The sequence below is a fragment of the Bradyrhizobium jicamae genome, from assembly GCF_001440395.1.
Classification (GTDB): Bacteria; Pseudomonadota; Alphaproteobacteria; order Rhizobiales; family Xanthobacteraceae; genus Bradyrhizobium; species Bradyrhizobium jicamae.
In genome coordinates, this window is record NZ_LLXZ01000205.1 from 528 (window position 1) to 49587 (window position 49060).

At 63.0% G+C, this 49060-nt stretch carries 52 protein-coding genes and 2 pseudogenes; 30 read left to right on the forward strand and 24 right to left on the reverse strand.

The genetic code is table 11. The features are described from left to right. Positions 1-375 (reverse strand): annotated as a pseudogene (locus tag CQ12_RS45380) (DUF2155 domain-containing protein); the annotation flags it as partial. 301 nt (positions 376-676) lie between these two features. Here CQ12_RS45380 and CQ12_RS35235 point away from each other — a divergent pair. From CQ12_RS35235 to CQ12_RS35260, 6 genes are all read left to right on the forward strand, one after another. Next, positions 677-1456 (forward strand): SDR family NAD(P)-dependent oxidoreductase, encoded by a 780-nt coding sequence (locus CQ12_RS35235; RefSeq protein WP_057839872.1) that lies wholly within the window; start codon positions 677-679, stop codon positions 1454-1456. Between the two features lie 117 nt (positions 1457-1573). Then, positions 1574-2521 (forward strand): alpha/beta hydrolase, encoded by a 948-nt coding sequence (locus CQ12_RS35240; RefSeq protein WP_057840039.1) that lies wholly within the window; start codon positions 1574-1576, stop codon positions 2519-2521. Positions 2522-2566: 45 nt separating this feature from the next. Further along, the gene (locus CQ12_RS35245; RefSeq protein WP_057839873.1) at positions 2567-3787 is read left to right on the forward strand and encodes a hypothetical protein; all 1221 of its coding nucleotides are present in this window, start codon (positions 2567-2569) and stop codon (positions 3785-3787) included. Positions 3788-3924: 137 nt separating this feature from the next. Continuing rightward, positions 3925-4848, forward strand: a complete 924-nt coding sequence (locus CQ12_RS35250) for a hypothetical protein (protein WP_245310300.1) — start codon at positions 3925-3927, stop codon at positions 4846-4848. Between the two features lie 84 nt (positions 4849-4932). After that, positions 4933-5775, forward strand: coding sequence for an endonuclease/exonuclease/phosphatase family protein (locus CQ12_RS35255; RefSeq protein WP_057839874.1), 843 nt, complete (start codon positions 4933-4935; stop codon positions 5773-5775). A gap of 115 nt (positions 5776-5890) precedes the next feature. Continuing rightward, positions 5891-6376, forward strand: coding sequence for a hypothetical protein (locus CQ12_RS35260; RefSeq protein WP_057839875.1), 486 nt, complete (start codon positions 5891-5893; stop codon positions 6374-6376). Positions 6377-6387: 11 nt separating this feature from the next. Here CQ12_RS35260 and CQ12_RS35265 read toward each other — a convergent pair whose 3' ends face one another. After that, entirely contained in the window at positions 6388-7326 is a 939-nt protein-coding gene (locus tag CQ12_RS35265) for a GlxA family transcriptional regulator (RefSeq protein ID WP_057839876.1), read from the reverse strand. 112 nt (positions 7327-7438) lie between these two features. Between CQ12_RS35265 and CQ12_RS35270 the strand changes: the two genes are divergently transcribed. Then, positions 7439-8143 (forward strand): DJ-1/PfpI family protein, encoded by a 705-nt coding sequence (locus CQ12_RS35270; protein ID WP_057840041.1) that lies wholly within the window; start codon positions 7439-7441, stop codon positions 8141-8143. Between the two features lie 352 nt (positions 8144-8495). Here the strand turns inward: CQ12_RS35270 and CQ12_RS35275 are convergent, their stop codons facing one another. Continuing rightward, positions 8496-8906: an NADH:ubiquinone oxidoreductase subunit NDUFA12 gene (locus tag CQ12_RS35275; protein ID WP_057840042.1), complete on the reverse strand. Its 411-nt coding sequence runs from the start codon at positions 8904-8906 to the stop codon at positions 8496-8498. A gap of 361 nt (positions 8907-9267) precedes the next feature. Here CQ12_RS35275 and CQ12_RS47500 point away from each other — a divergent pair, with 361 nt between their 5' ends. Both CQ12_RS47500 and CQ12_RS47505 read left to right on the forward strand, forming a co-directional pair. Further along, on the forward strand, positions 9268-9444 hold the full coding sequence (locus tag CQ12_RS47500; RefSeq protein WP_347337454.1) for a hypothetical protein: 177 nt from the start codon (positions 9268-9270) through the stop codon (positions 9442-9444). Positions 9445-9479: 35 nt separating this feature from the next. Next, entirely contained in the window at positions 9480-9833 is a 354-nt protein-coding gene (locus CQ12_RS47505) for a BA14K family protein (RefSeq protein WP_347337455.1), read from the forward strand. Between the two features lie 60 nt (positions 9834-9893). Here the strand turns inward: CQ12_RS47505 and CQ12_RS35285 are convergent, their stop codons facing one another. Next, positions 9894-10784 carry a DMT family transporter gene (locus tag CQ12_RS35285; RefSeq protein WP_057839877.1) on the reverse strand — a complete coding sequence of 297 codons (891 nt, stop codon included), beginning with the start codon at positions 10782-10784 and terminating at the stop codon, positions 9894-9896. Between the two features lie 176 nt (positions 10785-10960). On the opposite strand from CQ12_RS35285, the gene CQ12_RS35290 reads away from it, so the two are divergent. The 3 genes from CQ12_RS35290 (at position 10961) to CQ12_RS35300 (ending at position 14056) form a co-directional block, all read left to right on the forward strand. After that, entirely contained in the window at positions 10961-11365 is a 405-nt protein-coding gene (locus CQ12_RS35290; RefSeq protein WP_057840044.1) for a response regulator, read from the forward strand. Between the two features lie 18 nt (positions 11366-11383). After that, positions 11384-13618 (forward strand): CHASE3 domain-containing protein, encoded by a 2235-nt coding sequence (locus CQ12_RS35295; RefSeq protein ID WP_057839878.1) that lies wholly within the window; start codon positions 11384-11386, stop codon positions 13616-13618. A gap of 105 nt (positions 13619-13723) precedes the next feature. Continuing rightward, positions 13724-14056: an HNH endonuclease gene (locus tag CQ12_RS35300; RefSeq protein ID WP_057839879.1), complete on the forward strand. Its 333-nt coding sequence runs from the start codon at positions 13724-13726 to the stop codon at positions 14054-14056. A 234-nt stretch (positions 14057-14290) separates the two neighbouring features. Here CQ12_RS35300 and CQ12_RS35305 read toward each other — a convergent pair whose 3' ends face one another. Further along, positions 14291-15355 carry a ketopantoate reductase family protein gene (locus CQ12_RS35305; protein WP_057839880.1) on the reverse strand — a complete coding sequence of 355 codons (1065 nt, stop codon included), beginning with the start codon at positions 15353-15355 and terminating at the stop codon, positions 14291-14293. A gap of 246 nt (positions 15356-15601) precedes the next feature. On the opposite strand from CQ12_RS35305, the gene CQ12_RS35310 reads away from it, so the two are divergent. After that, positions 15602-16588, forward strand: a complete 987-nt coding sequence (locus CQ12_RS35310; protein WP_157088673.1) for a Bug family tripartite tricarboxylate transporter substrate binding protein — start codon at positions 15602-15604, stop codon at positions 16586-16588. A 16-nt stretch (positions 16589-16604) separates the two neighbouring features. On the opposite strand, the gene CQ12_RS35315 is transcribed toward CQ12_RS35310, so the two are convergent. Continuing rightward, positions 16605-17501, reverse strand: a complete 897-nt coding sequence (locus CQ12_RS35315; RefSeq protein ID WP_057839882.1) for a DMT family transporter — start codon at positions 17499-17501, stop codon at positions 16605-16607. A gap of 786 nt (positions 17502-18287) precedes the next feature. Between CQ12_RS35315 and CQ12_RS35320 the strand changes: the two genes are divergently transcribed. Together CQ12_RS35320 and CQ12_RS35325 are read left to right on the forward strand one after the other, a co-directional pair. After that, positions 18288-22031: a vitamin B12-dependent ribonucleotide reductase gene (locus CQ12_RS35320; protein ID WP_057839883.1), complete on the forward strand. Its 3744-nt coding sequence runs from the start codon at positions 18288-18290 to the stop codon at positions 22029-22031. Positions 22032-22116: 85 nt separating this feature from the next. Next, positions 22117-22977, forward strand: coding sequence for a trypsin-like peptidase domain-containing protein (locus tag CQ12_RS35325; RefSeq protein ID WP_057839884.1), 861 nt, complete (start codon positions 22117-22119; stop codon positions 22975-22977). A 140-nt stretch (positions 22978-23117) separates the two neighbouring features. Here the strand turns inward: CQ12_RS35325 and CQ12_RS35330 are convergent, their stop codons facing one another. Continuing rightward, the gene (locus CQ12_RS35330) at positions 23118-24038 is read right to left on the reverse strand and encodes a DMT family transporter (protein ID WP_057839885.1); all 921 of its coding nucleotides are present in this window, start codon (positions 24036-24038) and stop codon (positions 23118-23120) included. Between the two features lie 96 nt (positions 24039-24134). Then, positions 24135-24524 (reverse strand): cupin domain-containing protein, encoded by a 390-nt coding sequence (locus CQ12_RS35335; RefSeq protein ID WP_057839886.1) that lies wholly within the window; start codon positions 24522-24524, stop codon positions 24135-24137. Between the two features lie 215 nt (positions 24525-24739). Between CQ12_RS35335 and CQ12_RS35340 the strand changes: the two genes are divergently transcribed. After that, positions 24740-25258, forward strand: coding sequence for a DUF4844 domain-containing protein (locus tag CQ12_RS35340; protein ID WP_198164338.1), 519 nt, complete (start codon positions 24740-24742; stop codon positions 25256-25258). Positions 25259-25353: 95 nt separating this feature from the next. Here the strand turns inward: CQ12_RS35340 and CQ12_RS35345 are convergent, their stop codons facing one another. Then, on the reverse strand, positions 25354-25911 hold the full coding sequence (locus CQ12_RS35345; RefSeq protein ID WP_063799869.1) for a cytochrome b: 558 nt from the start codon (positions 25909-25911) through the stop codon (positions 25354-25356). Then, positions 25908-26771: an isocitrate lyase/PEP mutase family protein gene (locus CQ12_RS35350; RefSeq protein WP_057840046.1), complete on the reverse strand. Its 864-nt coding sequence runs from the start codon at positions 26769-26771 to the stop codon at positions 25908-25910. The genes CQ12_RS35345 and CQ12_RS35350 overlap by 4 nt, the downstream gene beginning before the upstream one ends. A gap of 311 nt (positions 26772-27082) precedes the next feature. Here CQ12_RS35350 and CQ12_RS35355 point away from each other — a divergent pair, with 311 nt between their 5' ends. Together CQ12_RS35355 and CQ12_RS35360 are read left to right on the forward strand one after the other, a co-directional pair. After that, positions 27083-27361, forward strand: a complete 279-nt coding sequence (locus tag CQ12_RS35355; protein ID WP_157088675.1) for a DUF3551 domain-containing protein — start codon at positions 27083-27085, stop codon at positions 27359-27361. Positions 27362-27709: 348 nt separating this feature from the next. Beyond that, the gene (locus tag CQ12_RS35360) at positions 27710-28405 is read left to right on the forward strand and encodes a hypothetical protein (protein ID WP_057839889.1); all 696 of its coding nucleotides are present in this window, start codon (positions 27710-27712) and stop codon (positions 28403-28405) included. A gap of 204 nt (positions 28406-28609) precedes the next feature. Here CQ12_RS35360 and CQ12_RS35365 read toward each other — a convergent pair whose 3' ends face one another. Beyond that, positions 28610-29152 (reverse strand): DUF2846 domain-containing protein, encoded by a 543-nt coding sequence (locus tag CQ12_RS35365; RefSeq protein ID WP_347337456.1) that lies wholly within the window; start codon positions 29150-29152, stop codon positions 28610-28612. Between the two features lie 429 nt (positions 29153-29581). On the opposite strand from CQ12_RS35365, the gene CQ12_RS35370 reads away from it, so the two are divergent. Beyond that, positions 29582-30412, forward strand: coding sequence for a hypothetical protein (locus CQ12_RS35370; RefSeq protein ID WP_157088676.1), 831 nt, complete (start codon positions 29582-29584; stop codon positions 30410-30412). A gap of 280 nt (positions 30413-30692) precedes the next feature. After that, complete coding sequence (locus CQ12_RS35375; protein WP_198164339.1) at positions 30693-31508, forward strand: BA14K family protein; 816 nt, start codon at positions 30693-30695, stop codon at positions 31506-31508. Between the two features lie 163 nt (positions 31509-31671). Here CQ12_RS35375 and CQ12_RS35380 read toward each other — a convergent pair whose 3' ends face one another. Beyond that, positions 31672-32682, reverse strand: a complete 1011-nt coding sequence (locus CQ12_RS35380) for a tripartite tricarboxylate transporter substrate binding protein (protein ID WP_057839892.1) — start codon at positions 32680-32682, stop codon at positions 31672-31674. Positions 32683-32924: 242 nt separating this feature from the next. On the opposite strand from CQ12_RS35380, the gene CQ12_RS44515 reads away from it, so the two are divergent. Then, the gene (locus CQ12_RS44515) at positions 32925-33101 is read left to right on the forward strand and encodes a hypothetical protein (RefSeq protein ID WP_157088677.1); all 177 of its coding nucleotides are present in this window, start codon (positions 32925-32927) and stop codon (positions 33099-33101) included. Positions 33102-33212: 111 nt separating this feature from the next. Here CQ12_RS44515 and CQ12_RS35390 read toward each other — a convergent pair whose 3' ends face one another. Both CQ12_RS35390 and CQ12_RS35395 read right to left on the reverse strand, forming a co-directional pair. Beyond that, the gene (locus CQ12_RS35390) at positions 33213-33926 is read right to left on the reverse strand and encodes an ROK family protein (RefSeq protein ID WP_057839894.1); all 714 of its coding nucleotides are present in this window, start codon (positions 33924-33926) and stop codon (positions 33213-33215) included. Positions 33927-34111: 185 nt separating this feature from the next. Further along, complete coding sequence (locus CQ12_RS35395; protein ID WP_057839895.1) at positions 34112-34405, reverse strand: hypothetical protein; 294 nt, start codon at positions 34403-34405, stop codon at positions 34112-34114. A gap of 418 nt (positions 34406-34823) precedes the next feature. Here CQ12_RS35395 and CQ12_RS35400 point away from each other — a divergent pair, with 418 nt between their 5' ends. Then, the gene (locus CQ12_RS35400; protein ID WP_057839896.1) at positions 34824-36893 is read left to right on the forward strand and encodes an ATP-dependent helicase; all 2070 of its coding nucleotides are present in this window, start codon (positions 34824-34826) and stop codon (positions 36891-36893) included. A gap of 4 nt (positions 36894-36897) precedes the next feature. Here CQ12_RS35400 and CQ12_RS35405 read toward each other — a convergent pair whose 3' ends face one another. The 4 genes from CQ12_RS35405 to CQ12_RS35420 form a co-directional block, all read right to left on the reverse strand. Beyond that, positions 36898-37284 (reverse strand): cupin domain-containing protein, encoded by a 387-nt coding sequence (locus CQ12_RS35405; RefSeq protein ID WP_057839897.1) that lies wholly within the window; start codon positions 37282-37284, stop codon positions 36898-36900. 78 nt (positions 37285-37362) lie between these two features. Beyond that, entirely contained in the window at positions 37363-38364 is a 1002-nt protein-coding gene (locus tag CQ12_RS35410) for a Bug family tripartite tricarboxylate transporter substrate binding protein (protein ID WP_057839898.1), read from the reverse strand. Between the two features lie 293 nt (positions 38365-38657). Further along, positions 38658-38924, reverse strand: coding sequence for a hypothetical protein (locus CQ12_RS35415; RefSeq protein ID WP_057839899.1), 267 nt, complete (start codon positions 38922-38924; stop codon positions 38658-38660). 297 nt (positions 38925-39221) lie between these two features. After that, positions 39222-39890: an FMN-binding negative transcriptional regulator gene (locus CQ12_RS35420; protein WP_057839900.1), complete on the reverse strand. Its 669-nt coding sequence runs from the start codon at positions 39888-39890 to the stop codon at positions 39222-39224. A gap of 175 nt (positions 39891-40065) precedes the next feature. Between CQ12_RS35420 and CQ12_RS35425 the strand changes: the two genes are divergently transcribed. After that, on the forward strand, positions 40066-40410 hold the full coding sequence (locus CQ12_RS35425; RefSeq protein ID WP_057839901.1) for a tRNA-binding protein: 345 nt from the start codon (positions 40066-40068) through the stop codon (positions 40408-40410). A 462-nt stretch (positions 40411-40872) separates the two neighbouring features. Here CQ12_RS35425 and CQ12_RS35430 read toward each other — a convergent pair whose 3' ends face one another. Next, positions 40873-41142: a DUF2312 domain-containing protein gene (locus tag CQ12_RS35430; protein WP_057839902.1), complete on the reverse strand. Its 270-nt coding sequence runs from the start codon at positions 41140-41142 to the stop codon at positions 40873-40875. A gap of 109 nt (positions 41143-41251) precedes the next feature. Here CQ12_RS35430 and pdxY point away from each other — a divergent pair, with 109 nt between their 5' ends. Continuing rightward, entirely contained in the window at positions 41252-42100 is an 849-nt protein-coding gene (gene pdxY, locus CQ12_RS35435) for a pyridoxal kinase PdxY (protein WP_057839903.1), read from the forward strand. Between the two features lie 24 nt (positions 42101-42124). Further along, positions 42125-43189 carry a histidinol-phosphate transaminase gene (gene hisC / locus CQ12_RS35440; RefSeq protein WP_057839904.1) on the forward strand — a complete coding sequence of 355 codons (1065 nt, stop codon included), beginning with the start codon at positions 42125-42127 and terminating at the stop codon, positions 43187-43189. A gap of 26 nt (positions 43190-43215) precedes the next feature. Here the strand turns inward: hisC and CQ12_RS35445 are convergent, their stop codons facing one another. Next, positions 43216-43809, reverse strand: a complete 594-nt coding sequence (locus CQ12_RS35445; protein WP_083519617.1) for a septal ring lytic transglycosylase RlpA family protein — start codon at positions 43807-43809, stop codon at positions 43216-43218. A 248-nt stretch (positions 43810-44057) separates the two neighbouring features. On the opposite strand from CQ12_RS35445, the gene CQ12_RS35450 reads away from it, so the two are divergent. Beyond that, entirely contained in the window at positions 44058-44978 is a 921-nt protein-coding gene (locus CQ12_RS35450; RefSeq protein WP_057840048.1) for a ketopantoate reductase family protein, read from the forward strand. Positions 44979-45051: 73 nt separating this feature from the next. Here CQ12_RS35450 and CQ12_RS35455 read toward each other — a convergent pair whose 3' ends face one another. The 3 genes from CQ12_RS35455 to CQ12_RS35465 form a co-directional block, all read right to left on the reverse strand. Then, positions 45052-45231, reverse strand: a complete 180-nt coding sequence (locus CQ12_RS35455) for a hypothetical protein (protein WP_057839906.1) — start codon at positions 45229-45231, stop codon at positions 45052-45054. 246 nt (positions 45232-45477) lie between these two features. Continuing rightward, positions 45478-45828, reverse strand: coding sequence for a hypothetical protein (locus tag CQ12_RS35460; protein WP_057839907.1), 351 nt, complete (start codon positions 45826-45828; stop codon positions 45478-45480). Between the two features lie 170 nt (positions 45829-45998). Next, on the reverse strand, positions 45999-46589 hold the full coding sequence (locus tag CQ12_RS35465; protein ID WP_057839908.1) for an NADPH-dependent FMN reductase: 591 nt from the start codon (positions 46587-46589) through the stop codon (positions 45999-46001). Positions 46590-46770: 181 nt separating this feature from the next. On the opposite strand from CQ12_RS35465, the gene CQ12_RS35470 reads away from it, so the two are divergent. Continuing rightward, complete coding sequence (locus tag CQ12_RS35470; RefSeq protein WP_157088678.1) at positions 46771-47103, forward strand: hypothetical protein; 333 nt, start codon at positions 46771-46773, stop codon at positions 47101-47103. 62 nt (positions 47104-47165) lie between these two features. Here CQ12_RS35470 and CQ12_RS35475 read toward each other — a convergent pair whose 3' ends face one another. Beyond that, complete coding sequence (locus tag CQ12_RS35475) at positions 47166-47534, reverse strand: hypothetical protein (RefSeq protein ID WP_157088679.1); 369 nt, start codon at positions 47532-47534, stop codon at positions 47166-47168. Positions 47535-47849: 315 nt separating this feature from the next. Here CQ12_RS35475 and CQ12_RS35480 point away from each other — a divergent pair, with 315 nt between their 5' ends. The 3 genes and pseudogenes from CQ12_RS35480 to CQ12_RS45390 form a co-directional block, all read left to right on the forward strand. Beyond that, the gene (locus CQ12_RS35480) at positions 47850-48083 is read left to right on the forward strand and encodes a DUF6894 family protein (RefSeq protein WP_057839911.1); all 234 of its coding nucleotides are present in this window, start codon (positions 47850-47852) and stop codon (positions 48081-48083) included. 7 nt (positions 48084-48090) lie between these two features. Further along, positions 48091-48234: a hypothetical protein gene (locus CQ12_RS45385; RefSeq protein ID WP_198164340.1), complete on the forward strand. Its 144-nt coding sequence runs from the start codon at positions 48091-48093 to the stop codon at positions 48232-48234. 277 nt (positions 48235-48511) lie between these two features. Further along, positions 48512-49060, forward strand: a pseudogene (locus CQ12_RS45390) (hypothetical protein); the annotation flags it as partial.

The following is a 49060-nucleotide window of genomic DNA, read 5'->3' on the forward strand; positions in this document are numbered from 1 at the left end:
CTGACGCTGTCCCGGCGGCGCATTGGCGACGCCCGGCTGACCCGGCTGCGGCGGCTGAACGGCGACACCCGGCTGGGTGCCCTGCGGAGCGACGGTGGTTCCGGGCGGCGGTGCCAGCGGCTGCGACTGGAAACTGCCAGGCGGCGGTGCGCCCTGCCCCGGCGGCGGCCGGTTCGGCGTCGGCAACAACCGCCCACGCGGCAGTTCCGGCACTTCCTCGTCGTCGTCAGGGATTTGTTGCTGCTGCTGACTGCCGCGCGGAATGGCGCCCGGCGGCCGCAGCGGCGGATCGGAAAAGATATTGCCGATCTGCGCCTGCGCCGGGGGCGCGAGCGAGGCCGTGGTGGCGGCGATCAGGGCCGCAAGACCGGTCAAGGCAATGGTTCGAAGCATCTCGCGCGGCTTTAACAGGCGAATCGGGCTCGCGACATAGTACAGACTTATCCGCCGCTCGCGTCCCTCCCGGTTAACACGCTGAATACGGCGGGGAAAGGGCGGTTTGCCCCCTTCCCGCCGCACTGAATCTGGCCTGGACGGACGCAAAACCGCCTTCCAGGCAGTCGTCCCATGACCTAGCCACGCCCCGTTTCAGATGAAATAGTTGCCCCTTCGCGTGGCCCCGCGCGAAAAACATCAAAATCCGGGAAAACCGGACGAGCAGAGGAAACCCCAAGCTATGCCCGATCGAATTCGCCTCGATGGCCGGGTTGCCGTCGTGACCGGCGCGGCCGGCGTCATCGGAACCGCAACCATTCGCCTGTTGGCCGAGCGCGGCGCCCGCATCGTCGCCGTCGACCGCAGGGAGGACGACCTCAAGGCTGCCATCAGCGGCCTGCCCGCCTCCGCCGAAGCGCTCGCGGTCACGGCTGACGTTACCCAGGAAGGCGACGTCGCCGAGTATGTCCGCGCCACCGTCGACCGGTTCGGCACCATCGATGCGTTCTACAACAACGCCGGCATCGAGGGCGACATCAAGCCGATTCCGGAATATTCGCTGGAGAGTTTTCGTCGCGTGCTCGACGTCAACGTCGTCGGCGTCTTTCTCGGCATGAAGCACGTGCTGCCGGTGATGCTGAAACAGAACAAGGGCAGCATCATCAACACGGCCTCGATCGCCGGCCTGATGGGATCGCCGATGATCGCCGTCTACAGCGCCAGCAAGCATGCCGTGATCGGGTTGACCAAGAGCGCCGCCTGGGAATGCACCGGCACCGGCGTGCGGATCAATTGCGTCTGCCCCGGCCTGATCGACAGCCGGATGCTCAGCACGATCCTGCAGGGCCGCAATCCCGGCAACGAGCCGCCGCCGACCGAGAAGATCGTCGATCGAATTCCGGCGCGGCGGCTCGGACAGGCTTCCGAAGTCGCCTCCATCGTGGCGTTCCTTGCGTCAGACGAAGCAAGCTACGTCTCCGGCTCCGCCTACACCGTCGATGGTGGCCGCACGGCGGCGTGACTAGCCGCGTCATTCCGGGGCGCATCGAAGATGCGAGCCCGGAATCTCGAGATTCCGGGTTCGGTCTTTTCGGACCGCCCCGGAATGACGAAACTCAAAACCAAGGTATCAACCGATATGCCCGTTACGCTCGATCCCGATGCCGCCGCCGTCTACAAGGCTTTTCAGGACGCAGGCCGCCCCGCCTATGAGACGCTGACCGCACCGGAAGCGCGTGAATACTACCGGGCCGCCCGGGTTGTCAGTAATCCCGAGCCGCCCGCGCTGGAATCGAACAAGCCGCTCAATATCCCCGCGCCACACGGCGCGATACCGGCGCGCATCTACACGCCGAAGACGCTGCGAAAGAGCAATGGCCTTGCACCGTGCCTCGTCTTCTTTCACGGCGGCGGCTGGGTGATCGGCGATCTCGATACCCATGAGGTGGTTTGCCAGAAGCTTGCCCATGAGGGCGACCTGATCGTCATCTCCGTCGATTACCGGCTGGCACCGGAGCACAAATTCCCCGCCGCCATCGACGACGCCATCACCGCGACCAGATGGATCGCCGCCAATGCCAATCAGCTCGGCATCGACGCGGGGCACCTGTTGGTCGGCGGCGATAGCGCCGGCGGCAATCTCGCCGCTGTCGTGGCGCTCGCCGCGCGCGACGGCGACGGCCCGAAACTTGCCGGTCAGGTGCTGGTCTATCCCGCCACTGATTTTGCGATGAAGCATCCCTCGCACAGCGAGCCCGAGACCAGCATCCTCTTGACGCATTCCGTGATCAAATGGTTCTGCAACCACTATCTCAACGGCACGACCGATATCGATCACTGGAAGGCCTCACCCGCACGCGCCAAAACGTTCGCGGGATTGCCGCCCGCCTATGTTCTGACCGCGGGCGCCGATCCGCTCCGCGACGAAGGCGCTGAATATGCCGCGCGGCTGAAGGAAGCCGGCGTGCCCGTGACCTATCGTCACTTCGCCGGCCAGTTCCACGGCTTCTTCACCATGGGCAAGCTGCTGCAGCAAGCCAATGTCGCCGTCAGCGAAATCGCCGCATGGCTGAAGGCGCTGAAATAACGCTACAGTACGCTCACATCCTTTTCGCGCACGTTCGAGGCCGTAGTGATCGACCCAATCGTTGTGTTTGGAATCCCCGTCGACTTCATCCTGTTTGCCCTGACGCTGCTCGGGGTCGCTTTATTCCATCACAAGACGCTTCAGGTCGCGCTCACCGGCCTCGCTGCGATCATCGCCTACAAACTGATCTTCACCGGCTTCAAGCACGGCACCGGGGTGGCCGGCCTCGGCCACCATATGGCGCATGAATGGGTGACGCTCGCCAATCTGTTCCTGCTCCTGATGGGGTTTGCGCTGCTCTCGCGGCATTTCGAGGAAAGCCGGATTCCGGATGAGATGCCAGCGCTGTTGCCGGACGACTGGAAGGGTGGCGTCGTTCTGCTCTGCCTGGTGTTCGTGTTATCGAGCTTCCTCGACAATATCGCGGCAGCGCTGATCGGCGGCACCGTGGCGCGGCACGTCTTCCGCGGCAAGGTTCACATCGGCTATCTCGCCGCCATCGTCGCAGCCTCGAACGCCGGTGGTGCCGGCAGCGTCGTCGGCGACACCACGACGACGATGATGTGGATCGCCGGCGTCAGTCCGCTCGCCGTGGTGGAAGCCTATATCGCGGCGATCGTCGCGATGCTGGTCTTCGCCGTGCCTGCCTCGATTCAGCAGCAGCGCTACTCGCCGATCCAGAAGGATCCGTCGAAAAGCGTGATGATCGATCCGGCGCGGGTCTTCATCGTCGCCGCCATCCTGATCGCCGCGCTCGCCGCCAACATCATCGCCAACGTGAAGTTCCCCGCTTTGCTCGATATCATCCCGGTGCTCGGCATCGCCGTCTGGGCGGTCATACTGCTGACGGCGGCATGGCGCGCGCCGGATTGGAAGGTGATGCCGGAAACCTTCAAAGGTACGATCTTCCTGCTTGCACTGGTCACCGCGGCCTCGCTGATGCCGGTCGAGAAGCTGCCGGCTGCGTCATGGCCGACCACGCTCGGCCTCGGATTCGTTTCCGCGGTGTTCGACAACATCCCCCTCACCGCGCTTGCGCTGAAACAAGGCGGCTATGATTGGGGATATCTCGCCTATGCCGTCGGCTTCGGCGGATCGATGATCTGGTTCGGATCGTCAGCCGGCGTCGCGCTGTCGAACATGTATCCGGAAGCTAAGTCGGTCGGCCGCTGGGTCGCCCATGGCTGGCCGGTGGCTGTGGCCTATGTCATCGGATTTTTCGTGATGCTGGCGGTGCTCGGCTGGCACCCCGACCGGCCGCATTAGCTTTGGCAAATGCGCACCAGAGGTAATGGCCTGCCCCTTCCCGGCCACCATCTTGTTGACCGGCGTCATCAAGCCGCAATCTCTCCCATTTTCGGGCTAGTCTTCGCGAATAACGAATCTGCCTGCTGATTCGGCAGATGATCGTGACGCGCGGGGGTATTGCCATGGCATTTTTTAAGCGCGAATTTTTTAAGCGGGAGCTCGACCCGATCGAGCGCTTCGAGAACGCGCTGAAGGAGAAATTGGCGGCCCGGCAGAAGCTGGCCGACCGCTTGAGTCTTGCAGAAACGGAACTTGCAGAGAAACGCACCGCGGCCGAACGGCTGGCGGTCGCAGGAGCCGCCGCTGCCCGGCTTGATCGGGCAGAAGCTGACATGCGTGCCGTCGAAGAGCGCACCAAGACATGGCGCGCCGCATTGGTGGAACATGACGAGCAGGTCGCATCAGCCGAGCGCGCACTGGCCGATGCCAAGGCACAGCGCGACCGCGACACGATGGCGGACCAGATCGAAGCGATGGCTACCGCGATCGAGCGCGCTGCGCCGGGATTTGACGCAAGCGCCACGACGCTGGTCGAGGCCGTCACCAAGGCTGCGCTGTCGATAGCGGACGCAACCAGGTTTTCGAACAACGTGGATGCCGTGCGTCGCGAAGTTCTCTCGGCAGCGGACTTGATATGTTGGGAGCTGCGATCCGCGGCGGTGCGCACACGTGCGGGCAACGCCAACCTGGCCGACCCCTCGCTGTCAGTGTCGGAACAACTGCTATCGCCCGAGGTTGATCGGCAGTTGATCTACACCCTCCATCCTCTGCTTTGGCGCGAGGACGGCGAGATACGCCGAGTTCCGGCCTTCGCGCTGGTCGGGTTGCCCAAGGCGCTGTTGCCCGTCGCGCTGCAGCATCAGCATGTGGACCATCTCAACGCCCGCCGTGTGCAGACGCTGATGCATCTTCACGGCAGCGAAGGGCTCGGCGAACCCGAGGCTGACGATCCACAACTCGTGGATCTCGACGCTTTGCTCTCAGAAGATAAGCCGAGCGCGCAAGCCGATGTTGCCTGAGCCGGCGCAGACGGCAACCGACGAGCGCTGAACCAACGCTTCCGGCGAACGTTATCCGGGTTCCATGAACCCGGATTTCGAGGGATGCGGCTGCGCGTTGTCACGCTCAACGTCTGGAATCGGCAAGGCGACCCGAAGCGAACCGGTCTGATCAACCGGGAACTGCGCCGGCTGGCCCCCGATCTCGTGTCGTTGCAGGAAGTCGCGAAATCGCCGGAAAGTTCGCAGCTCGACGAACTGATCCGCGACACCGGGCTGCATGGAACACATCAGGCCGACGTTCTGCGCACCATGCCGCCGCATGCCGATCGCTTCGGCGGCAACGCCGTTGCGACGCGATGGCCGCATCGCGTCGACGAAGTGCTCGACCTGCGCATGTCCGATGCGAACGACGTCCCCTGGTGCTCGCTGGCGGTAACGGTGCCGCTGCCCGGCGAAGGCGATCTTCTGTTCATCGCAGCCGCGACGTCGTGGCGGCTGGCCGCGGAAGCGGCGCGCGAGCGCCAGGTCGTGGCGCTGACGGACCTTGATGCGCGTCACCGCCGCGCGCTTCCCACCATCATCGCCGGCGATTTCAATGCAACGCCCGATGCAGCCAGCATTCGCTACCTCAGCGGGCTGCAGTCGCTCGGCGGGCGAAGCGTCAAGTATCACGACGCGTGGCAAATCGCCGGCGAAGGTGAGGGCCATACCTGGAACACCGACAACCCAAGTGCAAAGTCGGAGATCGGCAAAATCGTCCGCCAGCCGCATCATCGCCGCAGGATCGATTACGTGTTCGTGGGCTCCTGGGACGCCCATCCGAAAGCGACCTGCGAAGTTCGAGCCGCCTCGCTCGCGTTCGACCAACCGGTCGACGGCATCTGGCTCAGCGATCATTTTGGCGTGGTGGCCGATCTGGAAATCAGCGCAACGGCTTCCCAATAGTTGCGGCGCAAGTTCCCCCGGAAATCGGGTGGGCACCACGCCTCCATCCTGCGATCCCAAACGTTGACGAAGCAAGCCGTCGCGCTTGCAGCAAAGCAGCAGTTGGAGAAAGCCAATGAAGTCCGAAAACAATCCGGCAAGCCGTAATCCGTTCGGCGTCATGGACGTTCCAAATCCCAATGATGATGGCGTGATGCAGTTCGCGGGCATCACGATGCCGGAAGAATCCGCCACCGACGAAAATGCAAAGCCATGGAGCAACGGAGAAACCAACGACCGGCGCGACACGATCGAGGGCCAATGGTCGAGCCGCTGGAACGGAGCTGCGGACCCCACCATTCCCGGCGATACTCCCGATCAATGGAAACAGGGCCGCGGCGAGGCAAAGATCGTGGGAGACCGCGTCTACCTGCTGTTCGACTGGGATTCCGGCGCGCGCCGAGGGCTGATCGACGCACAGCGCGAAGGCCCGCGGCGGCTGGTCGGCAAGTATATCAACCTGAACAACCCGGAGATCACGGTGCCCTGGGTCGGCCTCGTCGTGAGCGATCAGCGAATAGACGGTTACTTCTCGCAAGGCCGGGTGGATTTCCGCAGGTAACGGCTTTCCGCCTACCCTGCCCTTGCCGCGCGGCGCAGCGATTGCGGCGGCTGGCCGAAGGCACGGATGAAGGCGCGGCGCATCCGTTCGGGATCGCGAAAGCCGGTGGTTTGCGCGACGCGCTCGATCGCCTCGCTCGAAGACTGCACGCGCTGCCGCGCCACCTCGATGCGCAACCGCTCCACCGCTTTCGATGGCGTCGTGCCGGTCTCCGCCATGAAGGCGCGGGTGAAATGCCGCGAACTCATGCCGGCCTGCTCGGCGAGATCCTCGACGGTCAGCGGCGCATCGAGGTTCTCCCGCGCCCACGCCAGCAGCGGCCCGAAGCGGCCATTCGGCGCCTTCAATTCCAGGAGCGAGGAGAATTGCGACTGGCCGCCGCTGCGACGGTGATAGAGCACGAGCTGCTTGGCGGTCTTCTGCGCGATGTCGTCGCCGTAATCTTCCGCGATCATCGCCAGCGACAAATCGATACCGGCCGATATGCCGGCCGACGTCCAGACGTCGCCGTCGCGCACGAAGATGCGGTCGGGCTCGAGCTTCACTTGCGGATAGGTTTTCAGAAAGTGCCGCGTGCGCTGCCAATGCGTGGTGGCGCGGCGGCCGTCGAGCAGGCCGGCTTCCGCAAGCACGTAGGCGCCGGAGCAGACGCTGGCGATGCGGACGCCACGTTTGGCCATCGCGCGCACGAAGCCAAGCGTCTTCTCGCAGGCGGCCGCCTGGCGCACACCCTCGCCGCCGGCGACGATCAGCGTCGTGATCGCGGATGCCGATTTCAATCCACGGGCGACGATCTCGACGCCCGATGACGAGCGCACCGGCCCCGGCATCACCGCCAGAACCCGGATCGATGGCGGCCCCTCGGCAAAGCGCGCCGCGATCTCGAACGCCGAAATCGGCCCGGCAGCATCGAGCAACTGGAAATCCGGAAAGACGAGGACGCCGATCATGAGATTTGCCCGTTTTTGGCTGATGTCCTGAAATGAGGGAAAAATGCCATTTCGGACGTGAGGCGACCATGTCAGGATGCCATCCGTCAAGCCAAATTTTCCGGAGGTCACGATGTCCGCGCCGTCCCCGACACCCACGCCGCTGCAGATCGGTCTCGTGCTGTTCCCGCGCGTCACCCAGCTCGACTTCACCGGTCCCTTGCAGGTGTTCTCCAGCCTGCCCGGCGCGAAAGTGCATCTGATCTGGAAGCGGATCGAGCCGGTGACGAGCGATTCCGTGCTGACGCTGACGCCGACGACGACCTTCGCCGAGTGCCCGCAGCTTGACGTCATCTGCGTGCCCGGCGGGTTCGGCACCGACGACATGATCAACGACGAGGAGATGCTGGCCTTCCTGCGCCAGCAGGCCCCCGGCGCAAGATACATCACCTCGGTCTGCACGGGCTCGCTGGTGCTGGGGGCCGCCGGCCTGCTCAAGGGCTACCGCGCGGCGACGCACTGGACGGCGATGGACTTCCTTTCGGCGTTCGGCGCGATCCCGACCAGGACGCGCGTCTGCGTCGACCGCAACCGCGTCACCGGCGGCGGCGTCACCGCAGGCATCGATTTCGCGTTGACGCTGGTCTCGCTGCTGCACGACCAGCGGACTGCGGAAGCGATCCAGCTCCGCCTCGAATACAACCCGGCGCCGCCGTTCAATTCCGGCTCGCCCGACACCGCGCCGCCGGAAGTCCTCGCCATCATGAAGGAGAGGATTGCGCCAGCGCAGATCCGCCGCGGCGAGATGATCGAGCGCGCCGCCGCGCGGCTGGCGTAGCCTTTCGTGTCGGACACCTAACTGCTGGCGTCGAGCAAAATAGAAAAAGGCCGCCTGGTTACCCAGACGGCCTTTCCTTTCCTACGGCAGCCACACATTAGCGGGCGATTTCAGGACTCTGCACCGGGGGCCTATCTCCCAGCCGTATCCTACTCGGTGGCCGCTGCTAGCCGGGACAGTCGCGATCTGGAGCCCGACACCGACGCGATGGTTTCCCATCTCCGTAAGATGGGTTCATTAAGCCGCGCCAACGCGGAAGGCGCAAGTCGGCGCCAGCGAGTGTCCCCGCTGATCCCGCTATTCACAGGGGTGTGGAATAGAAGGTGCGAGCTGCGCCTTCGCGCAAATCGTCTCAGCTTCCCGGCGTCCAGGCCTGATAATCGCCGGTCGCCTTGGGGCGACGGCCACTGACCAGCGTCGAGCCGGAGGGACGATAGGCCGCGGGCGTGCCGGTCAGGTTCGGCTGGTGCGGCTTTTCCCATTCGCGCGGCGTGTAGCTCTGTTCGGTCGGCGCGACATCGACGGTGTGATGCAGCCAGCCGTGCCATGACGGCGGCACCCGGCTCGCCTCGGCATAGCCATTATAGATGACCCAGCGCCGCTCGAAGCCGAGCGTCGGATCGATCTTGCGGCCCTTGGTGCGGTAGTAGCGGTTGCCCTGCTCGTCCTCGCCGACCAGTTCGCCGAATCGCCACGTCCACAATTGCGTGCCGAACGTCTGGCCGCTCCACCAGGTGAAAAACTTCAGCAAGAACTGCTTCATGGGGCTCGGCCGGTTCGAGAAAAACGTGCCGCTCTGATGCCATCGGCGGGGCGGATTGTCCAGACAAAGGCTGAGATTCCAGCCTTGCCGGAGGCGGTTTGCCACGTCCAATTGCGCCCGCTGATGGTCGCGGTATCGGCGCAATCCGTTCATCCCTGGTACAGTTCCGCTGCCACAGGCTGGGTCCGCGCGCAATCCATGCGCGGGTTCGGGAACGTACGCCTCTTGAACGGGTTGGCCTATATCCCGGAAATGGAGTCTACAATGATCAGTCTGAAAGTTTTGAGTACTGCGGCAGCGATAGCGCTTACTTTGCCCATGGTCGCAAGCTTTAGCGCCGCTCAGGCGCAGGGTATGGCCGGTGCTCGCGGTGGTGGCGGCGGCGGTGGTGGCGGCGCAGCTATCGGAGGCGGCGGCGGTGGAGCTATCGGCGGTGGTGGCGGTAGAGGTGGCGGTGGCGCAGCGATCGGTGGAGGTGGCGGCGGTGGCGCGGCAATTGGCGCAAGCGGCGGCTTTAGAGGTGGCGGCCCCGGCATAGCGGCCGGCGGCGGCGCTGGCATGAGAGGCGGTGGAATGGTCGGAGGACCCGTTGCGACACCGGGCATCCGGCCCGGCGGCGGTGCAGTTGTCGCAGGCCGCGGCCCGGGGAACTGGTCTGGTAGCGGCTGGCGTCACCATCACCACCGTCCCGGTTTCTGGCCGGGCTTTGCGGTTGGTGCCGGTATCGGCTCAGCCTACGGCTACTACGGCAACTCCTATTATTACGATGATCCCTACTACTATGACGACACCGCCGTGGTCGCTGCGGCGCCCCCGGCCGGCGATGATGCCGTGGCGTATTGCATGCAGAGGTACAAATCCTACGATCCGGCGTCAGGCACCTATCTTGGCTATGACGGCCAGCGGCACCCCTGCCCGGCGCAATAACTGGCCATCATGAGTTCGAAGGGCGGCGCATTCCCCTGCGCCGCCTTTCTCGTTCCAGAATTACGAGCGCAGCGCCACCGCGACACCGCCGAGCGTGAACACCAGCGCGGCGATTTCGCGCAGACCGAGCGGTTCGTGAAGCATCGCCGCCGCCGCAAGCACGCCGATGACGGGAACCAACAAGGTTCCGATCGAGGCCGTTGCCGCCGGCAACCGTTCCAGCGCGGCAAACCAGCACACGTAGCACAGGCAGAACTGGATCAGCGTCATATAGACCAGCGACGCCCAGCCGACCGATGACAGCGCAGCCAGTTGCGGCTGCTCGACCGCAAGTCCGACGATTGCGATCGGCACGCAGCCGAGCCCGATCTGCCAGGCGGCCAGCGACAGCGGCGGCATCGCCAGCGGGAAATGCTTGGTCAGGACGGTGCCGAGCCCGACGCAGACCGCGCCTGCCAGCGCGAACGCGATGCCCGGCAATTTTTCGACACTGGCGTCGATGCCATGGCCGCCGATCAGCACGGCGATGCCGGCAAGCGCGACCGTCAGCGCGACAGCGCGGAGCGGCGACAGCCGCTCACCCAGGATCGGCCATGCCAGAAACGCCACCCAGACCGGAATCGATATGCCGAGCACCGCGGCCTCGCTGGCGTTGAGCCATAACAGCGCCAGCCCCATGAACGCGACCCAGCCGCCGATCGTCAGCGTCGAAACCAGCAGGAGCCGCAGCCACATCGCCCGCGGCACGGTCAATTTTTGCCGCCACGCGAGCGCAAACAGCGCGAGCGCCGCGGCGCCGGCGATGCCGCACAGGCCGCGCGAGGACAATGGCGGCCATTCGCTCAGCAAATGTTTCATAATCGGGAAGTTGAGACCCCACCCGACCGACGTGACCGCAAGCAGGATGAGCCCGAGCGGCGACAGCCGTCCCGAAAAATTGGTCAACGACATGGCAGGTTCTAGATCCGGAACCGGGATTGCATTTGTTCTTGTTCTGACGTGCGAAACAGAATTGCTCTCGACAACTTTTGTGTGCACTCTACCATACAGACGACCTGTCGGCGTTTCGACTTAATCGTCGTATGGGATGTGCGCCTGACCGCCGTCCGAAGGAAGAAGGAATCATCGTGCCGCGCGTTCTCGTGGTCGATGACGACCCGATGGTATGCGTTGCCATCGAGGTTTGTCTGACGCGCAAGGGTTTCGAGGTCACCGTTGCCGACGGTGGTGAAGCAGGAATGCGCGCTCTCGAAGCCGACGATTTCGACGTCATGCTGGTCGACGTGTTCATGCCGCATATGCGCGGCTTCGAATCGATTCGAATGTTTCACGAGCGCAGACCGGGTGTGCCCGTTATCGCGATGTCGGGCTACGCCTTCGCCAACGCCGAACGCGCGCCGGATTTCCTGCGGATGACCATCGAGCTCGGCGCGGCATGCTGCCTGCGCAAGCCGTTCACGCCGGACGCGCTGTTGACCTCGGTCAATCAATGCCTCACCAAACCGAAAGCTTCCGCGCAGCACTCAGAATAATGAAGTAAGCAACTCGCAATGCCCTCGCAGCGTATCATTCTTGGAATTGGCCTCGCCATCCTCCTCGTTATCGGCGCTGCCTCGATCGGTCTGGATCTCAAGTCGCGGTCCGATGCGGCCTCGGTCGACCGCGCGCTCGGAATCCTTAGCAAGCTCTCCGACATGCGCCCGCTGCTGCGTAGCGCGGAAAGCGCGGCGCGCGCATTCGCGCTTACCGGCGATGAGAAGTTCGCCAGGGAATACCGCGAGGCCAGTGACGCCATCCTGGCGGCACTGCCGCCACTGATCGAGGCGGTCAAGGACAATCCCACCGAAAAACAGTTGATCGAACAGACCAAGGCGCTGGTGGAGCGCCAGATTGCTGTCAATGGCGAGCTGATCAGGCTTCGCAATGCGGGAGACAGCGCCGCGGTCGCCGATCTCGTCGGCCAGGAAGATCGCGAGGCCACGGCGACGATCGCCGGAAACCTTGCAAAGGCGGTGGCGGAAGAGCGCCGGCTGCTTTTTGCCAGGCGGGCCGAATCCGAAACCACCGGAAGGTTCCTGCTGGCGATCGATCTCGCCGGCGTCGCGCTGATTCTGGTTCTCGCCACCGTCCTGACGCTGGCCGCCCGCCGCTCGCGCCAGGAACTGCAGGATTCGCTGAGCGCCAGCAAGGCCAACAACGAGGCGCTCGAGGCCACGGTCGCCGACCGCACCGAGCATCTGGTTGCCGCGCACGACGAACTCCGCCTCTCGGCCGCAATCCTGCGCAGCACCTTTCACAGCATGGCGGAGGCGGTGCTCGTCATCGACACCAAGGGAGAGGTGCTGCTCTCCAATCCGGCTGCCGAAAAGATGCTGCGCTACCGGCCGGGAATGACGATCGAGCTGTTGCGCTCGCTCAGCACGGTTTTTCATGCCGACGGCGTTACGCCGCTGCCGGTCCAGGACATGCCCGCCGCCCGCGCGCTGCGTGGCGAGGCGTTCGACGCCAGCGAAATCGTGGTACGCCCAGTGAGCGGCAATCCGCCGGTTCATCTCGTGATCAGCGGCAGGCCGCTGCGCGACGCCGCGGGCGCGATCAGCGGCGCGGCGCTGGTCTATCATGACATCACGGCCTCGCGGGAAACCGAACACAAGCTGTTGCAGTCGCAGAAGCTCGACGCCATCGGCAAGCTCACCGGCGGCGTTGCCCACGACTTCAACAACATGCTGACCGTGATCACCGGCACCACCGAAACGCTGGTAGCTGGCCTGGCGCGGGAACCGGCGTTGCAGAAGACGGCCGAACTGATCGACCAGGCGGCGGAACGCTGCAGCGAGCTGATCCAGCATCTGCTTGCCTTCGCTCGCCGCCAGCCGCTGCAGCCGCGCAATGTCGACATCAACGCCACCGTACTCGACATCGCAAAACTGCTGCGCCCGACGCTCGGCGAGCAGATCGAGGTCAACTCGATCCTCGAGCAGGAAATGGCGAGCGCCCATATCGACGCCTCGCAACTCGCCAACTCGCTGCTCAACATGGCGATCAACGCGCGCGACGCGATGCCGAACGGCGGCAAGCTGTTGCTGGAGACGCGCAACGTCGTGCTCGACGAGGCATATACGAAAGGAAATCCGGGCGTGAAGCCCGGTCCCTATGTGATGCTCGCGGTCAGCGACACCGGCGCCGGCATGCCGCAGGACGTGCTGGACAAGGTGTTCGAGCCGTTCTTCACCACCAAGGAGGTCGGCAAGGGCTCAGGCCTCGGGCTGAGCATGGTCTACGGCTTCGTCAAGCAATCGGGCGGGCACATCCGCATCTATAGCGAGATCGGTCACGGCACCACCATCAAGCTCTATCTGCCCCCTGCCCGCGGCCAGGTCGAGGCCGCGCCGGCGGCGGCCCCGCCGCTGCCGCACGGCAACGAGACCATCATGGTGGTGGAAGACGACGCGCTGGTGCGCAATTTCGTCACCGCGCAATTGCAGAGCCTCGGCTACCGCACCGTGGCCGCCGCCAACGGGCCGGCGGCGATGAATCTGATCGAAGACGGCCAGGCATTCGACCTCCTGTTCACCGATGTCATCATGCCCGGCAGCATGACCGGACGCGAACTGGCCGACAAGGTGTTGAAACTCCGCCCCGGCATCAAGGTGCTGTATACGTCCGGCTATACCGACAACGCGATCGTGCACCAGGGCCGCCTCGATCCCGGCGTGCTGCTGCTCACCAAGCCTTACCGGAAGTCGCAGTTGGCGAACATGATCCGCCGGGCGTTGTCGCGGTGAGCAACCCGCAAGCCTCTGCCCTTGCGGCGTCGTTTTCAATGCCGGCTTGATATATGAAAAGCGTGAGACGCTGGACGACAAGATTCGCGGGAAGAGCCAAGGCTGATGGCCGACGTCATCTACAAGCGCTGCTATTTCGACTGGGGCGGACGATGCGCCTACTGCGATGTTGTACTCTGCCGGCAAAAGACGGGCGGCAAGGTCAAGGCCAGCATCGACCATTTCATCCCGCTCTCAAAGGGAGGTCAGAACGGCAGGAGCAACCGCGTGCTGTCCTGCTACCCCTGCAATCTCGCCAAGAACGACGCCGATCCGCGCGAGACCAATCAGTGGCCCCACGTCGAACAGCGGCTTGCCGCGATCGCCGCTTCGCCGATTATCAGTCACGGGAAGCTCAGACTGCTCATTCCCGAACTGGAGAGGCAGCTTGCCGTTTAGGGGGATGAGCGAAAATCCAGCCCCCGTTCTTAGATTCTGCAGTTTGAAAGTGAGTCGCTTTTTTCGTCATGGCCGGGCTTGTCCCGGCCATCCACGTCTTTCTTGGATGCCCGGCACAAGGCCGGGCATGACGAGTTACGTCAACGCCCTTGTTTCATCGGCCGCTTTTTGAGTCAGGCCTGATCCACGGAACCCGTGTCGGGCGCCCCTTCTCGAACCGCGCCTACCCGCCCCTCACTGCGCGCCCGAGCCGCCCGCCACGATCTTCTCGTTCAGCTTCTGATCCACGATCTCGACCGTGCGGTCGATCTCGGCGCTGGGGGCGCCGAGCTGATGCGAGATCAGCTTCACGAGCAGGTCGACGCGCTCGATGAACGGCGCGCCGGCGGCGACTGCGCGCGCTGCCGATGACGGCTTAAGCAGGCTTTCGGCTGCCTTGGCATATTTCGCGAACGGCACCTGGTCGGCCGGGTTGGCGCCGAGGCGCCGGGCGATGCCGTCGACATGGTCGTAGATCGACTGCGACAGTTTGAGATCGCCATGCACGGCGTCGCGGATCGCCTGCGGCTCGGTCGGCGTGATGCAGCGGTAGTTGCCGGTGAGGAGCATCGACCATTTGGCGAGCGGCACGAACAGCGAGTCGAATACCTTCAGCTTCACGGGAACGTCGTGGCCGTCGAGCGTCACCGCGTCGATGTCGGCTTCGAGCTCGCGCAGCAGCTTGTTGTGCTTGTCGTCGGCAAAGGCGGCGGCCTTGAAGTTGGTGGGCAGGCCGACATGCAGCACGTTGGCCGCCTCTTCCGGCGGACGGAAGGCCTGCGGATCGGGCGAGCACAGCGACACCAGCCCGGGCTGGAAGCGTTCCCATACCGACGCATTGGTATAGGCCTCCTCCAGGTCCATGTCCGCCAGCGCCGGGATGCGCTTGAGATAAGGCAGCGGCGGCATGTTCATGATCGACAGGCAAGGCAGCTTCGCCGCGGCGATCTTGACCATCAGTACGCGGATGGTGTGGTTGGTGTATTGCGGCTCCTGCATCGCAAGGCCGACCAGGTCGTAACGGGAAAGGTTGACCTCGGCGGGCGTGGTCGCGTCCAGCTTGCCCGGCAGGTTGCGCGAGAAGATCGCGCGGTGCACCGCCTCGTCGCGCAGCTTGATGCGAACCTCGGTGCCGTCGCGGTTGATGAGCTCGGCCGTCTTCTTGCGGCAGACCAGGGTCACGTTGTGACCGGCCATCAAAAGCTTCGTCGCCAGCAGGGAGCCGTAGGAGGCCCCCAGGATCAAAATGTTGCGCGCCATGCTCTCTCTTTCACAGGTGATACCAAATTGAATGCCCCCGACCCCACCGAGGCCGAAATTTCGCCCGTGGCATACAACGAATAGATAGGTGTTACAATCACATAGCGTTCCTCTTTTTCGTCTCCGGAAGAACGCCCGCCCCCGCGCCAGGGAGCAATTGACGGCTTTTTCCGGCCGTGGAACCGTTGGATTCGAAACCACACGACCGATGCCTATTCGGCGACGCCATCATGGGAGGACCACAACGTGTTCACGCGACGCGCTTTTTCGATGTTCGCCGCTGCCACGGTCCTCGCCGGAGCAAGGAGCGCCCGCGCCCAGGGCACCTTTGCCACGCAAAATATCCGCCTGGTTGTCGGCTATCCGGCCGGCGGCGGGGTCGACATCGTCGCCCGGCTGCTCACGGACCCGATGAAGGCGGCATTCGGCCAGGCGGTGCTGGTTGAGAACAAGCCCGGCGCGGCGGCGATGATCGCGGCGCAATCGGTCGCGCGCGCGGTCCCCGACGGTCATACGCTCTTGGTCTCCGCGGCCGGCGAGGTCGCCGTCAACCAGCACATCTACAAGGAGCGGATGGCCTATGATCCGCTGAAGGAGCTGACGCCGGTGGCGCTCGCCGGCATCGTGCCATGCGTGGTGGTGGTGGCGGCGACCACGCCGGTCAAGACACCGGCGGAGCTGATCGCCTACGCGCTGTCGAACAAGGGAAAGCTCTCGTTCTCTTCCTCTGGAGTCGGCAACCCCCAGCATCTCGCCGGCGAATTGATGAACCGCATGGCCGGCACCGACGTGCTGCACGTTCCTTATCGCGGGTCTGCACCGGCCGTCACCGACGTGGCTGTCGGCGCGGTGACGATGAGTTTTTCCAGCCTCGGCGCGGCGCTACCCCTGATTCAAGACGGACGCCTGCGCGCGGTCGCCGTCACTTCGCGCGAGCGCATGCCGCAATTGCCAGACGTTGCCCCGTTGAGCGAAGGCGCGCCGTCATTGGCCGGATACGAATTGCTCAACTGGTTCGGCGTGTTCGCGCCATCGCCCACGCCGGAGCCATTGCAGGCCCGCCTGTTCGACGTCGTGTCGAATGCGCTGCAGGAAAAAGCGACGATGGAGAAGCTATCGATCCAGGGCATCGTCCCGCGGCCGATGACGCTCGCCGAGCTGCGCGGCTTCGTGCGCTCGGAGAGCGAGAAGTTCGGCAGGATTGCCGAGGCCGCGAAAATCCGGGCCGAATGAGGGATCACGCCGGGATTTAAGACCGCGTCGCCAGCACGACGCCGGCGAGCGTGAACACCAGCGCCACGATCTGGATCACGCCGAGCGGCTCGCCGAGCGCGATGGCCGACGCTACGACGCCGATCACCGGCACCGCCATGGTGCCGATCGCGGCGACCGAGGCCGGCAACCGCGCCAGCGCGGCGAACCAGCTGACATAGGCGATGCAGAACTGGATCACGGTGGAATAGATCAGCAGCCACCAGCCGAGCGGCGTCACCTTCTCGATATGGGTGGTCTCGACGGCGAGGCCGATGATGACGATCGGGAAACATCCGAGCCCGATCTGCCAGGCCGCGGCAGGAATCGGCGGCAGCGGCACCGGCAGCCGCTTCGCCAGCACCGTGCCCAGCGCAAAGCCGAACGCGCCGCACAGCGCCATGATCATGCCCGGCAGTTTTTCCGTTGTAGCGGTAATGCCGTTGCCGCCCATGATGGCGGCGAGGCCGGCAAACGCCATCACCAGCGCCACCGTGCGCAGCACCGTCGGCCGCTCGCCGAGCACCGGCCAGGCCAAAAGCGAGGCCCAGACCGGCATGGTGTAGGCGATCAGCGCGGTCTCGCTGGCCGGCAGCCAGAGCAGCGCCAGCCCCATCAAGACCATCCAGCCGGTGACGTTGAGCAACGCCGACAGCATCAGCCGCGGCCACAAATGCCGCTCGACCTTCAGGCTCTGCGAACGGACCAGCGCCAGCACGGCCAACAGCGCCGCGCCGATCACGCCGGTCGAGCCGCGCAGGGTCAGCGGCGGCAGCTCGCTCAGGAGGTATTTTGTGACGGGCCAGTTGAAGCCCCAGCCCACCGAGGTGATGGCGAGGAACATCAGGCCTGCCGGCGCGATCCGCGACGGCGCGGTGGATTTTGATTCTGTCATGGAGCCCGGCAGAGGGTGGAATCGGCCCTCACCTTGCCGTTAATCGGGGCGTGCCGCCACGGATACGCGGACATGCCAGACCTCCCCTCCCCGTAGCCTTACGTGAGTCTCTCGGGTGCAATCCCGAAAGCTCAAAAAATACCTGCCCTGTGAACAGCGGGCGCAGGCCTCCCTCCACAGGGGAGCAACAATTTTTTTGTCTTGGGAATCCTTCAGGACTCACCGATACTTGGCTCGATCACAGGCGCGGCACCGACCCCTGTTTTCCCGACCTTTCCACCATATTTAGTATTTGATTCAGGAACTCGTACTACTCCTTGACGGGTGTCACGGGTTTGGCCTAGCCTTGGTACTGGACGGCGCGAGTTAAGTTCTGGGTCCCGCCGATCGCTCCCAAATGGGTTCCGAACGAGCACTCCGTCAGCCGGTAGAGGCACGGATCGAGGGCTTGTCTGCCCAAAATTCGGGGGTGATCCGGGGCCTAAAAAACGAGCCGAATCGCTCAAAGGCGACGAGTTGCGGCGTTGAGTTCGAGCATGATCGGAGGACCGGCCTGGGGTAGGCGGCGCTCCGAACAGGCTCAAGACGAAGGGATGGGGCTGGCTTCGCCGAAAAGGCGGGACGAGCCCTTGGGGTGGCGAAAGCAGAAACAGGGCCGGGTCCACCGGTAGAGCTAGCGAGTCTCAAGGCCCAGGGTTGGTTTCAACCCTGGTGTCGAAGGTTCGCTCATTGAAACATCCGGCAACCGCTAGCAAAGCGGACCGGGCAAGAAGACGGGGCACTAAAATGCGAATCGAGCGGCGCAACACCACTTCCGGCCAGTCACCCTATGCAGGGATTGATTTCAGGCTGACGACATCGGAGATCCGCAACCCCGACGGTTCGATCGTGTTCCGGCTCGAAAATGTCGAGGTGCCCCAGTTCTGGTCGCAGGTCGCCTCCGACGTGCTGGCCCAGAAATACTTCCGCAAGGCCGGCGTCGCCGCGTGCCTGAAGAAGGTCGAGGAAGAGAGCGTGCCGTCGTTCCTGTGGCGCTCGGTGCCGGATACCGAGGCCCTCGCCCAGCTCCCCGAAAGCGAGCGCTATGTCGGCGAAATCAGCGCAAAACAGGTGTTCGATCGCCTCGCCGGCTGCTGGACCTATTGGGGCTGGAAGGGCGGCTATTTCTCCAGCGATGAAGACGCGCAAGCGTTCTACGACGAGCTGCGCTACCAGCTCGCCAAACAGATGGTCGCGCCGAACTCGCCGCAATGGTTCAACACCGGGCTGCACTGGGCCTACGGCATCGATGGCCCCGGCCAGGGCCACCATTACGTCGATCCGTTCACGGGCAAGCTGACCAAGTCGAAATCGGCTTACGAGCATCCGCAGCCGCACGCCTGCTTCATCCAGGGCGTGGGTGACGACCTCGTCAACGAGGGCGGCATCATGGATCTCTGGGTGCGTGAGGCGCGCCTGTTCAAATACGGCTCCGGCACCGGCTCCAACTTCTCGCGTTTGCGCGGCGAAGGCGAGCGACTGTCCGGTGGTGGCCGCTCGTCCGGCCTGATGAGCTTCCTCAAGATCGGCGACCGCGCCGCCGGCGCCATCAAGAGCGGCGGCACCACGCGCCGCGCGGCCAAGATGGTCGTGGTCGACGCCGATCACCCCGATATCGAGACCTATATCGACTGGAAAGTGAAGGAGGAACAGAAGGTTGCCGCCCTCGTCACCGGCTCCAAGATCAACCAGAAGCACCTGAAGGCGGTGCTGAAGGCCTGCGTCAACTGCGAAGGCAGTGGCGACGACTGTTTTGACCCGGAGAAGAACCCTGCCCTGCGCCGCGAGATCAAGCTCGCGCGCCGCGCGCTGGTGCCCGACAACTACATCAAGCGGGTGATCCAGTTTGCGAAGCAGGGCTACAAGGACATCGACTTCCCGATCTACGACACCGACTGGGATTCGGAAGCCTATCTCACCGTCTCCGGCCAGAACTCCAACAACTCGGTCTCGCTGAAGGACGATTTCCTCCGCGCTGTCGAAACCGATGGCGACTGGAACCTGATCGGCCGCACCAACAAGAAGATCACCAAGACGCTGAAGGCCCGCGAGCTCTGGGAAAAGATCGGCCACGCCGCCTGGGCCTCGGCCGATCCCGGCCTGCACTTCAACACCACCATGAACGACTGGCACACCTGCAAGGCGTCAGGCGAGATCCGCGCGTCGAACCCGTGCTCGGAATACATGTTCCTGGACGACACGGCGTGCAACCTGGCGTCTGCCAACCTGATCACCTTCTACAACACCACCACAAAGCGCTTCGACGTCGAGGCCTATGAGCACCTGTGCCGGCTCTGGACCATCGTGCTCGAAATCTCCGTGATGATGGCGCAATTCCCGTCGAAGGCGATCGCCGAACTCTCCTACGAGTTCCGCACGCTGGGCCTCGGCTTCGCCAACATCGGCGGCCTGCTGATGACCATGGGCCTGCCCTATGACAGCAAGGAAGGCCGTTCGCTCTGCGGCGCGCTGACCGCCGTCATGACCGGCATCGCCTACAAGACCTCGGCCGAGATGGCGGCCGAGCTCGGCACCTTCCCCGGCTACAAGAAGAACGCCCAGCACATGCTGCGCGTGATCCGCAACCACCGCCGCGCCGCCCATGGCAACGCGTCGGGTTATGAGGCGCTCGCCGTCAACCCGGTGCCGCTCGACCACGCCTCGTGCCCGCAAGGAGATATCATCACGCATGCGACGAAAGCGTGGGACGATGCCCTCACCCTCGGCGAGACCAGCGGCTTCCGCAACGCGCAGACGACCGTGGTAGCGCCGACCGGCACCATCGGCCTCGTGATGGATTGCGACACGACCGGCATCGAGCCTGACTTCGCGCTGGTGAAGTTCAAGAAGCTCGCCGGCGGCGGCTACTGGAAGATCATCAACCAGGCCGTGCCCGAGGCGCTGCGCGCGCTCGGCTACCGCGAAAGCGACATCGCGGAAATCGAAGCCTACGCCGTCGGCCACGGCTCGCTCTCCAACGCCCCCGGCATCAACGCGTCAACGCTGAAGGCAAAAGGCTTCACCGACGAAGCGCTGGCCAAGGTGGAAAAGGCGCTGCCGACCGCGTTCGACATCAAGTTCGCCTTCAACAAGTGGACCTTCGGCGAAGACTTCCTGCGCGACACGCTGAACCTCGCGCCCGAAGCGATCGCAGCCCCCGGCTTCGACCTGCTCGCCGCGCTCGGCTTCACCAAGCGCGAGATCGAGGCCGCCAACGTGCACATCTGCGGCGCGATGACCGTGGAAGGCGCCCCGCACCTGAAGGCCGAGCACTATCCGGTGTTCGACTGCGCCAATCCCTGCGGCAAGATCGGCAAGCGTTACCTCTCGGTCGAGAGCCACATCCGCATGATGGCGGCCTCCCAGCCGTTCATCTCGGGTGCGATCTCCAAGACCATCAACATGCCGAACGACGCCACCGTCGAGGACTGCAAGTCGGCCTACCTGCTCTCCTGGAAGCTCGCGCTGAAGGCCAACGCGCTCTACCGCGACGGCTCGAAGCTTTCCCAGCCGCTCAACTCGCAGCTCATCTCTGACGATGACGACGAGGACGATGCGGTGGAGGCGCTCTACGAGAAGCCGATGGCGGCGCGTGCCGCGCAGGTCTCGGAAAAGATCGTCGAGAAGCTGGTCGAGCGTATCGTCGTGATGCGCGAGCGCGAGAAGATGCCGGACCGCCGCAAGGGTTACACCCAGAAGGCCGTTGTCGGCGGCCACAAGGTTTACTTGCGAACCGGCGAATATGACGACGGCCGTCTCGGCGAGATCTTCATCGACATGCACAAGGAAGGCGCGGCGCTCCGCTCCTTCATCAACAACTTCGCGATCGCCGTCTCGCTCGGCCTGCAATACGGCGTGCCGCTGGAGGAATATGTCGACGCCTTCACCTTCACCCGCTTCGAGCCGGCGGGCCCCGTGCAGGGCAACGACAGCATCAAGTACGCGACCTCGATCCTCGACTATGTGTTCCGCGAACTCGCGGTCAGCTACATGTCGCGCTTCGACCTCGCCCATGTCGATCCGACCGAGTCGAATTTCGACGCGCTCGGCAAGGGCGTCGAGGAAGGCAAGGAGCCGGGTGACGGCCACCAGGCCACCAAATATCTGTCCAAGGGCCTGACCCGCTCGCGCACGGATAATCTGGTTGTCATGCGCGGCGGCGATGTGGACGCCCGCAGCTCCCACAACGTCACCGCCATCGCCGGCCACGGCGCCAGCGCCCGCGTCTCCGACGCCCACGAAGGCGCGGTGGCGCTGAAGCAGGAAACCAGCCACGACCTGTCGCCGACGGAACGGCTGGAAGCCTTGCAATGGAGCAAGGCCGGCAGCGCGGCGGTGGCCGTGGCGCCGAGCAAGGCCGAACGTAGGGCTGAAGCGAAAGCCAAGGGCTACGAAGGCGAGATGTGCTCGGAGTGCGGCAACTTCACGCTGGTGCGGAATGGGACCTGCATGAAGTGCGATACGTGTGGGTCTACGACGGGGTGTTCGTGAAGGGGCACACGCGCCTGCGATCAATAACGCTGAGCTGAGATGAGAATGCCCGGTTAGACCGGGCATTCTCTTGGGGTGAACTTCGATGTTTCATTCTCCTAAGAAATCGGTTCTCTATTGCGCCTATCGGCTGGAGGTTGCGCATTCGACTGCAACAGGCAGTACCAAGCTCATTCAAGGCACCGCGTTCTATGTAAAAAAGAACTCAGATCTGTTCCTTGTAACCAATCGTCACAATCTCGATGCGCCGATGAAGGATCCGAAGTACGCCGGGTACAAGCCTAGCGGGCTCAAATTATCCGGATATTTCAATGGTCAGTATTTAACTGCGGAACTGGCCAGTCCAGAACTTGCAATTGGCTTTCCAGACAATGACGACGAAGACGTCGCCGCGATCCAGGTCACAAACGTTCGCTTTAAAGCGGAAGGGAGCATGGTAGTCACCCAGCTCGATTATGATCTGCTCGCTGATGCCGATATGCTAGCAAAGATCGACGTTTGCGATCTGGTCGCACTTCCTGGCTATCCCGAGTTTTACGATCGAAATGGGAATCGACCCATTATGAGAATGGGCACGATCGCGAGCGACCCCGAGAGCGATTATTGTGATCTTGGAATGAGACCTGCGCGGCGCATCGCTTATGAAGCGTTTTCCTCTGCAGGGTCATCCGGTAGTCCCGTATTTGCGCTTGCGAAGGGGATGCGGACCGGCGCCGGCCTTTCAGGCGGGTATTTTCGAGATTTTTGTTTGCTTGGCGTTAACGCCGGCCATCTCCGCGGACGAGACGACATGGACTCTAGTCATGCGGGAATATCGTACTGCTTTAAATCGACCTGCATTGCCGAAGCGATAAAGGATGCTGAGCACGGAGCAAGACAGATAAGCGAAGGGAATAATCCGTCGATCTCCTTGGCGCTCACCAGAGAGAAATCAAGCATCGATTGAGATCGAAGCAGGTAGCTTCTATGAATGCCGCGATCCGGGACATATCCCTTCGCGCATGCGGTAATTGCGGTGACAGTGCACTAATCTGTCGTAGGCGAAGTGCAGTTTAGTGCACTGTCATCTAATCCCTATCACACCCCTCACCGCTGCCTTTGCCCCAGATAAAATCCAACCAGCACCGTGACCAGTCCCGCCGCCTGCAGCGCGGTCGGGGGCTCGCCTAGCAGGAGCCAGCCGGCGAGTATCGTCAGTGCCGGCACGGTCGCGGGGATCACCGCGGCGCGGGCGACGCCGATGGTCTGGATCGAGAATGCGAACAGATACAGCGCGGCTGGACCGGCCAGGATGCCCTGTGCCAGCGCCTGCAGCGCGTTTTCGCCAAGGCCGAGCGCCGCCACGCGATTGAGGCCGCCGTAGGCCGCATAGAGCGGCAGCAGCGCGAGCGACAGCACGCTGATGACGGTGGCGGCCGAGAACGCGGAGACGCGCCAATGGCGCAGCAGCGTGCCGAACACGGCGAACATCGATCCGGTCATCACGAACAGCAAGTCGCCCATCACACCGTCGGCGCCGATATGGCCGATCGACTCGGCGCCGATCACCGCAAGCCCGCCCACGATGACGACCGCCCCCAGCACGCGCGAGGGAGGAACTCGCTCGCGCAAGAAGAACGCAGCCAGCAGCAGGCCGCCGAGCGTCGCGCTGGAAGGCTGGATGACGCTGCCATGGCCCAGCGGCACAAACAGGAAGCCGGTATAGCTGATGAGCGACATCACGGGACCACCCAGCACCATCAGCACCAGTCCGCGGCCCCAGCCAATGCCGCCGAGATTGCCGATGCCGGCGCGCAGCACGAGCGGAAGGAACACCAACCCCGACCACACGAAGCGATGCATCAGCAAGTCCGGCGGCGTGAAGCCTGCCTTCAGCCCGTGCCGGGTCGCGACAAAACCGAGCGCCCAGCACAGCGCCGCTCCAGCGCCGCACGCGACCCCAAGCAGGGCCGGTTTCGTGTCAGGTTTCTGGGCTGGAGCATCGCCGCCGCCGATCGGCTGGTTCATGGCGGACGCTTAACTTGGCCCGCCCCCCTGTTCAACCCACGCCCATGCAGGGCTGACGGGCGCGCCGCCGCAAGCCGCCTGCTTCCTGACGCCGCCTCAGGACTCGCCCGCCGCCGTGAAAAACCTCGTCCCGTCGAAAAACCGGTTCGGCCGGTTGAATATCGCCAGGAACGTCGCCCCCTTCGGCGCGTGCGCGACGTGGATGTTGCCGCCCGGACGCCACACGAAATCGCCGGCACGGCACGCGCCTTCGGCGTCTTCCAGCGAGCCTTCGAGCATGAAAGTCTGTTCGAGTGCGGTGTGCTCGTGCAGCGGAACGACCGCGCCGGGCGCCATCTGGAACAGGATGGTGGAGCGTCCCTCGTCATCTTGATAGAGGATCTTCATCTCGATGCCTTCGAACTGCGTCGGCTGCCAGGGCATCTTTGACGCGGCGACGATGTGCGAGCGAAGTTCGGGCGGGTTGACGGGCACGGGCTGGTTCATGGCTCTTGCTCCGGAAATGGTGGCGCATTCCAGTTCGCTGACGGGACCTGTCTTACCACATAAGGGATTGGGCGAGAACGCGCCGCCAGCAAGCGTAGGCGGGATTGCCGAAGGCGACAGCGCCGAGTGCCAGTAGACGGGATGGTTGAACTCCCTCATCGTCGCCATTGGAAAAGCTTGGCTAAATCCCCTACTTTGTGTGCATGCGGTACATATTGATCCTTATCTGCGTCCTGGCGCTCGGCGCCTTCGGGTTCGCGGGATTTATTTATTGGAAGTACTGCCAGCTCTTTCCTGAACCTTCCAACGAAACGGTCCAACTCACGCTTGAAAAGCGCGCCACGCTGGAGCGGCTGAGGAAGGAAGCCAAATTCCAGGCTCATGATTTTTCGCCTCTCGGCTACACGGGCGCCGAGACACCCGAAGACAAGGCGCGTGCGACAAGCGCCGTAAACGGGGTAATCGATGCTGTACTCGCACAGCCCGACGGTCCGGTTCAGGCCAGAACAGTTTCCAGCCTCATTGGAAAAGCGATGAGGCAGGTATTTTGGCTCGCTACGGAAGATCGCAACCGGACTGCGGACTATCTGCTGGAGATCTGGTACATCCTCGGGTTCAAACTCGCGACCGGACAATTTGCGTACGGCGCCGCATACCGGAAGCCCGCGGGATACAGCGAACCGCTTCCACCGGGATGGACCGCTCCCGATCAGCCACGCCCCATCAACCCATAGCGAGCCTGTTGTTCGACAGGCTCTGCCTTCAACACACGCTATATCGCCTTCACCGGGCTCGCGTCCGGTGTTGGTTTGCCATTCGCACGCGTCTCTCACCGCCCAGTGATGGTGGGCCACATCCTGCGCAAAACCCCGTCCTTGATCACATGGTGATGAAAAAGCGCGGCTACAGAATGAAGCAGCGCCACGGCGACAATGATGTTTGCGAGAAATCCGTGCAATGCATTGACGCTGCGCAAGAATTCGTCACCGCCGAACTTCGGAAAGTGCCAGAGGTTGAACAGCGGAAAACCATGCGCAAACACGTCGGTGATGCCCAGTGCAACCATGATCAGCAGCAGCAGATCGAGCAGCCGGTGCATCGCCACGGCAGTCAAGTGAATGAGGCCGCGGTCAAGCGGAGCCAATCTACGGCTGCGTGTGGCGCGCCACAGCATCTCCAAGACCACCGCGCTGGCGAACGCAAATCCGAACACGACATGCACGGACCAGATGTCGACCCGAAGCGAGCCACGTGGCAGAAAATTGGTCGTCCTGCCGATCAGAAACCGGATTGTAACGAGAATTGCGATCACCCAGTGCAGCGTGATCGTCGTGCTATCATAGACTTCCACTGTATTTTCAGAGCGATCGGACACGTCGCTGCTCAACCCGCTTCCAGTGAGGCGTACTTCTTCTCGAAATCCCACACCTCCTGAAAGCCAATCAGCGAGCTGAACTCGTTGAAGTCATAGAGCGGCGCCTGCACCGGCTTGTCATCAACCAGCGAACCGTAGACATTGTTCAGCGCATAAGCGGCGGCGAGCAGGCCTGCCGTCGGATAAATCGCCATCCGGTAACCGATTTCCCTAAGTTTATCCTGGCTGAGGATGGGGGTTCGGCCCCCGTGAAGCTGGTTTGAGACCAGCGGCACGTCCAGGGCTGATCCGATCTTTCGCATCTCTGCTTCCGATTCCGGACTCTCGATGAAAATAATATCGGCGCCGGCTTTGGCATACGCTTCGCCACGACGGATCGCTTCGTCGAGCCCGAGCGGCGTGCGGGCATCGGTGCGCGCGATGATCAGAAAGTCTCTTGACGAGCGTGCATCGTTTGCAACCATCAGCTTGTTGATCATTTCCTTGACGGGGATCACGTGCCGGTTCGGCGTGTGACCGCATTTCTTGGGGCTTTGCTGATCTTCGAGCTGGATCGCTGCGGCCCCCGCCTTCTCGTAGCCGCGAACCGTATGATGAACGTTCAGCAGGCCGCCGTAACCGGTATCGCCATCGGCGATCAGCGGCTTGTGCACGGTTTGGGCGATAGCCTGCACGCGATCGAGCATCTGTGAGTAAGTCGCCAGGCCGGCATCGGGCAGTCCGAGATAGGACGCCACGGCTCCATAGCCTGTCATGTAAAGCGCGTCGGCTCTGGTGCGATCGGCGAGCTTGGCGGAGACCAAGTCGAAGACCCCGGGACAGGTCACAAACGGCTTTTCCTCGATCAATGTTCTCAGGGTACGGGAAATCATCGTCATCTCCTGACTCATTTTGAGCCCCCCTGCGCGGCAAATCGTGAGCAAGTTGATGCTTCACCGTCCCTTTGTCCGGTCGGGCTTCGTGCTGGAGCCAATTCGGCGCTCCCCAACATGTAGGCGTGGGAGAGCCTCATCCCAATTAAATACAAATTCATTCGCGGGTTCGGCCGATCACGTATGGCTGATGGCACGCCAACGCATCTGCACCGACGAGGCCAGCAAGCAGAATGAATTTTTTTATAATCGATTTCATCAGCATCGGGCCCCATCTCAGAATTGGACAGGGCCTGAGATGGACTACGATCATGAGAACAATTCAGAAAGTTGCGATTGCCTCGACAATCGCTTTCTCCGCACTTGCCTTCTTCCCGATGACGGCTTCCACGGCGCAGGCCGGACCGATTGTGCCGTTGGACCATTATTGCTTGTCTTATGACTATGGTGGCACCGACTGCAGTTTTACAAGCTATGCGCAGTGTCAGGCTACTGCATCGGGACTCGCAGCCGAATGCTACGGCAAGACCATTCGTGATGACGAGCACCAACGCCCTTGGGACGCCGGCCACGATCGCTCCCTGCGGTGAATCAGAGGCGAAGTGTTCGCTTTCAATCGTGCCGTCCGGGCAAGCAATCTCCACCCTGAAGCCAGGGCCCCCGGCCCTGGTGCGAGATTTACTTCGGTTCCGCTCTTAGGGACGCAGCAGACATCCGCGCCCACTGACTACGGCGAGATTTATGAGCGAGTAGCCCCGGATGAGCGCAGCTAGCGTAGGGCGGATTAGCCGAAGGCGTAATCCGCCATTCCAAGTGACCAAGTCGGCGGGTTACGCTTCGCTAACCCGCCCTACTGCCTAGCGGACCAAATCGAATCAAACTGCCGCGTAAACACGCAGCTATAATCACGCTGAAAATAATCCGAAGGTGGAAACCCAATGAGACGCCTCATCCTGGCTTCGCTCGCACTTCTCGCATGGAGCCTTCTCCAGGCCTCGCCCGCATCCGCCCAGCTCAAGGGCAACCCCGACAACGCATGCCGGAACGGATATTTTCCACGCGAGAGCACGAACTACAGGCTGGCGAAGATCAAGGGCGCGGCCGGCGACAGGATCTATTTCCACGGCGATGACAACGAGCGCTGCCCGGACGATGCGGCCTGTCGTCTGAAAACCTATGTCATACCCAACGATGAAGTCATTGTTTCGCGGACGCTGGGCAAGTTCGCATGCAGCTGGTTTCAACCTCGCAAGGGCACCGAGACGGTCGGCTGGATCGAGACCGACCGGCTTGCGTGGCAGGACGACATACGACCACCGGAGATGCGGGATTGGCTCGGCGAATGGCGCGCCTACGACAATCTCATTCGCATCTCGAAATCGAAAGAGGCAGGCGGGCTCGCCATCAAGGGCGAGGCCACATGGGGTTCGGGCAGCCGCACCCATACCGGCGAACTCGATTACGACGCAAAACCTTCTTCCGATAAAATGAAGTTCGGCGACGGGACGGACGAACTCGACTGCCAGGTCACGATGCAGCTCGTCGGCAAGTACCTGGTCGTCGGCGACAACCTCCATTGCGGCGGCGCGAACGTGTCGTTCTCAGGGGTCTACCAACGGAGATCGAAGCGATAGAGCCGTGCCGGTGGGCTTTGGGGGAAACACCAAGCCATGATGCACGAGCAAGCAAGTAGCCCGCATGAGCACCGCGATCTGCGGGGCTGTTCTGCCGACTATTGCTGCCGCCCCGCATGTCGCTTCGCTCATGCGGGCTACGCGCTGCCATCGATGCACCCGCCCCGACCGTCATCCGTTCCAGTCCCGCGGGAGGGATCGGAATCAGGGGCCGACGTATCTGAGGCGGCTGACGTCGGATTGTCCCTGCTCGGGGAATTCGAGCGTCGGCGTGACATGGCCGACGAGTATGCCGGGCGTCACTCTCGTCTTGATGTACTTCGTCTCGCCCGCGGCCAACTGGAACGTAACCGCGTTTTCGACCTCGGTTGCCGTTGTCACGGCGTATCTCCCCGGGGGGCGGTCGACATAAGAGAACCCGCCGGGCACAGATCTGCCGACGACCTGGTTGTTCATCCGAATCTCGGGCTGAATAGCCGCCCCAGTCAATTCGGACGGCCGGGTGAAGTAGACACGGCCCAAACCCGCCTTCAATGCCGGGATTTGAACCGGCGCTTCATCGATGCCGCGTGGACTCGCACAACTGGCCAGCAAAAATCCGGCAACCACAAGGGGCAGCGCCCCGACCTTCGACCCCATATGCCCCGTCTCGATATTGAAAGTGCCCAATTCCCAAATCGACGGCAAACAACAAACGGCAGGTAACTGCCGTGTTTGTTTCCTCGCCCCACGCACTCCATTAGGCATACACCCTTCGATTGTGCAACGTTTTTCGTTCCGCGCGATATCAGCGACTGCGCGCGAGCAAATCGCTCTCGACGTTGATGAAGGAGTGCCTCAAAATTCTGACGATGGTCCGCCATGGGCCAAGGCAATGATCAAGCCGATGGACGCGTGTGCAAGGAAGCGCGTCGTTAGCAAGCGTAGGGCGGATTAGCCGAAGGCGTAATCCGCCATTCAGAGTGGCGAAGTCGGCGGGTTACGCTTCGCTAACCCGCCCTACTCGCTGTCACCGCAATTCCCCATCGTGCACGCGAAGAGGTCGCCCCGGCCGTAGCGACGACAAGGCCGGCCATCCCCGGATAGCCAAAACGCCCATCGAAAATTCCTATTGAACATTGTTCATTTTCGGATTACTAATATTTGAGCAATGCTCAAGGACTGGAGAATCCGACCATGCCCCCCGCCCCCGCCATGGACGCCTCGATCCGCCCGGGCCACCCCGTGGCCCCATGGATCAAGCACGCTCCGACGATCATCACCGTCGGCGCGATCGTGATCCTGGCGGCGCACGGACGCATTGCGCAGCCGGCGCATTACCACGACTTCGCCGACCACTCGGCAGCCTTCGGCATTCCCCACGCAGCCGATGTGCTTTCCAACGCGGGGTTCGCGCTGGTCGCGATCTGGGGCTGGCTGACCTTGCGGCCGCGACGCGCCAGCGAGCAGTTGCGCGCCGGATGGCCCGGCTACAGGCTGTTCCTGATCGGACTGTTCCTGACCGCTTTCGGGTCCGCGTTCTATCATCTCGCCCCCGACAATATCAGGCTGATCTGGGACAGGCTGCCGATCGCGCTGGTTTGCGCCGGCCTGCTCGCCGGCGTCCGCGGAGATATCAAGGGCGGATCGAAGACCGAAATCGAGGTGATCGTGCTCGCCCTTTACGCCGTCGCCAGCGTCGCATGGTGGGCCGTCACCGAGAGGAACGGCGCGGGTGACCTGCGGCCGTATCTGCTGTTGCAGGGACTGCCGCTCATCCTCATCCCGCTATGGCAAGCGATCTATCGCGCCCCGCGCACCGATCGCATCGCTTTCGCCGCCGCAATGGCGCTGTACATCCTGGCCAAGGCCGCCGAGGTGCTCGACCACGAGATCGCGACCGCTTTCGGCTTCGTCACCGGACACACGTTGAAACACCTGATCGCGACGGCAGCCACGGCCGCCGTGGTCTGGGGATTGACCCGACGCTTTTCGCATGACGCTCACGCTGCGCGTCGGGTGGATTAGTCGACCTGTCCGCCGTAGTTCAGCGAGCAAGCGAGGGCGCCCTACTCGCTCATCTGAGCTGCGCTCGCTCTGGTTGTGGATCTAGAAAATCTCTTTTCACGGCTGCACCCTTAAGATGCCCTCGCTGTCTTGACGCAGACCCTCAAGGCACGGCAGGTGTGGCAGCCGGCACACACTCGATCTTTAGCGCGTCGTCATCAGCGAAAGCGCCGCATTGATCACAGACTTGCCGCAAATGGGTGTGGAACTTTCACGGGGACAATTAGCCGAGTATCAATCCATGCGTTTGTCAGCTCTTTCGACGGCCGTCGCCGAGTGCGCCGGCGTGCTTTGCTGCGTCTTGTTTATGGGATTAAGCGCTCCGGCGCTCGCGCAGACTTCGGTCACGGACAATCCGGGCTCGAACGCCGCGCAGGCCTCACCGCCCGCAGAGGAAAAGCCGGCGGCGGCTTCCGAAGAGAAACCGCCTGCCGCGGACGACAAGCCCGCCATCGCGGAGCAGAAGCCGGCGCCTGCGGAAGAGAAGCCAGCCATCGCGCAGGACAAGCCCGCGGCGGTCGAGGAGAAGGCAGCTGCCGTGGACGACAAGCCTGCCGTCGTCGAGCAGAAGCCGGCGCCTGCGGAGGAGAAGCCGGCCATCGCGCAGGACAAGCCCGCAGCCGTCGAGGAGAAGGCCGCTGCCGTGGACGACAAGCCTGCCATCGTCGAGCAGAAGCCGGCGCCTGCGGAGGAGAAGCCAGCGGTCGCGCAGGACAAGCCCGCCGCCGTCCAGGAGAAGTCGGCTGCCGTGGACGACAAGACCGGCACCATCGAGCCGAAGCCGACCGTCCCGGCCGCGAAGCCTGCGATTGTCGAGCAGAAGAAACCGGCGCTTGCGCGAACGAAGCCCGCCTTGAAGCAGACGCCTGTCGCCGGGCCATCAAAACTCGCTGTCCGCAGCGAAGGGACATCGCCTGGTAAACAGGGGCAACCGGCCAGGGCAACCCACAAGCCGCGCGAGCGGACCCTGGTCATGCTCTGCACCCGCTTCCGCACCTACAATGCGACGTCCGGCACTTACCGCGGCTACGACGGCAAGACGCATACCTGCCGATAGGCGAACGCGGGCGCAGCTAGCGCGCGATGAGCAGCGTAGGGCGGATTAGCCGAAGGCGTAATCCGCCATTCCAAGCAATCATTCGGCGGGTTACGCTTCGCTAACCCGCCCTACGCGCTACTTTGCATGGGGTTGTTTTCGCGATTTTGTGTCTGGGCCCGTCTTACTTCGCCAGCCCGAGCGACTTCAGCGCCTTGCCGTTGTCCTCGTTATCAACCTTCATGAACTCGCCGAACTTCGCCGAGTCCAGATAGATCATGTCGAAGCCGCGCCGGTTCATGAACTCCTTGAACTCCGCGCTGTCCCAGGCCTTCTTGATCGCGGTCTCGTACTGCGCGGCGATCTCCTTCGGCAGGCCCTTGGGCGCCGCAAAGCCGCGCCACACCCCCTTGTGCACCTTGTGACCCGTCGCCTCCTCGGTGGTCGGCACATCAGGGAAGTTTGGCGCGCGCGTCGGCGAGAAGAACACGAGGCTGCGGATGCGCCCCGCCTTGATCAGCGCCTCGGCTTCCGGCATCGAGCACGCGACGAAGTCGACGCCGCCGGCCGCGAGATCGGTCAGCGCGGTCGCCGCACCCGTGGACGGCACCCAGCGGATCGAGCCGGGCGAAACGCCGTCGGCCTGCATCAAACCGGCGAGCGCGACATGCCAGCTTCCGCCCTGCCCCGTTCCTGAGGCCACCACCTTGTTCGGGTTCGCCTTGATATGCGCGAACAGCTCCTTGACGTTCTTGTAAGGCGCGTCCGCCTTGACGTGGATCGCGGCGGGGTCCTGGTTGACCAGCGCGAGCGGCGTATACTTCTCGAAGGTGAGATCGGTGAGCCCCGCCCAGTGCATCAGGTTGATCTCGAGCGTGATGAGACCGAACGTGTAACCATCCGGCGCAGCAGTGGCGATCGCCTGGTGGCCGACCACGCCCGACCCGCCGGTGCGGTTCACGACGTTCACCGGCTGCTTGAGATCACGCTCCAGCATATTGGCGATCTGGCGCGCGACCGCGTCGGTGCCGCCGCCGGCGGCCCACGGCACGATCAGCGTGATCGGCCGCTCCGGGAAGGCGGCTTGCGCGCTTCCGGCGCCGAGCAGGCTTGCGGCCGCAATCGCCGCAAGCGCGAAAGTTCTGACATGGCTAAATACTTGGCTAAATACTTGGCGGACCACTTGGCGAAACATTCGCAACCTCCCGCTTTGTTTTTTATGCGCCGGGTGAGACACCGCGGCGTGCGCTTATGCGCTGTCACCCATTCCGGCGGCGGAAAGCTGACATGTCAAGGGAAAGCAAGCGCAGGCGGATTGGCCGAAGGCGTAATCCGCCATTCCAAGACCAAGGCGGCGGGTCGCTAGCCCGCCCTACTCGCCCCTTGCCGCTTTATTGCAAGCCGCGCCTATGCAAGCTGATGATCACGATGCGAATGATGCAATCCGATATCGACTCGTCGTGCAGTCGCAATCTCTGCAGCCATTGCCACGTTGCCGCGTCGATCTCGATCCGCCAGTTGCCGTTCGGCAAGCGCCGTCCGGGCGGGGGTTCGAACACGCTTGCGATCAGGGCGCGGCATTCCTCGGTAATCTCGGTATCCGGCATCGTCTGAATGGAAGGAAAGTCCTGGTACCCCCAGCGTCGCCGGCGTGTTGCCCCGATCCGGCAAGATGCACCAGTTAAATCGCGGCAATGCTGCTGACGCCGCCAGTTCCGGCATTCTCTATCGCCGCACGCCGGCCGGTTTCACCGCTCCCTTCTTCCACAGCCGAAATCCGCCCTCGAACGCGTTGGTATTGAGGCCGAGCCGGACCTTGCGCGGCAGCTTGGCGGTCTTGTCGGCGTTGCCGCCGCCCAGCATGACGTAATCCGGCTCAAGCGCTGCGAGCAGACGCTTCAGGACGTCATCGACCGTGCGCTGCCATTTCTTGCGGCCAACGCGCTTGAGGGCTGCAGCGCCGACGTATTGCTCGAACGTCTTGCCGTTGCGGTACGGCAGGTGCGCGAGCTCCATCGGTTCCAGAATGCCATCCACGATCATCGCGGAGCCAAGCCCCGTTCCGAGCCCCAGAAACAGCATCCGGCCGCCCTGGTAGCTGCCGATCGCCTGCATCAGCGCATCGTTGACGACCTTGGTCGGGCGGCGGAAAGCCTTTTCGAAATTGAAACCGGCCCACCCCTGACCGAGATTGTGCGGCTCCGACAAGGGTCGGTTGTTGATCACAGGCCCGGGATAACCGATCGCGATGACGTCATAGGACCAGTCCTTGGTCAGCGCCTTGACCTTCCTGACCATCACTCTCGCAGAGAGGTCGGGACCAGACGCAAATGCGCGCCGCGTTCGCTCCGTGCTGGTCATGACCTTTACGCGCGAACCGCCGATGTCGATCGCCAGGACCGTTTGTCGCGGTGTACGCTTGGACGTTTTCTTCGCCATGGATTCGCGCCCTGCTCGGTCGGATAATCATAACGCCAGCCGACGCTCACCTGAAGCAGGGAGACAGGCAGCCCCACAGCTTTTGTTCTCCATCCGACTCCAGTTTGTTCGCAAGGAACGAATCGTATCAGCGCAAATCAGCGCGAGCCGATTCTTAACAACGCGTTTGCTCGTCCGGGATACGCTCACTGTTCTTGCAGTACCGGCGAACCGAGTTCATTGAAGCGGAAGAGCTGAAAGATCCGCTGGCCGTTGAAGTCGAGGACCCTCAGATCATCCGTCTCGTGCAGATTGCTCTCGACCGCCTGAAAATGCCCGCCATAGCGCTCCCTGGCGAGCGACAATGGAACCTCAAACGCGACGAACTTGCCGATCCCTTTTTGCTTGAGCACCTCAAGAAGCCTCTGATCGCGCAACGACTCGTGCGATGTGAGAATGAGCAGCGGACCGCTCGCCGTGAGCAGCAAAAGCGATTTCATCGGATACTCCTTCGCGGTTGGAGTGAACTCAGCGAGTAGCCCGGATGAGCGCAGCGACACAGCGATCCGAGACTACTCCAACATCACCCCGGATATCGCTGCGCTCATCCGGGCTACGCTCGCTCTCCCGAGGTAAAGAGAAACAAACAGCACCACAGCTTTGTTCTTCATCCGACTCCATTTTGTTCGAAAGAACGAATCGGAATCCTGCAAATCCGCCCTGGCCAATCCTTAACAAGATGTTTGCGCGCGGATGCCGCGGAGCAAGTAGCCGGATGAGGCGCCCTCGTCATCCCCCGATAGACGATCTTCCTTCGATGCCTTCGAGCCGCGTCGGTTCGGAACCTGGCTTATTCGGACATCCGTCGTTGCGACCATGCGCGAATCGGTCGAATCTCGCGTCGAGATGGGGTGATTCGTGCTCGCTGAAAATACCGATCAATATCTGGAAAGCCTGAATGCGGAGCAGCGCAGGGCCGTCGAGCACGGCGTCGCCCCGGATGGAACCATAGGTTCGCCGCTTCTCGTCATTGCCGGCGCCGGATCCGGAAAGACCAACACGCTTGCGCACCGTGTCGCCTACCTCATCATCAAGGGCGCCGACCCGCGCCGCATGCTGCTGATGACGTTCTCGCGGCGTGCTGCCGCCGAGATGACGCAGCGTGTCGAACGCATCGCGCGCCGCGTCCTCGGCGATCGTGCCGGCATCATGACGGAAGCGCTGACCTGGGCAGGAACCTTTCACGGCATCGGGGCGCGGCTGCTGCGCGAATACGCCGAAAGCATCGGCTTCGATCCGGCCTTCACGATTCACGATCGCGAGGATTCGGCCGACCTGCTCAACCTGGTGCGCCACGAGCTCGGATTTTCAAAGACCGAGAGCAGGTTTCCCACCAAGGGCACCTGTCTTGCAATCTATTCCCGATGCGTGAACGCGCAGATGCCGATCGAGGCGCTGCTCGGACAGCACTATCCCTGGTGTTCGGGCTGGGCTGATGAGCTCAAGCAATTATTCGCCGGCTACGTCGAGGCCAAGCAGAAGCAGAACGTCCTCGACTATGACGATCTGCTATTGTGGTGGGCGCAGATGGTATCCGAGCCGGGAATCGCGCAGGAGATCGGCGGCCGGTTCGATCATGTCATGGTCGACGAGTATCAGGACACCAATCGGCTTCAGGCGTCGATACTCCTGGCGCTCAAGCCGGACGGTCGCGGCCTCACGGTGGTGGGGGACGACGCCCAATCCATCTATTCGTTTCGCGCGGCCACGGTCAGAAACATTCAGGATTTCCCCGATCACTTCAGCCCCAGAGCAGCGATCGTTACGCTCGACCGCAACTATCGCTCCACGCAGCCGATTCTGGCGGCCGCCAATGGCGTGATCGGACTTGCCAGAGAACGGTTCACCAAAAACCTCTGGACCGAGCGCAGTTCGGCCCGGTTGCCGCGTCTGGTCACCGTTCGCGATGAGGCCGATCAGGCCCGCTACATCGTCGACCAGGTGCTGTCAAACCGCGAGGAGGGATCGCGGCTCAAGGAGCAGGCTGTTCTGTTCCGAACGTCCTCACACAGCGGCCCCCTGGAAGTCGAGCTGACGCGGCGCAATATTCCCTTCGTCAAGTTTGGCGGCTTGAAGTTTTTGGACGCCGCCCACGTAAAGGACGTGCTTGCTCTCCTCAAATTCGTCGAGAACCCCCGGGACCGGGTTGCAGGATTCCGCGTGCTTCATTTGCTGCCGGGCATCGGGCCGGCGTCAGCGCAGCGCATTCTCGATCAAACCACCGTAATGGCCGATCCGATCTCCGCGCTCGCATCGCTTCCCACCCCGCCCCGCGCCGGCCAGGATTGGACCGCCTTTGTCGAAACGCTCACTAATCTGCGCTATTCGGAATGGCCGTCCGACATCGAACGTATCAGGCTCTGGTACACCCCGCACCTGGAGCGCATCCACGAGGATGCGGAGGTGCGGCTGGCCGACCTGCTGCAGCTCGAGCAGATCGCATCGGGCTATCCATCCCGCGAACGCTTCCTGACTGAACTCACGCTTGATCCGCCTGACGCGACCAGCGATCGCTCCGGCCCGCCCCTGCGAGACGAAGACTATCTGATCCTGTCCACGATCCACTCTGCAAAGGGGCAGGAATGGAAATCGGTATACGCCTTGAACGTTGTCGACGGCTGCATGCCGTCTGATCTGGGCGCCGGCACGACGGCTGAGCTCGAAGAGGAGCGACGCCTGCTGTACGTCGCGATGACGCGCGCCAAGGACGATCTGCATCTGATCGTGCCGCAGCGCTTCTTCGTCCATGGTCAGCAGGCACGCGGCGACCGTCATGTCTATGCGTCGCGGACGCGCTTCATACCGGATCACCTGGTCAAGCTGTTCGATCGGCAGACATGGCCGGCGGCGACCCCGGCAGCACGCGCGACGCCAGGTCAAAACGTCCAGATCGACATTCGTGAACGCATGCGCGGCATGTGGCGCTAGTCGCCTACTCCCCCGCAGCCGTAAAAAACTTCGTCCCGTCAAAGAACCGGTTCGGCCGGTTGAATATCGCCATGAACGTCGCGCCGTTGGGTGCGTGCGCGACATGGATGTTGCCGCCCGGCCGCCACACGAAGTCGCCGGCGCCGCAGCGGCCCTCGGCATCTTCCAGCGAGCCTTCGAGCATGAAAGTCTGTTCGAGCGCGGTGTGCTCGTGCAGCGGCACGACCGCGCCGGGCGCCATCTTGAACAGGATGGTCGAGCGCCCCTCGTCGTCTTGATAGAGGATCTTCATCTCGATGCCGTCGAACTGCGTCGGCTGCCACGGCATTCTTGACGCGGCGACGACGTATGAGCGAAGTTCGGGCGGATTGACAGGCACGGGCTGGTTCATGGCTTCTCACTCCGGAATAGTCGACGATCTTGGCATGCCTCCGCATATCGCTTCGCTCATGCGGAGCTGCGGCAAGCCCTACCCCCCACCCTCCGGCTTGATCCCCGCCGCCTTCATGATCGGCAACAACCTTGCTTCCTCGCTGTCACGATACGCCGTGACCTCCTGCGTCGTGGTCGGCCACGTGGTGGCGCCGAGATCGGCGTAGCGCTGTTTCACCCAGGGGTCGTTCAGCGCTCTTGTAGTGAGCTCGTTGATTTGCGCGACAAGGTCGGGCGGCATGTTGGCGGGGCCAACGAGTGCGGCCCAGGAGGTCATCTCGTAGCCGGGCAGCAGTTCGGCCATCGCGGGCACGTCGGGAAGCTCTGCGATGCGCTTCTTAGCGGTAACCGCGACGGGGCGGATCGTACCGGCGCGCACGCTCGGCAGCGAGCCCGGCAGATTGTCGAACAAGAGATCGATATTGCCGGCGAGCAAATCGTTCAGCGCCGGCGCGGCGCCCCGGTAAGGCACGTGGCGGACCTGGACGCCGGCCATGCTGTTCATCATCTCGCCGGAGAGATGCAGCGTGGTGCCGAAGCCGGCGGAGGCGTAGGTGTATTTGCCGGGCTCCTTCTTGAACGCGGCGAGCAATTCCTTCAGGTCCGCGGAGAACAGGTCCTTCTTCGCGGTCAGAATGTTCGGCAATTGCCACATGCCTGATATGAAGGTGAAATCCTCGCGCGGGCGATACGGCAGTTTGGCGTAAGAGCCGATCGCGAGCACGTTGGAGGCGATGCCGCCAAGCCCGACGGTGTAGCCGTCCGGGGGCGACTTGGTGATCGCGTCCGCGCCGAGCACGCCGCCAGCGCCGGCCTTGTTCTCGACCACGAAGGATTGCCCGGACAGTTCGCTCAGCTTCTGGCACAGCACGCGCGACAGCGTGTCGGTGGCGCCGCCGGCCGGAAAGCCGTTGACATATTTCACGGGCCGGACCGGCCAGGCCTCTGCGGCGCGGCCTGCCCGTGGCACGAGCCACGGCGCGGCAATGAAAGAACCGGTGAGCGCAAGCGCGCGGCGGCGGTCGATCGACAGCGGCATCGGTTTCCTCCCCTCTTCCCAAGGGCCGTGCGCCGCGTTGCAGCTTTTCGCTGTTCTGTTCTCCTTGGCTCCAGTCGTCGATCGGCGTGACGCGGCGATCTCTGGCGGGAGGCGGGGCGCGTTCGGCTAGCGTCAGCTTATGGGTTGCGCGCGCAGCTGCAAAGCCTGGCTATCGCGAAAAAACGGCCCTCGCCTGCACTCCCGTAGCGGATGAGCGGAGCGACAAAAAAGCCCGCGAGGATTTCGCGGGCTTTCTGCTTGCTCATACGCGGCGCCAACTCAAGCGCCTGTCCTCACTGAATGGCACGGCCGACCGTCGCGGGGCGGCCCTGCGCGGTGGTGATCTTGCTGCGCGGCGTCAGCACGCTGACCTGAACCGGCGTAGCGACGCTGGCGTCCGGCGATGCTTCCTGAACGTTTTCGGCGCCCAACACCTGAAGCTGCATGACGGAGGCCGGAAAACCCGCCTTTTGGTAGGTCGGCAACTCGGCTGCGACAGCGGCGTTAGCAGCCGTCATCGTGAACACGGCGGCGGCAGCGGCCAGGGCAATCTTCTTCACTTCAGTTCTCCTTAATAGCTTGAAATATAGACTTAATGTTCAATATGCTGCATTGCAATAGTTGATTGCTGCAATGCACGCATGCGGCAACAGAATGCGGAACCGCGCGTTGGTCGTACGAGGCGCGGTGAAGGTTCGCTGGAATTTTGCGGGGCTGGCACCCATCGGCAGGCCAGCGAACGGTGGTGCGGCTGATGCGTCGATATCCCGCCTGCGATTGAGGAAAAGTTGTCAATGATGTCCTGGGGGCGGAACCATTCGGCCGTCCGTTGCTGTGGACCGGCCTCGCATCCGCATTCAGCCTGCGGCGGTCTCCAGGCCATGCTTGCCACATTCATACGCCAGCTCCGGGCGCAGCGCCCGCATCCGCCCGGCCAGCCTTCTGCTCCCGGTCTCCTCCGCACGCGCCAACTGGTTGCTGACGGCCACATGGTCGGCATCGCTCTTGTGCTGGTTAAGTTTTGACTGCCCCTCGATCTGATCGACGACGAGGTCGATGACGCGGATCGAGGCGAGCATGCTCTCGCGCTTGGCGGGCTCCATTCCAGCCAGGTCCCACGGCTGTTTCGGCAAGCGCGCCTCCGCGACCGCAAGCAGCGCGTCGCCGTGGCCACGATTCTCGTCGAGCGCACCTAAGTGCGCGATGCCTGAGAGATGCACGGCCTCGTAGAGCCAGGTCGAGACGTTATCGCGCGAGGCGTACCAGTCGTTGGAGACATAGGCGTCGTCGCCGGAAACGATCAGGAGAAAGCGCCTGTTGCCGTCGGCGAGTGCGACGAGCGGATTTTTGGCCGTAAGATGGATCTGCACGATCACGCAGTCGTCGCGCCGCAGGATCACGAACGGTACGTGCGAGCCGCGCGGCCCGCGCTCATCGGCGGCAACGATCACGCCAAAGCCGCGCTCGGCCGCAAACGCGAGCGCGCGCTCCTGTTCGATGCGAAACTGAGGTCGAAGGATGTGCATGGCCAAGCGCTCGAACGGCTGGAGGACGGAGAGCTCAGGCAGGCTAACCTATTCGGCGAGCGATCACCAACCTGCGCCCACGTGCGTTCCAACCACAAGGCAACTCCGATATGAGGCTATGTGTCGCCTCATTCAGACAGTTCCCGACATCCAGCTTGCCAACCGAGCTCGCCCCATGCCGCCGCTAAAACCTCAGGCCACCTACGACGACTTCGACCGCCTCGACATCCGGATCGGCAAGGTCGTGGACGTGCAGCCGTTTCCCCGCGCGCGCAATCCGTCCTGGAAGGTCGGCGTCGACGTCGGCGCTGACAGGATCATGTGGTCGAGCGCGCAGATCACAAACTATGAACCGGCGGCGCTGCTCGGCTCACTCGTCGTGTGCGTCTGCAATTTCGCGCCGAAGAACATCGCGGGCTTCACGTCCGAACTCCTGATCCTCGGCGCCAAGGGCGCTGATGGCAACGTGATCGTCCTTGGCCCGCGCAGCGAAGTTGCGATCGGCGAGCCGGTGTTTTGATGCCGCGCATGACGGGCGAGCAGCGAGGAGATAACGACGGAGTCCGCAGAGAAACAAGCACGGCTTTGTTCTCCATCCGACTCCATTTTGTTCGCAAAGAACGAATCGGAATCGAACAAATCAGCGCGGGGCAATTCTTAACAACACGTTTGCTTCGTGTTGGTGCGCGGCTGTGAAGAAGTCGCGGCAAAACCTGCGGAGTCATCCGTTGAAAAAGACTCTCTGCGCGTCATTGCGAGCGCAGCGAAGCAATCCATCGTCCCGCTGGAGAAATGGATTGCTTCGCTTCGCTCGCAATGACGGAGAGGCACTAGACCGAGTGAGAGCAAGAGCCCGGATGCGTAGCGCGACATCCGGGACAATTCTCACCTCGTCCCGGATATCGCTTCCGCCTACGCTCTTCGAGCTACGGCGGACAAGCCACTCATCCGGGCTACATTCTTTGCTCGGCTTCGCTTCGGCTCAGGCCGCCTTGGCAACCTTCTCCGCCGGCGCGGTTTCCATGGCGCGCATGTAGAGATCGAGCAGGCTTTCGCGCTCGTCGCGCTCGTCCTGGTCCTGCTTGCGCAGCTTGATGATCTCCTTGAGGATCTTGACGTCGAACCCCTCGCCCTTGGCCTCGGAAAACACTTCCTTCTTCTGCTCGTTCAGCTCCTGCAATTCGGTGTCGATATTCTCGATCCGCTCAACGAAAGAACGGATCCGGCCGCCGGGAATGGTGACGTCAGACATGGTGACTCCCTGTTGAATGAGATCGTGAAAATGACCGCAAACAAATAACCAATGTGTTAACCTCGGCCGGTTCCCTTCTCGGCAAATCAGATAATCCCCAAGACTCCACATGAACGTGATTTCAATTCAGTCGCAGGTCGCCTTCGGCCATGTCGGCAACAGCGCCGCGGTCTTTCCCATGCAGATGCACGGGATCGACGTCGTGGCGGTGCCGACCACGCTGCTCAGCAACCGGCCGGGTTACCCGACGCTGCGCGGCCGTGTGCTCGATGCCGCACTCGTCGCCGATCTCCTGCGCGGCATCGAGGAGCGCGGCGCGGTCGATCGCGCGCAGATGATCCTGTCCGGCTATCTCGGCTCGGCCGACAACGCCGCGGTGGTCGCGGACTTTGTTGCACGCGCCAGGGCGAAAAATCCCGCGCTGCTGTATTGCTGCGATCCCGTGCTGGGGGATCGCGACCGCGGCCTGTTCGTCCACGCCGAGATCCCGCCGCTGGTGCGCGATCTGCTCTGCCCGCTCGCTGACATCATCACGCCCAATCATTTCGAGTTCGAATGGCTGTGCGGAGCGAAGTCCGCGACGATCGAGCAGGTGCTCAAGGCGGCGCGTGCGTTCATGGCGCGCGGGACGCTCGTCGTCACCAGCGCCGAGCTTGCCGACACGCCCAAGGACGAGATCGAGACGTTGGCGATCGAACGCGCCAACGCCTTTCGCGTGCGCACGCCTAAACTGCCGATCAGCCCGAACGGCACCGGCGACCTGTTCGCCGCGCTGCTGGTCGCCGCGCGCCTCCGCGGCAACGACACGCCGGCGGCGCTCAGCCATGCCGCGTCGGCGATCTTTGCGGTGCTGGAACGCACTGCGGCCAGCAGCAGTGAGGAAATGCGCATCGTCGAAAGCGCGGAGTGGCTCGTACATCCCCAACGCAAATTCAAATGTATCGCGATCAACCCGTAGCCCGGATGAGGCACTGGAGAAAAAATGAGCCGTTTCTGGAGCAGCTTGACCCACGACCTGAAACCCTACGTGCCGGGCGAGCAGCCCCGCATGGCGGATCTGGTCAAGCTCAACACCAATGAAAGTCCGCTTGGTCCTTCGCCACGCGCGCTGGAAGCGATCCGCGGCGAGGCGGCCGATACGCTGCGCCTATATCCGGACCCGCAGGCGTCAGCGCTGCGGGCTGCCTTGGCCGCCTACCATCACGTGCAGCCCGAACAGGTGTTCGTCGGCAATGGCTCGGACGAGGTGCTGGCCCACGCCTTCGCCGCACTGCTGAAACATGATGCGCCGTTGCTATTCCCAGATATCACCTACAGTTTCTATCCGGTGTATTGCCGCCTGTTCGGCATCACCTATGAGGCTGTCCCGCTCGATCAGGCCATGCGCATCCGCGTGGCCGACTATCACCGGCCGGCCGGCGCGCTCATCCTGCCCAATCCGAACGCGCCGACAGGAATTGCGCTGTCACGGGCCGAGATCGTTACCCTGCTGGAGCAACATCCCGATGCGCCCATTGTCATCGACGAGGCCTATGTCGATTTCGGCGCCGAGACCGCGATTCCTCTGGTCGCTTCCCATCGGAATCTTCTGGTCGTTCAAACCATGTCCAAGTCCCGGGCGCTCGCCGGTTTGCGGGTTGGCTATGCGATCGGCGACGCCGACCTGATCGAGGGGCTCACCCGGGTGAAGGACAGCTTCAACTCCTATCCCCTTGGCCGCCCCGCCCAGGCCGGCGCCATCGCCTCGCTGGAGGACGACGCCCATTTTCAAGAAAGCCGCGCCCGCGTGATCGAAGGCCGGGAGCGGCTCAACCGCGGACTGATCCAGTTGGGCTTCGATGTGCTGCCGTCATCGGCCAACTTCGTCTTCGCGCGGCATCCGGCGCACGAAGGCGCGGCGCTCGCTACCGCGCTGCGCCAACGCGCGGTGATCGTCCGCCATTTTTCTGCGCCGCGTATCGCCGACTATCTGCGGATAAGCGTGGGCACGGACGAGCAAATCGACCGGCTGTTGTCGGCTCTATCTGATATCCTGGGCCGCCCGTAGAGCGGATACCTGACGGCTCCGCTCGCCTAGTCGGTTACGACGTCGAGTTTGACCTTGGCAACACCCTTACCCACCATTCCCAGCGCGTCAGCCGCAGAATAGGAGACGTCGACAACACGGCCCTGAACGTAGGGACCACGGTCATTGACCCGTACCGTCACCGACTTGCCGCTCGCGACGTTTGTCACGCGCAGCTTGGTGCCGAAGGGCAACGTCGGATGGGCGGCGGTCAGATCGAGCGTGTTGAACTTCTCGCCGCTCGCGGTCTTCGTTCCCTCGGTGTAGAAGCTGGCAACCCCGTGCGAGGGCGTCTTGGCGTCACCTGAATTCTTGCGCGATGCGTACCGGCTGTGCTTTCTCACGGCCGCCACGCGCCTTTTCATCATGGGCGATGCCGCTCGATCCTGGTCCACCGACGCATGGCGGTTGGCGCGAAGATCAGATTTCTGGGTGACGACCGAGGTCTGCATGCAGGCCGCAAGCGATGCCGCTCCCAGCGTGACGGCAAGCAGCCGGACGAATTTCCCTGCGCGCGCGGCCGTGACCAATCGCGCATCAAATCGAGTACGGCCTGCCCTGTCGTTGACGTACGAAGTACCGGTGCAGTCAATGGAAGACATGTTGCAATCCCCCGCTCGTGCCCCAGCCCAAGCCGAAAACCAACACGCGGCAATGGCGGGACTGAATGCGGGCGGAAGCGTGGCGGGAAGCGGCCTCCCTGGCGCATTCGGTTTGAGTGTGATGATTGTGTCACAGAATTTAGTGGGCAGTCCCGTTGTAGCCCGGATGAGCGCAAGCGATATCCGGGGCGGTGTTAGAGTGGTCCCGGATGTCGCTTCGCTCATCCGGGCTACAACAGGAGAACATCATGCAAGTCGCGGTCATCGGCGCTGGTGCGGTCGGATGCTACTATGGCGGACTACTGCTGAAAGCCGGGCATGACGTGACGTTCATCGGCCGGCAGCCGCATGTCGACGCCATCAATGCGCACGGTCTGCTGCTCGATACCAAGACATTCAACGGCCGCCTGCCGGCCAAGGCCGCGACCGACACGGCCGACCTCGTCTCGCCCGATTTGGTGCTGTTTTGCGTGAAGTCCGCCGACACCGAAGCGGCCGGCAAGTCGCTTGCCGGACGTCTACGGCCGGAAACTTCCGTGCTCAGCCTGCAGAACGGCGTCGACAATGCCGAGCGTCTTTCCGCCGTCACCGGCCACGCCGTCATTCCTGTCGTCGTCTATGTCGGCAGCGAGATGGCAGGGCCCGGTCACGTCAGGCATCACGGCGGCGGCGACCTCGCCATCGGCCCCTCTGCCGCGAGCGAAGCACTGGCGCAGACGTTTCAGGCCGCCGGCGTCAACATCACGATCGCCGACGACATCGACAAGACACTATGGAGCAAGCTGATCATCAACTGCGCCTTCAACGCGCTGTCGGCCGTGGCCGGCATTGCCTATGGACCGATGCTGGAAGTCGAAGGCACCCGCGACGTCGTCAGCCGCGCGGTGCAGGAAGCGACCGCCGTCGCCCGCGCCAGCGGCGTCGCAATTCCCGACGACCTTCTCGCGCACATCCTGAACATCCCCACCCTGATGCCGAATCAGATGTCGTCCACCGCGCAGGATCTTGCGCGCGGCAAGCCCAGCGAGATCGACTTTCTCAACGGCCATGTCGTGCGCAAAGGCGCCGAGCTTGGCATCGCGACGCCGACCAATCAGACGCTGCAGGTGATGGTGAAGCTCGCCGAGCGGGCTAAGGAAGGACGCAGGGGCGGATTAGCGCAAACGTAATCCGCCATCTGTTCGCGGTCGGTATCGGCGGGTTACGCTTGCGCTAACCCGCCCTTCGCATCGTGGCTTCCGCCTATGCGGTCCGCTTCTCAAGGATCTTGCGGAAATCCGTCGCCAGGCTCGCGTAATAGCCGGCGAGCCCCTCGTAAAAAGCCTGCTGCGCCTTGTCCTTGGCCTCCTTGGCCATCGCCTCGCACTTGCCGGCCTTGATCTCCCACTTCTCTACCTTGGTCTGAAGTTCAGCTACTACCATGATCGTTACTCCCCGCCCACATACACGCCCACGATGCTAGGCCCACACACGTCGAAAAGATGACGACCGTGAGGAGATTTCGCAGCGTTGCCGTGAGCAAGCGATGGCGGCGTGCCGGCGGCCTAAAGCGTGATTACTTTTCTTCGAATCGTCATCCCGCTTTATCTTTTTGTTTGAGCATGATCTCCGCGCAAGCGCATTCGCGTTTGTCGCGCGGGAAAACCGCTACATTTCCGGATCATGCTTTTAGCGCGCCGGCACCGGCGCGGGCGGGCGCATCGATGACCGCGACGCGCCTGTCGAGGCCGGCTTCGCCGCGACGCGTTTTCCGCTGTCGATGGATTCCAGATAGGACGACAGCGCCCAGGCCGAGCTGGAGCCGCTGACATAGTGCTTTTGCAGGAACAGATACAGCGAGAGGCGGAATCGACCCTTGGCGAGCCCGCGCGCGCTGCGATGGCACGATGCACAGCCTTCGGCAAACAGTTTTGCCGGAGGCTTGCCCTGATCGAGATTCTGCGCGCCGACCGGCGAGCCGAAGAGCGTCGCCGCGAGCGCAACAACAAACAGACTGCAGCGCGCTTTCGTTGGCGACATCGTTTCTTGATCCGTGCAGGGAGCATGAGCGAGCCGCCGGTGGTGGCTCGACAAAGGCGGAAGATGGCAGGCAAGGCGCAATCTGCTGTCCAGCCGTGGCGAAAAGTGGGTGTGTTTTCGCCAACATTGCGCTTCATTCGCGGCGCGGAGCGGATGCTGCCGCTTATTCCTCAGTATGGCGGCTTCTTCCGCTCCCGCTGCGCCCGCGCCGCCTCCATCCACCATACGAGATCATCCGCAAAGCGCGGAAACGCGTGCGCCAGCGCCTTGCCGCCCTCGCCGGTCGGCTTGCTATCTTCGGAGAGCGTCTGCGCGATCGGCCCGACCGCGATCGAACTCGAGATCACCACCATGCCCATTTCCGAAAGCGTACCGTGCCAGGCAATCGCGGCGCGCGCGCCGGAGAAGCGGCCGGCCGAATAGCTCGCGATCGCCGCCGGCCGCCAGAACCATTCTTCGAGGAAATGGTCGGTGAGGTTTTTCAGTCCGGGCTGCATGCCCCAATTATATTCGCCTGACACGAACACAAAACCGTCGGCATCGCGGATCTTTGCCGCGAGTTCTTCAAGCACAGAAGGCGCCGCGCCCTTCGGATGTTCCTTGTACATGCGGTCCAGCATCGGCAGGCCGATCGCCTTGGCGTCGATCAGTTCGACATCGTCGCCGCGCGCGCGAAATCCCTCGACGAGGAATTGCGCGAGACGAATGCCCATGCGGTCGGAACGATAGGAGCCGTAAAAGACGAGAATGCGGTTACTCATGGCACCTCACCCCTAAGACATTGGATGATGCAGTCGAACCATGCGCTCCCATCCCGCGCAAGACTGCAACTTATCCAATGAACCTGAAGGCCAGCCCGAGGCACCTAAGGCCGAGCTTCATTGACCCCTGATAATCCCCGGATGGAGCAGCACCTTTTCCGGATGCGCCGAAAGAGAGAAGATGTCGACCCCGCCCCCGCTACCTTCCGTCTCCGATTGGGATGTGCCCTCGACCCGCATCACCGCGCTGGTGCTATCAGCCTGTAACGCGGCGTTCTGGATCTACACCTTCCGCTTCGTCTATGCCCATGCCGATCCCAAGGGCACCGGCTTCGACATGCTGCCGGTGATGCCGTTCAGCATCATCTTCTTCGCGTTGACGCTCCCCGGCGCCATCAAGGCGATCAGCGGCCGCGGCCTCGGTGTCGCGCTGGGCCTCGTGCTCGGCGCAACCGCGCTGAACACGATCATCTTCCTCGCGCTATTGTCATCCTACGCCGCGGCCAACCGCTGAAGCGCCTTGGCAGCCAACAAAAAAGCGGCCTTGCGGCCGCTTTGTTGCAGTTGCGGATCCGGCTACCAATAGCCGGGCCCGTCATAATAGGCATAGGAATCGACGTACGGCGCGCCGGCAATGGCGGCTGCCGTTCCAACGGCTACGCCGGCCGCAACTCCGACCGGGCCAGGCCCGTAATACGCGCGAGGTCCATACACGCGGGGGCCGTACACCCGAGGTCCGTACACCGGAGGTCCGTAATCGCCATAGTAGTAGCTATTGTCATAGGGGCTCGGCAAGCGCACGCCGTATCCGCCGCGAAGATAGTTGGAATTCGGGTAGTTGAACCCGATCATTCCGGGCTCCTGCGTTGCTTCCTGCGACATTGCCGGTGTTGCAAGCGCCGTCGCCAGGATGGCGGCCGCCCCGAGCAGCTTCAGTTTGGTCATGCTCATTCCTCCATTCACGTATGAAGGACGAACGAGTGAGGCCGGGTGCTGTTCCGAACACCGATTCACAGCGCTGTGAGTTCTGGGCGCGCCCGCAAAGAGAAAAGGCCGGCGGGCATTACGCCGCCGGCCTTCTCCTGCAACTGCCGGCTCGGGAGGGTCCGGTTCCGCTGCGATTCCATTGCCTAAAGTTTGACCAATACACCCTTAACAAAATCTCAAGTAGTAACTGTGATCTCCCTCACGGAGTCCCAGAACCTTGTCCGGCTAGCCTGCAACCAACGAGACAGATCGTCTCAAACGCAGGAGGCCGCCATGGCCCAGGTTTATTTCCACTGCTCGAGTTCCCGGGAAGTCCGCATCGACCGCTCCGGCGAAGCGGTCAGCGATCTGACGGAGGCGCGTGAGCGCGCCGCTTGCATCGTCCGCTCGATGATCATGGGCCGCGACGCCGAAGACTGGCGCGACTGGGTCGTGCATGTGAACGACGATTTCGACGATGAACTCTTCGTTCTGCCGTTCGCCTTCGTGCTCGGCAAGCCGCACTGAGGCCGCCATGCTGCTCCGCCACCTCGATAGGATCATGGCGCGCTGGCACAGGCTGATCGAGCGCGCCTGCGACCCCTATCGCCCCGAGCGCCACTATATGCGCGGCCCCGGCCCGAAGTGGCACGCCCGGCACGGTGCCCAGCATATCTGAGACCCGGGCACCCGCCTCTCGATCGCAACCGCGCAAGCGCCGCGGATGGCCAGGTCAAATCCGGCCCTGACAAGCGCCATACTGGCCTCGGCCCAATCGATTCTGTTGCCGGTTCCCGCATCCCCTACGTGCCCAGCGGCCCCAACCTCTCCACGAGATTGCCTTGCTTTGGTCAAACCTCGCTGGCCGTGTGGCGGCGTGGGCAGGGGATTTTCACGCTAGCAAGCTGCTCGCCGCCCGGCCGCGGGAGCCATTGGACTCATGCAAGGGACCGCCAATGCAATCCACGCCACTGCTGAAAGAGGCTGATCCGCACGACGTTTTTGCGATCGAGACGGTACTGGCCGCACACGCCCACAAAGCGCCGCCGCTGCCGCACGACCCGGCCCCGGCGGCCCCACCGGTAGCGCCCCAGGTTCACGTCGCGCCCCCCGTATCGGTCGGCGCGCCGGCACCGCAGGTCGAACCGACGTTTCGCGCCACCGACACGCGCGACATCAAGCTCGAGAATGTCAAATCGGCCGAGATCAAGGTGGATGGCCTCCGGCCTGCTGCCGACCGGCCGATTGCCAAATGGGTGAAGCGCGTGGTCATGGCGGTGCTCGGACTTTGCGCCGCCATGGCTGCCGCAGCCTGGCAGCAATATGGCGATGAGGCCAAGGCGATGGCCGTTGAGTGGGTCCCGCCCTTCATGCTGGCGGCATTACCATCGACAGCCCAGCCAGCGGCTGCCGAGCAGCCGAGCGAGCCGGTCACGCAGGCTGCCGCAACGGATCAGGCTACCGCGCCACCGCCGGCACAAGCCGCGCCGTCCCAAGGTGAACCT

Bases quoted from the DNA above. Each gene is read 5' to 3' on its own strand.
- CQ12_RS35275 (WP_057840042.1), bottom strand. From the start codon at position 8,906: ATGAAGCAGTTCTTGCTGAAGTTTTTCACCTGGTGGAGCGGCCAGACG.
- CQ12_RS35355 (WP_157088675.1), top strand. From the start codon at position 27,083: ATGAGAACAATTCAGAAAGTTGCGATTGCCTCGACAATCGCTTTCTCC.
- CQ12_RS35315 (WP_057839882.1), bottom strand. From the start codon at position 17,501: ATGACAGAATCAAAATCCACCGCGCCGTCGCGGATCGCGCCGGCAGGC.
- CQ12_RS35260 (WP_057839875.1), top strand. From the start codon at position 5,891: ATGAAGTCCGAAAACAATCCGGCAAGCCGTAATCCGTTCGGCGTCATG.
- CQ12_RS35325 (WP_057839884.1), top strand. From the start codon at position 22,117: ATGTTTCATTCTCCTAAGAAATCGGTTCTCTATTGCGCCTATCGGCTG.
- CQ12_RS35330 (WP_057839885.1), bottom strand. From the start codon at position 24,038: ATGAACCAGCCGATCGGCGGCGGCGATGCTCCAGCCCAGAAACCTGAC.
- CQ12_RS35425 (WP_057839901.1), top strand. From the start codon at position 40,066: ATGCCGCCGCTAAAACCTCAGGCCACCTACGACGACTTCGACCGCCTC.
- CQ12_RS35465 (WP_057839908.1), bottom strand. From the start codon at position 46,589: ATGAGTAACCGCATTCTCGTCTTTTACGGCTCCTATCGTTCCGACCGC.
- CQ12_RS35395 (WP_057839895.1), bottom strand. From the start codon at position 34,405: ATGAAATCGCTTTTGCTGCTCACGGCGAGCGGTCCGCTGCTCATTCTC.
- CQ12_RS45385 (WP_198164340.1), top strand. From the start codon at position 48,091: ATGCTGCTCCGCCACCTCGATAGGATCATGGCGCGCTGGCACAGGCTG.
- hisC (WP_057839904.1), top strand. From the start codon at position 42,125: ATGAGCCGTTTCTGGAGCAGCTTGACCCACGACCTGAAACCCTACGTG.
- CQ12_RS35335 (WP_057839886.1), bottom strand. From the start codon at position 24,524: ATGAACCAGCCCGTGCCCGTCAACCCGCCCGAACTTCGCTCGCACATC.
- CQ12_RS35410 (WP_057839898.1), bottom strand. From the start codon at position 38,364: ATGCCGCTGTCGATCGACCGCCGCCGCGCGCTTGCGCTCACCGGTTCT.
- CQ12_RS35475 (WP_157088679.1), bottom strand. From the start codon at position 47,534: ATGACCAAACTGAAGCTGCTCGGGGCGGCCGCCATCCTGGCGACGGCG.
- CQ12_RS44515 (WP_157088677.1), top strand. From the start codon at position 32,925: ATGCAATCCGATATCGACTCGTCGTGCAGTCGCAATCTCTGCAGCCAT.
- CQ12_RS35405 (WP_057839897.1), bottom strand. From the start codon at position 37,284: ATGAACCAGCCCGTGCCTGTCAATCCGCCCGAACTTCGCTCATACGTC.
- CQ12_RS35300 (WP_057839879.1), top strand. From the start codon at position 13,724: ATGGCCGACGTCATCTACAAGCGCTGCTATTTCGACTGGGGCGGACGA.
- CQ12_RS35255 (WP_057839874.1), top strand. From the start codon at position 4,933: ATGCGGCTGCGCGTTGTCACGCTCAACGTCTGGAATCGGCAAGGCGAC.
- CQ12_RS35460 (WP_057839907.1), bottom strand. From the start codon at position 45,828: ATGTCGCCAACGAAAGCGCGCTGCAGTCTGTTTGTTGTTGCGCTCGCG.
- CQ12_RS35240 (WP_057840039.1), top strand. From the start codon at position 1,574: ATGCCCGTTACGCTCGATCCCGATGCCGCCGCCGTCTACAAGGCTTTT.
- CQ12_RS35320 (WP_057839883.1), top strand. From the start codon at position 18,288: ATGCGAATCGAGCGGCGCAACACCACTTCCGGCCAGTCACCCTATGCA.
- CQ12_RS35305 (WP_057839880.1), bottom strand. From the start codon at position 15,355: ATGGCGCGCAACATTTTGATCCTGGGGGCCTCCTACGGCTCCCTGCTG.
- CQ12_RS35360 (WP_057839889.1), top strand. From the start codon at position 27,710: ATGAGACGCCTCATCCTGGCTTCGCTCGCACTTCTCGCATGGAGCCTT.
- CQ12_RS35235 (WP_057839872.1), top strand. From the start codon at position 677: ATGCCCGATCGAATTCGCCTCGATGGCCGGGTTGCCGTCGTGACCGGC.
- CQ12_RS35250 (WP_245310300.1), top strand. From the start codon at position 3,925: ATGATCGTGACGCGCGGGGGTATTGCCATGGCATTTTTTAAGCGCGAA.
- CQ12_RS35370 (WP_157088676.1), top strand. From the start codon at position 29,582: ATGCCCCCCGCCCCCGCCATGGACGCCTCGATCCGCCCGGGCCACCCC.
- CQ12_RS35270 (WP_057840041.1), top strand. From the start codon at position 7,439: ATGTCCGCGCCGTCCCCGACACCCACGCCGCTGCAGATCGGTCTCGTG.
- CQ12_RS35350 (WP_057840046.1), bottom strand. From the start codon at position 26,771: ATGATTTCCCGTACCCTGAGAACATTGATCGAGGAAAAGCCGTTTGTG.
- CQ12_RS35450 (WP_057840048.1), top strand. From the start codon at position 44,058: ATGCAAGTCGCGGTCATCGGCGCTGGTGCGGTCGGATGCTACTATGGC.
- CQ12_RS35455 (WP_057839906.1), bottom strand. From the start codon at position 45,231: ATGGTAGTAGCTGAACTTCAGACCAAGGTAGAGAAGTGGGAGATCAAG.
- pdxY (WP_057839903.1), top strand. From the start codon at position 41,252: ATGAACGTGATTTCAATTCAGTCGCAGGTCGCCTTCGGCCATGTCGGC.
- CQ12_RS35445 (WP_083519617.1), bottom strand. From the start codon at position 43,809: ATGTCTTCCATTGACTGCACCGGTACTTCGTACGTCAACGACAGGGCA.
- CQ12_RS35390 (WP_057839894.1), bottom strand. From the start codon at position 33,926: ATGGCGAAGAAAACGTCCAAGCGTACACCGCGACAAACGGTCCTGGCG.
- CQ12_RS35265 (WP_057839876.1), bottom strand. From the start codon at position 7,326: ATGATCGGCGTCCTCGTCTTTCCGGATTTCCAGTTGCTCGATGCTGCC.
- CQ12_RS35430 (WP_057839902.1), bottom strand. From the start codon at position 41,142: ATGTCTGACGTCACCATTCCCGGCGGCCGGATCCGTTCTTTCGTTGAG.
- CQ12_RS35365 (WP_347337456.1), bottom strand. From the start codon at position 29,152: ATGCCTAATGGAGTGCGTGGGGCGAGGAAACAAACACGGCAGTTACCT.
- CQ12_RS47505 (WP_347337455.1), top strand. From the start codon at position 9,480: ATGGTCGGAGGACCCGTTGCGACACCGGGCATCCGGCCCGGCGGCGGT.
- CQ12_RS35295 (WP_057839878.1), top strand. From the start codon at position 11,384: ATGCCCTCGCAGCGTATCATTCTTGGAATTGGCCTCGCCATCCTCCTC.
- CQ12_RS35375 (WP_198164339.1), top strand. From the start codon at position 30,693: ATGCGTTTGTCAGCTCTTTCGACGGCCGTCGCCGAGTGCGCCGGCGTG.
- CQ12_RS35380 (WP_057839892.1), bottom strand. From the start codon at position 32,682: ATGTTTCGCCAAGTGGTCCGCCAAGTATTTAGCCAAGTATTTAGCCAT.
- CQ12_RS35420 (WP_057839900.1), bottom strand. From the start codon at position 39,890: ATGCACATCCTTCGACCTCAGTTTCGCATCGAACAGGAGCGCGCGCTC.
- CQ12_RS35470 (WP_157088678.1), top strand. From the start codon at position 46,771: ATGTCGACCCCGCCCCCGCTACCTTCCGTCTCCGATTGGGATGTGCCC.
- CQ12_RS35480 (WP_057839911.1), top strand. From the start codon at position 47,850: ATGGCCCAGGTTTATTTCCACTGCTCGAGTTCCCGGGAAGTCCGCATC.
- CQ12_RS35285 (WP_057839877.1), bottom strand. From the start codon at position 10,784: ATGTCGTTGACCAATTTTTCGGGACGGCTGTCGCCGCTCGGGCTCATC.